Source organism: Mesorhizobium sp. B2-4-1 (assembly GCF_006442185.1).
Lineage (GTDB): Bacteria > Pseudomonadota > Alphaproteobacteria > Rhizobiales > Rhizobiaceae > Mesorhizobium.
Genome location: NZ_VFVN01000017.1, coordinates 1 through 57,158, shown reverse-complemented (window position 1 = coordinate 57,158; position 57,158 = coordinate 1). Strand labels below are relative to the sequence as shown.

Genomic DNA, 57,158 nt, shown 5'->3' with positions numbered 1-57,158 from the left:
AAGGCGTTGGAGGTCAACGGGGCATCATTTCGAACCCGGGGGTCGGGCTCGGTGCTCCAGGGGAGGACAAATGGATACTATTCTTGCGGGCCTCAAAGGGGCCATCGACACGCTCGGCGCAACAGTGCTGCTGCCGATCGTCATTTTCATCATAGCCGTCGTTCTGGGCGCAAAGGTCAGCAAGGCTTTTCGCGCCGCTGTCACCATCGGCGTCGCCTTCATCGGCATCAACCTCGTGCTTGGCCTGATGTTCACGTCGATCGGCGACGTCGCCAAGGCCATCGTCACCAACACCGGCATTCATCGCGACATCATCGATGTCGGCTGGCCGTCGGCGGCCGCCATCGCCTTCGGCTCGTCGGTCGGCCTGTGGGTCATCCCCGTCGGCATCCTGGTCAACATCGTGCTGTTGCTGACGCGCATGACGCGCACGCTCAATGTCGACGTCTGGAACTTCTGGCACTTCGCCTTTGTCGGCTCGCTGGTCGTGGCGGCGACCGACAATCTGGCCTACGGCATCGCCATCGCGGCATTGGTCGCGGCACTGTCGCTGCTGTTCGCCGACTGGTCGGCGCGCGCAGTGCAGCAGTTCTACGGCGTGCCCGGCATTTCGGTGCCGCACCTGGCTTCCGCGCAGATCCTGCCGATCGCCATCATCCTGAACTGGATCATGGACCGCATTCCCGGCATCAACCGCATCAACATCAACACCGAGACCATCGAGCGCCGGTTCGGCGTGTTCGGCGAACCTGTCGTGCTCGGCTTGATCATCGGTCTCGTGCTCGGTGCCATCGCCTTCTACAATGCGGGCGATCTCGGCACGGTGCTCGCCAAGGTGCTTGGCACCGGCATGACCCTGGCAGCCGTCATGCTGCTTTTGCCGCGCATGGTGAAGATCCTGATGGAGGGCCTGATCCCGGTCTCCGACGCGGCGCAGGAATTCGTGCGCAAGCGCACCGGCGACCGCGAGCTTCTGGTCGGCCTGGACTCCGCCATCCTGATCGGTCATCCCGCCGCGATCTCGTCATCGCTGATCCTTGTGCCGATCGCGATCATCCTGTCGGTGATCCTGCCGGGCAACCGCGTCATCCTGTTCGCCGACCTGGCGGTCATTCCCTTCATCGTCGCCATGACCGCGCCATTGGTCAAAGGCAATGTGTTCCGCATGGTGGTGATCGGCACGGTGACGCTGGCGATCGGCTTCTACGTCGCCAACGCGCTGGCGCCGCTGTTCACAAGTGCTGCCGTCGCCTCGGGCTTCAAGCTGCCGGCAGACGCGCTGCAGATCACCTCCGTCGTCGACGGCTTCCTGTGGGTGCCCTATGTGATCATCGAGGCGATCCAGGGACTTGGCCTTACCGGCATCGTCGTGATCGCCGTGGTCATCGCCGCACTGTTCGTCCTCTATCGTCGCAACACGCTCGGCTGGGAGCGGGCAGCGGGCGCCGAGGACGAGCCGGCCGAAGGCACGGCCTGAGCCTCGTCGCGCCTGACGTTTGAAATGATCGTGCGCCCTCCCCGGGCGCACGATTTTGCCGACGGAGCAAAAACATGTCTGACAGCCTCATGCAGCTTCTGGACCCCGAAGCGATCGCGCTCGGATCCGATGCCTCGACCAATGAGCAGATCATCCGCATCCTGGCCGGCCGGCTCGAGACGCTCGGCTATGTCAAGAACTCCTATGCCGACGCGGTCGTGCGTCGCGAGTTGACCATCCCGACAGGACTGCCGCTGGAGCGCCCCGACAATGTCGCGGTGCCGCACACCGATCCCGAACATGTCCTGAAGCCCGGGATCGCTTTGGGCACATTGAAGCACCCCGTCGTCTTCGCCAACATGGAAGACCCCGACGAGAAGCTGCCGGTCGGCTTCGTCTTCCTGCTTGCCATCAATGACAAGGACAAGCAGATTGAAGCGCTGCAGGCCGTCATGGCCACCATCCAGAATTCAGATGCATTGGACGGCCTGAGGTCGGCCACGACGCTAGACGACGTTCGGGCCGTGCTCGGCTGAACAAGGAGAAGAAAGAGATGTCCAGACAGAAAACAATTCTCTTTGCCTGCGGCACGGGCATAGCCACCTCGACCGCGGTCAACGTCGCCGTCACCGAGGCGATGAAGCAGCGCGGCCTGACCTTCAACGCCCAGCAGGCGAAGGCGACCGAAGTGCCGGGGCTGGCCGACAGCGTCGACTTCATCGTCGCCACGACGCCGATCTCGGCTTCGGTGACCAAGCCGGTCATCAAGGGCCTCGCCTTCCTCACCGGCATCGGCAAGGACAAGGTGCTCGACGAGATCGAGGTGCAACTGCGCAAGTAGGCCGCGGCACGCGCTCGGTTTCAGGTCACCCTGACGTAGCTCGTCATGCCCGATTTCTGATGCTCGATGATGTGGCAGTGCAGCAGCCAGTCGCCGGGATTGTCGGCGACGAAGCCGAGGCTCACCTTCTCGTTGGGCTGGATGAGATAGGTGTCGGAAACCAGCGGCTGCACGGGCCGAGTCGAGGATGACAGCACTTTGAAGCTCATGCCGTGCAAATGCATCGGATGCGATTGCGGCGTCAGGTTCTCCATGTCGATGACATAGCTCCTGCCAAGCTTCAATTCGGCCAGCGGCGCGGTCGGATCCGGCGTGTCACCCGGCCACGGCACCTTGTTGATGGCCCAGAAACTGTAGCCGAGCGAACCGCATATGCCGTCGCTCGGAATGTTCTCGGCCGTGGCGCTGAGCGCCAGCGAAATATGCTGGGCAGCGGAGAGATCGACCTCCGCCACCGGATTGGCCTCCAGCGGCGCGACATCACGAATGTCGCGCTTCAGCGAGCTGCCAGCCGCACGCAAGGTAGCCAGCACCTTGGGCTTGGTGCCCCTGACGTCCCGCAGGCTCATGACCGCGCCCTCCGCGTCAGGCATGCGGATGGCGAGTTCCATGCGCTGTCCCGGGCCAAGCAGCAAGGCATCGGGCGAAAAACGCTGCGGCACCGGATTGCCATCCAGCGCGATCACCGTCGCCTCCGCGCCGTCGACGCGAAAGGCATGGATGCGCGTCGCGTCGGTGATGGCGACGCGCAGCCGCACCAGCCCGCCGGCTGGCGCGTCATAGTGCGGCTGGTCGAGCCAGTTGGCCGTGCGCACCGTGCCATAGGTGCCGGTTCTCGCGGCATCGCGCGGCCGGAACTGATCGATGAACTGGCCATCGTCGCCGAGGCGCCAGTCGCGCAGATTGAGGACGATTTCGGCATCGAATTTCGGATCACCGGGATTTTCGACCACGATGACGCCGGTCAGGCCGTGCCCCATCTGCTCCAGCGTGTTGCAATGCGGGTGATACCAGAAGGTGCCGGCATCGGGCGGCGTGAAGGCGTAGTCGAAATGATCGCCGGTATAGACGTAGGGCTGGACCAGGAACGGAACGCCGTCCATCTTGTTGGGGACCCGAACGCCGTGCCAGTGGATCGTCGTCGGGTCGTCGATCGCGTTGACGAGCCGGGCGGCGAAGGGCTCGCCCTTTTTCATCCTCAGCACAGGCGGCATCCCGGCGCTGCCATAGGTCAGCACGTCCCGGGTCGGACCGATCTCCATCAGCCTGGCCTGGATCCTGGCCGTCCGCAGCACCACCGGCTCGGGCGTGGCGGCGGCCCAGCCGCCAAGCCTCCCCATCGCGACGAGCCCGCCCGCACCGGCAAACGCTGTCGATTTCAGAAGTCGACGGCGTGTGATCAAGGTCATGCTGCGCTCCAGCGGGAAAGCCCTCGGAATCGCCGACTTGAATCACGATCGGGCGACCAGCGCAAATGGCGATATCGGAATTTGCGTCCCGATGAAGCCGCGGCCAGCGCCGTCTGCGCGGACGGCGCTTCGCCCTGCGACTCTGATCGGGACGACGGCCGCACCAGGTCATGCTTCAAGGCACTGACCGGAGCGGACTCGCCCGGCTCGCCAATGCCGATGTTTTCAACCGTCCGATCGGGCGGGTGGGGGGCGGAAGGGCGCCAAGCGGTCGCCCGCTATGGGCCGGCGCTCGTCGCGGAGGAAAGCAAGCAGGCCGATTTGCTCCCGCCATGAAAGCGCGACGAGAACCAACCTTGCGCGAAATCTCGGATTCAGGTGCCGGATGCGCCTTTTTTTGCTCGTTCGTGCCGCAAGGGCTTAAGAATGGGACGGATGGCGCTGAAAATGTCGGGCAGTCTGGTGCTGCGAGAGAGGATTGAACTCTCGACCTCTCCCTTACCAAGGGAGTGCTCTACCACTGAGCTACCGCAGCCGCTGATGGCGGGGCTTCTGCCATATCGAACCGGCAAGCGCAAGGCCAAGTGCAAAGCATCTGTGAAAGCCTTTGCCGGATACGTTTTGATGACATGGCCGCGCCACAATGTTGGTTATGCCTGAATAGCGGGCTGGCCGGCCGCCGGCTAGGACGGGACGATGAACGATAAGACAATTCCACCGAAAAAGGGCGGCACCGGCCGCAAGGACCGCCTGGCCGAGCAGCTGCGCGCGAATCTGCTGAAACGCAAGGCGCAGTCGCGCTCGCGGCGCGCCGGCGACGCCGGCAAGCGGCCGGACGGGGTCGGCGCGGCGAAGGAAATACAAAAAGATTAACTCAAATCCGCCACTCTTGGGTCGGGTGCCAGGAAATCCTATTTCTTGAACCAGCTTGGCCGATGGTCTAGACGGGCCGATACTCAAACGATTGAAACCGGCTTTCAGGGCCGAGGGGATAGTCTTCATGGATCGCATCAGAATTGTCGGCGGCAACAAGCTCGCCGGAAGCATTCCGATCTCGGGCGCGAAAAACGCCGCCCTGCCGCTGATGATCGCGTCGCTTCTGACAGACGACACGCTGACGCTCGAAAACGTGCCGCATCTGGCCGATGTCGAGCAGCTGATCCGCATCCTGGGCAATCACGGCGTCGATTATTCGGTCAACGGACGCCGCGAAAAGCAGAATGAAGGCTATTCGCGCACCATCAATTTTTCCGCCCGCAACATCGTCGACACGACGGCCCCCTACGAGCTGGTGTCGAAGATGCGCGCTTCGTTCTGGGTCATCGGCCCGCTGCTGGCCCGCATGGGCGAGGCCAAGGTGTCGCTTCCGGGCGGTTGCGCCATCGGCACGCGGCCGGTCGACCTGTTCCTGGAAGGCCTGCAGGCGCTGGGCGCCGACATCGACGTCGACACCGGCTACGTTATCGCCAAGACCAGGAACGGCCGCCTCGTCGGCAACCGTTACGTCTTTCCGAAAGTGTCGGTCGGCGCCACCCATGTGCTGATGATGGCGGCGTCGCTCGCCAAGGGCGAGACGGTGCTTGAAAACGCCGCCTGCGAGCCCGAGATCGTCAACCTCGCCGAATGCCTCAATGCCATGGGCGCCAAGATTTCCGGCGCCGGCACGCCAACCATCACCATCGACGGCGTCGAGGCGCTGTCGGGCGCGCGCGTGCGCGTCATCCCGGACCGGATCGAGACCGGAACCTATGCCATGGCCGTCGCCATGACCGGCGGCGACGTCGTGCTCGAGGGCGCGCGTCCCGATTTGCTGCAGACCGCGCTGGACGTGATCGCGCAGACGGGCGCCGAGATCACGCCGACCAATTCCGGCATCCGCGTCAAGCGCAACGGCGCCGGCATTTCACCGGTCAACGTGACGACGGCGCCCTTCCCGGCTTTCCCGACCGATCTGCAGGCGCAGTTCATGGGGCTGATGACCATGGCCAAGGGCAAGTCGCGCATCACCGAGACGATCTTCGAAAACCGCTTCATGCATGTGCAGGAACTGGCGCGCCTGGGCGCACACATCACACTTTCGGGCCAGACGGCGATCGTCGACGGCGTGCCGAAATTGAAAGGCGCGCCTGTCATGGCGACCGACCTTCGCGCTTCCGTTTCGCTGGTCATTGCCGGCCTGGCGGCCGAAGGCGAAACCACGGTCAACCGCGTCTATCATCTCGACCGCGGCTTCGAGCGGCTGGAGGAAAAGCTGTCCAATTGCGGCGCGGTGATCGAACGGATCTCGGCTTAGGCCGATCCCCGCCCGCCTCACGGCTGCACGGACCGGAATGACCTCCGGATTCCTGTTCGAGCATGATCTTTTCCGAAAAGCGGTTTCCACTTTTCGGGATCATGCTCTAACAGAAGGCTGAACAGTCAATTTTCAGGTGCGAAATCCGCATGAACGGCCTTAAGCTTATCGCCCTCGACGACCAGGACCTGAGCATCGTCTCCGCCCATGTCCAGGACGCCGTGATGAAAGTCTCGGACCTTGAATACCTTCCCGCGGCCAAGCGTTTCGTGCTGACCATGAACCGTTTCGTCTGGGAGGCCAAATCGGGCTTCTTTCGCCAGCACAACGAACGGCGCCAGGCCGTGCTGCATTTCGATCGGGTTCTGGGCGCCAAGACCAGCGGCATAGCCCGCGACAAGCCGGCCGAAGTGCTGTCGCTGCTGGCGATCAGCTTCATCGAGATCAGCAAGCCGGCCGGCATCGTCGAGCTGATCTTTTCGGGAGGCGGCGCAATCATGCTCGATGTCGAATGCATCGAGGCCCGCCTTGCCGATGTCGGCGGCGCGTGGGAAGCCACGTCGCGTCCCGTGCACAGGGCCTGAGCGATGGCCATCACGCTTCGCCAGTCCGACGCCGATTTCGAACAGCGTTTCGCCGCTTTCCTCACCACCAAGAGAGAAGTGTCGGCCGATGTCGACGCGGCCGTGCGCCAGATCATCGCGCGCGTGCGCGCCGACGGCGACGCCGCCCTCGTCGACTTTACCAGACGCTTCGACCGGGCCGACCTCAGGGAACTCGGCATTGCCGTGTCGAAGGACGAGATCGCCCGCGCCTATGCCGCTTGCGACCACCAGACGATCGAGGCGCTCGAATTCGCGCGCGACCGCATCCGCGCCTATCACGAGCGGCAGCGGCCGAAGGACGACCGCTTTACCGACGCCGCGGGCGTCGAGCTCGGCTGGCGCTGGACCGCGGTCGAGGCGGTCGGGCTTTACGTGCCGGGCGGTACTGCGAGCTATCCGAGTTCGGTGCTGATGAACGCCATACCGGCCAAGGTCGCCGGCGTGGAGCGCATCGTCATGGTGGTGCCGGCACCCGGCGGCGTCATCAATCCGCTTGTGCTGGTGGCGGCCGACCTTGCCGGCGTGCCGGAAATCTATCGCGTCGGCGGCGCCCAGGCGATCGCTGCCCTGGCCTATGGCACCGAGACGATCAAGCCGGTCGCCAAGATCGTCGGCCCTGGCAACGCCTATGTCGCGGCGGCCAAGCGCCAGGTGTTCGGCACCGTCGGCATCGACATGATCGCCGGCCCCTCGGAAGTGCTGGTCGTGGCCGACGGCGACAATGATCCCGACTGGATCGCCGCCGATCTCCTGGCCCAGGCCGAACATGACGCGTCCGCGCAGTCGATCCTGATCACCGACGATCCGGCCTTTGGCAAGGCGGTGGAGGAGGCGGTCGAACGGCAGCTGCCAAACCTGCCACGGGCGGAGACGGCAGCGGCGAGTTGGCGCGATTTCGGCGCGGTGATCGAGGTCGAGGCGATCGAGGCGGCGCTGCCTCTGGTCGACCGCATCGCGGCCGAGCATGTCGAACTGGCAATCGACGACGCCGAGGGCTTCCTGTCGCGGATGCACAATGCCGGTGCCGTGTTTCTCGGCCGCCATACGCCGGAAGCCATCGGGGACTATGTCGGCGGTTCCAACCACGTGCTGCCGACGGCGCGCTCGGCGCGTTTCTCGTCAGGGCTTTCGGTACTCGATTTCGTAAAGCGCACCTCGATCCTGAAGCTCGGGCCCGAGCAATTGCGCGCGCTGGCGCCCGCCGCGATCGCGCTGGCCAAGGCGGAAGGGCTCGACGCGCATGGACGCTCCGTCGCTATCCGGCTGAACATGTAGGCGCCATGTCGGGCTCCGATCAAACCCGGGCGAGGCTGATCGATGTCGAACTCGATGAATCGATCGGTCGTTCGACGCCCGACGTCGAGCACGAACGCGCGGTGGCGATCTTCGACCTGATCGAGGAGAACAGTTTTCAACCGGTCAATGACAGCGGCGCCGGCCCCTACCGGCTGAAGCTGTCGCTGGCCGAGTCCCGCCTGGTTTTCGCCGTGACGCGCGACGACGGTTCCGCCGTGGTGACCCATATCCTGTCGCTGACGCCGCTCAGGCGCATCGTCAAGGACTACTACATGATCTGCGAAAGCTATTACGACGCCATTCGCTCCTCGACGCCGAGCCATATCGAGGCGATCGACATGGGTCGCCGCGGCCTGCACAATGAGGGTTCGCAGACGTTGATGGACCGGCTCGCCGGCAAGATCGACATCGATTTCGACACGGCGCGCCGGCTGTTCACGCTGGTCTGCGTGCTCCATTGGCGGGGTTAACCCCTGACCGCCGGCGCACCGCCCCGTTCGATCCTGTTCCTGTGCGGCATGAATGCCGTGCGCTCGCCGATGGCCGAGCTGTTGGCGCGGCGCATGCTGCCGGCCAGCACCTTCGTCGCCTCCGCGGGCGTGCGCAGCGGCGAGCGTGACCCGTTCGTCGATGCCGTGCTTGCCGAGGAAGGCCTGTCGCTGGGCGAGCGCCACCCAAGGACGATGGACGAGCTGGAAGACGACTATTTCGATCTCATCGTCACGCTCGCGCCGGAGGCGCACCATGCCGCGCTGGAGCTCACCCGCTCGCTCGCCGTCGAGGTCGAATACTGGCCGACGCCGGATCCTACCGGCGCCAGCGGCACGCGCGAGCAGATCATCGCGGCCTATCGCGATGTGCGCGAACGGCTGAAGTTGCGCATAGGCCGACGTTTTTTGCTTCCGGAAGCAAAAAACGCGACGGATTAAGCGTGTTCACAAGCCGACGATTATCATATAGGTTCCGCCGAATTTCCGGCTAGAGTCGGATGCGGTTGGGTCTCTTCGACCTGACAGCTTCCGACTCTAGATCAAAGAAGTAGAGCATGATGTCGTCCGAAAACCGCTTCATACTTTTCGGCATCATGCTCTAAACGCCGGGAAACCATCCAAGCAAAGGTATCGAATGCCGAAGGAAGAAGTCCTCGAGTTTCCGGGTGTCGTCACGGAACTGCTGCCCAACGCCATGTTCCGGGTGAAACTCGAAAACGAACACGAAATCATAGCCCATACGGCCGGCCGCATGCGCAAGAACCGCATCCGCGTGCTGACCGGCGACAAGGTCCTGGTCGAGATGACGCCCTACGACCTGACCAAGGGCCGCATCACCTATCGTTTCAAGTAAGATCAAGGCCGACTGGTCCGCGATGAGCATTTTGCTGAAGCTGGTGCTTGCCTCGGGTTCGCCGCGCCGCATCGAACTCCTGCAGCAGGCCGGCATCGAACCGGACCGCATATTGCCTGCCGACATAGACGAGACGCCGCTGCGTGCCGAGCATCCGCGCTCGCTGGCCAAAAGGCTGTCGAAGGAAAAGGCCGAAAAGGCATTTGCCTCACTGAAGTCGGAAACCGACTACGCGCCGGCCTTGGTGCTGGCCGCCGACACGGTGGTCGCTGTCGGGCGGCGCATCCTGCCCAAGGCCGAGACGCTCGACGATGCCGCCAACTGTCTCGGATTGCTGTCGGGGCGTTCGCACCGGGTCTATTCCGGCATCTGCCTGATCACGCCCGGCGGCAAACTGCGCCAGCGGCTGGTCGAGACGCGCGTGCGGTTCAAGCGGCTGCCGCGCGAGGAGATCGACGCCTATGTCGCGTCGGGAGAATGGCGCGGCAAGGCCGGCGGCTATGCCGTACAGGGGCTTGCGGGCGCTTTCGTCGTCAAGCTGGTCGGCTCCTACACCAATGTCGTCGGCTTGCCGCTCTACGAGACCGTAGCGTTGCTTTCAGGCGAAGGCTTCAAGGTCCATCAAAACTGGTCCTCGGCGCGGCCATGAGCGCGGACGACAAGGTGACGCCGCTGCGGCCAAGGCGCCCCTGCCCCGAATGCGGCAAGCCTTCGGCGCGCGAGACCTACCCGTTCTGCTCCAAGCGCTGCAAGGACATCGACCTCAACCGCTGGCTAAAGGGCGCCTATGTCATCAAAGCCCGCGACGACGAGGAAGAACCCGACGCCGACGAGCCGAAATAAGCTAAGAGCGACGCTTGATCAGGCGGCTTGGATCTTGCGGCTCACGCGTGCCCAGGCCGGCAGCCAGTCGCCGTGAGCGGCAAGAAGCTCGTCCACCAGTGACCATATCTGGTCGAGATCGAGCTCGGCTGCCGTGTGCGGATCCATCATCGCCGCATGGTAGATGTGTTCCCGGTTCTCGCTCGTCAGCGCCCGCACCGTCAGTTCCTGCACGTTGATGTTGGTGCGGATCAGCGCCGTCAATTGCGGCGGCAGGTCGCCGATGTAAGTCGGCTGGATGCCGGAGGCGTCGACCAGGCACGGCACCTCGGCGGCGCACTCGCGGGGCAGCGAGGTGATGCAGCCATTGTTGCGAACATTGCCGTAGATCACCGACGGCTCGCCGGTCCAGACCGAATTCATGATCGAGGAGGCATATTCCTTTGACTGCTCGACTTCGATGCGCTCGGCCGAACGGTAGGCCTCCGCCTGTCCCTGCCAACGCTCGATCTGCTCGATGCAGCGCTTGGGATATTCATCCAGCGGGATACCGTATTTCTCGATCAGGTCGGGACGGCCGCTCTTGATGAAATAGGGCGTGTACTCGGCGAAATGCTCCGAGCTTTCGGTGACGAAATAGCCGAGCCGGGTCAGCATCTCGTAGCGCACCTTGTTGGGGCAGCGCGGATTCCAGCCGGGCTTGGGCGCGCGGCCCTCGCGATAGGCGCGCAGGAGATCTGGGTAGAGGTCGCGGTAGGAGCCGTCGGCCTGGCGGTGCTCGAACTTCAGGTAGAATGCCATGTGGTTGATGCCGGCCGAGCGATAACGGATGTCCTCGTAGGGAAGATCGAGATCGTGCGCCAGTTCCATCGCGGTGCCCTGCACCGAGTGGCACAGCCCGACCTGCCTGATCTCAGGATATTTCTCCGATATCGCCCAGGTGTTGATCGCCATCGGATTGACGTATTGCAGCATGATCGCATCGGGGCAGACGGCGAGCACATCCTCGCAGATCTTCCACAGATGCGGCACGGTCCTCAAGCCGCGCATGATGCCGCCGACGCCGAGCGTGTCGGCTATGGTCTGGCGCAGGCCATATTTCTTCGGCACTTCAAAGTCGGTGACGGTGCAGGGCTCGTAGCCGCCGATCTGGAAGGCGACGACGACGAAATCGGCGCCGGCCAGCGCCTTGCGCTGGTCGGAATAGGTCTCCGCTTTCGCCTTCACGCCGAGCGACGCAATCAGCTTGTTGACGACGACGGCACTCTCTTCCAGCCGCTGCGGATCGATGTCCATCAGCGCGATCGTCGCGCCCGAAAGCGCCGGCCGCTGCAGCACGTCACCGACGATGTTCTTCATGAACACGGTCGAGCCGGCGCCGATGAAAGTGATCCTGGGATGTCTTGCCACGCTAACCTCCGGCATGTGTTCAGGCCACGTCGAAAGCGGCCCGGACGAGCCGTTCGGTGTAGGCGGTCTTGGGATTGGTGAGGACCTCGTCGACAGGTCCCTGTTCGACGATCTTGCCGTGCTGCATGACGATGACGCGGTGACACAGAGCGCGCACCACCTTGAGATCGTGCGAGATGAAAAGATAACTCAGGCCACGCTCGTCCTGCAGCCTGCGCAAGAGATCGATGATCTGCGCCTGGACGGAGAGGTCCAGCGCCGATGTCGGCTCGTCGAGCAGGATGAATTCCGGTTCCAACGCGATGGCTCGGGCGATGGCGACGCGCTGCCGCTGTCCGCCGGAGAACTCGTGCGGAAATCGCGAAAGGATGTCGCCCGGCATGCCGGCGCTGACCAGCGCCTCGCGCACCCGCTCGACCCGCTCGCGCCGCGTCGCTCCGATGCCGTTGACGATCAGCCCTTCCTCGATGATCTGCCCGATCGTCATGCGCGGGTTGAGCGAGGAGAACGGATCCTGGAAGACGACCTGCATGCGCGATCGCAGCGGCCGCATCTCGGCCCGTGACAGCCCATGGATCGGCTGGCCGTCGAAACGGATCTCGCCGCGCTTGGCATCGATCAACCTGAGCAGGCACTGGCCGAATGTGGTCTTGCCGGAGCCGGATTCGCCGACCAGTCCCAGTGTTTCGTGGCGGCAAAGCTTGAGATCGAGATCGTCGACGGCGACCAGCTCGCGCCAGTCGGGTTTGAGGAAGGTGCCGTGACGCAGCATGAAGCAGACGCGCACCCCGTTCGCTTCGAGGATGGTGCCGGAGCCCTCCGGCAGCGGTTGTGGCCGCCCGCGCGGTTCGGAGGCGAGCAGTCGTTGCGTATAGGGATGCTGGGGATCGGAGAACAGACGTTCGGTGACGTTATGCTCCCGCATCTCGCCATGCTGCATGACATAGACGTAGTCGGAGAATTTGCGCACGACCGTGAGGTCATGGGTGATCAGGATCACCGCCATGCGCAGCTCTTTCTGCAGATTGCGGATCAGGTTCAGGATCTGTGCCTGGACGGTGACGTCGAGCGCCGTCGTCGGTTCGTCGGCGATCAGCACGTCGGGATCGTTGGCCAGCGCCATGGCGATCATCACGCGCTGGCGCTGGCCGCCCGAGAGCTGATGCGGATATTGCTTGAGCCGCGCGACGGGATCCGGGATCTGGACATGCTGCAGGAGTTCGAGCGCCCGTGCCCAGGCTTGCCGCCGGCCGACCTTGCGATGAACCCTGATCGCCTCGACGATCTGGCTGCCGATCGTATAGATCGGATTGAGCGAGCTCATCGGCTCCTGGAAGATCATCGAGATGCGGTTGCCGCGCAGCTTGCGCCGGGCGCTTTCGGGGAACTTCAGGATGTTCTGCCCATCATAACAGACGGTCGATCTCGGTGAAACGGTGGCGCGCCGGGACAGCAATCCCATGACGGTGCGCGCCGTCACCGATTTGCCGGAACCGGATTCGCCGACGATGGCGATCGTCTCGCCGCGATAGAGCTGGAACGAGACGTCCTTGACCGCCTCGACGGTGCCGTGCTCGACCTTGAAGGCGACCTCGATGTTGCGGGCATCGATCACGGGTTCTCCCTGGCGTCCGTCATGGTCGTGCCGGACGGAAGGTGCGAAGGGTTCGGCGAGCGCGAGCGTCATCCCAGCCACCTCAATAAGGATCGACGGCGTCGCGCAGGCCGTCGCCCAGCGCGTTGAAGGCAAAGACGGTGACCAGCACGAAGCCGACCGGCGACAGGATCCACGGATAGGTGCCTATGACGGAGTAGGTCGCGGTGTCCTGCAGCATCAGCCCCCAGGAGATCAGTGGCGGCTTCACCGCAAAGCCGAGAAAACCGAGGAAGGATTCGAGCAGCACAACGGTCGGGATCGCCAACGTCACCGCGACGATCACATGGCTCATCACATTGGGGAAAATGTGCTGCATGATGATGCGCCGGTCGGTGGCGCCCACCGCCATGGCGGCGCGTACGTATTCAATGCGCGCAAGCGCCAGCGTCTTGCCGCGCACCTCGCGCGACATCTGCGCCCAGCCCAGCGCCGACATGACGATGATGACGAAGGCGAGGAAGACGTTGGTGGGCGCGGTGACCGGGATCAGCGTCGTCAGCGCCAGATAGAGCGGCAGCTGCGGGAAGGCCAGCACGAGTTCGACGAAGCGCTGCATCCAGACATCGAACCGACCGCCGAAATAGCCGGAAGCCATGCCGACCGTAGTGCCGATGACGGTGATGATGAAGACCACCGTCAGCGCGATCATCAGCGAGACGCGCGAGCCATGGATGGCGCGCGAGAGCACGTCGCGTCCGAACTTGTCGGTGCCGAGGAAATGCACCGGCTGGCCGTCCATCGAACCGAAGAAATGCCGGTTCGCCGCAATGAGCCCGAAGAGCCTGTAGGGCGCGCCCTCGACGAAAAGGCCGAGCAATCTTGGATGATCATAGTCGGGACCGACGATGGGCTGAAAGGTGACCGGATCGAGATCCGCCGAATCCGCCAGCGCATAGACCCTGGGCCGGGCGACGAAATCGCCGTCCCTGTCGTGGAAAGCAGGCAGTTGCGGCGGCGCGAAGGCGACATCGGTCACCTTCGGGTCCATCGGCGCCAGGAACTCGGCGAATACCGCCATGAGGATCAGCAGCACGACGAGCCAGAACCCCGCCATGCCGGTCCAGGAGCGCTTCAGCCGGCGCCAGACGAGCGCGGTGTAGCTCTCGTTGCCGTGCGCGGGTCTCTCGACGGGTCCTTCGGCCGGCAGCGGCGGTGGCGATGTATCGCGGGCCAACATCTAGCTCTCCCCGAACTGGCGCACGCGCGGATCGAGCAGGACCAGCAACATGTCGGCGATGATGTTGCCGACGATCAGCGTCGCCGACAGCACCATCATGAAAGTGGCGGTGAGATAGACGTCGCCGACCGCCATCGAGCCGACGATCGCCGGGCCGACGGTCGGCAGCGCGAAGATGATCGCCGTCTCGATTTCGCCGGTCAGCATGTAAGGCAGCACCACGCCCTGATACATGACCAGCGGATGCAGCGCATTGGGCACGGCGTGTCGCATGACGACGGCGCTGCCGGTCAACCCCTTGGCCTTGGCCGTCTCGACATATTGGGCGTTCAGCGTGTCGAGCAGATTACCGCGCATGACGCGCATGTTGTAGGCGAGCCCGCCGAAGGTGGCGATCGCAACCACCGGCCAGACATGCTTGACCAGATCGAGGAACTTGGCCCACGACCATGGCGCGCCGCCATATTGCGGCGAGAAGAAGCTGCCTATCTCCGAGACGTTGAACTGGAAGACCAGGAGATAGACGATGATCAGCGCCATCAGGAAGCGCGGCACCGTCATGCCGAGGAAGGAGATGGCCGAAAGTGTCGAGTCGATCCAGGTGTATTGCCGGGTCGCCGCCCATATGCCGAAGGTGATGCCGAGCACCGAGGCGAGCAGATGGCACACAAGCGCCAGGATGAGGGTGCGCGGCAGGCGCTCGCCCACAACGTCGGCCACCGGCTTGTTGTAGTAGAGGCTGTAGCCGAAATCGCCGCGGGTGACGATGCCGCCGATCCAGTTGAGATACTGGACGGGCAGCGGCTTATCGAGGCCATGTTCGATCCGGTAGGCGTTGGCCTGCGCGTCGGCTTCGGCGAAGGAGGCGCCTCCCTGGTTGATCAGCTGCGAGCGGATGTAGTCGGCATAATCGCCGGGCGGTGCCTGGATGATGGCGAAGGTGACGAGGCTCAGTATGGCAAGGACCGGGATTGCCGACGCTATGCGCATGAGCAGAAATCGCAGCATGGACGGTCGCTTCCTCGTCTTGCCGATCGCGTCTTTTTGGTGCGTTCGGAGGTTGCCTTTGTCCGGCCGCGCCAGCGGCGCGGCCGGAGGTCTCAGTCAGGGGAGGTAAACTTACATCGGGCCCTTGTCTCCAGGCTTGCCGGGCAGCTCTTCCGGGAACAATTCGTATTTCGCCTGCTTGTCGGCCGCCACGAAGACCCGCTCGCGGATGATCGAATCCTCTGCCCAGTTGAACATGTAGATCGGCGTGCCCCTTGGAACGTTGGAGAAGCGTTTGTTGACGATCAGCGCACCGGGATATTCCGTCAGGCCGACATTGTAGACGTGCTCCGTCGAAATCTTCTGGAAGTCTCTCATCAGGGCGGCGCGCTGGTCATTGTCCTCAGAGGTGACAAATTTGTTGACGATGTCGACGAGGTCCTTCTCGAAAGGCATCAGGTCGACCTCGCCGCTTTCAGGTGCGCGGTGATCCCAGCTGGTCTTGGGACCGACGGGAGCGAGTTGCACGGTGTTCTGCACGACGGAGGTCAGCTCCTGGTCGTTGCGCCGGATCAGCCAGTCGAAACGCCCGGAATATTGCGAGGCATCGCGCTGGGTGCCGTTGAGACCGTTGAGCACGATCCGCAGCCCGAGTTTCTCCATCTGCGCGACGACGCCTTCGGCGAGGCTCTTGTCGGTGCCGTAGTCATTGTTGACCAGCATGACGATCTCGACATTCTTGCCGCCGGCCGTGCCGGCCGGGAAATTCACGAAACCATCGCCATCGGTATCCTTGAGGCCGGCCTTGGCAAGTTCCGCCTTGGCGCCCTCGAGGTCGAAGGAATAGTAGACCGTCGACTTGCGGTCATAGAAGCTGGTGCCGGAGGACAAGCCGCCGGGGTAGATGGCGGTGAACGGCCCCTTGACCAGGGAGTTGCCCAGCGCCTTGCGGTCGAGCGCCATGGTAACCGCCTTGCGGAAATCCTCATTGCGGTTCAGCTCGCGAATCGCCTGACCGCGCTCGTCCGGGTTGCCCCAGCCATTAGCGGAAAAATTGAGGCGCAGACTATAGCCGATCAGCCGTGGACCGAACGCCAGGCGTGCAGGCGCATTCGCCTCCGCGGCCCGCTTCAGCGAGGCGACGAAGTTCTCCGGCTGCTCCAGATTGGAGAAATCGCCCGAGCCGGCCACCGCCTGGACATCGCGGTCGGCCCAGGTGGACAGCTTGTAGTGCAACTCGTTGAGGTAGGGCAGCTGATTGCCCTTCTCATCGACCTTCCAATAATAGGGATTGCGGCGCATGACGATGATGTCGTCTGGCCGGTATTCAACCGGCACCCAGGCGCCCATGACCGGCATGTTCATATATTCCGGCGGGAAGGCGTTCTTGAACTGGTCGTAGGTGTTCTTCGAATATTTCGGATGCTGCGGCTTCAATATGTGCGCGGGGCCAGGACAGAAAGTGCCGTAGGCCATCGCGTAGAGATACTGTTTCGGGAAGGCTTCCTTGAAGGTCCACTCGACGGTGTAGTCGTCGACCTTCTTGAGCGTGGTGCCGACGCCGAACGTTTCCTGGATGGCACCATTGAGCGGCGAGACATTGGGATCGACGACCTCGTCGTCCCAGTAGAACATGACGTCGTCTGAGTTGAAGGGCGCGCCGTCGGACCATTTGGCACCCTCGACGAGGTGCATGGTGAGCTTGTGGCCATCCGCCGACCAGTCCCAGCTTTTGGCGAGGTTGGGCAGCGGTTCGGTGTCCTTGGCCTCGACCTGGAACAGCGGCGCGGTGCGCGTCAGGCATTCGGACAGGCCGATATCGATGCCGCCCCATCCCTGCGTCTGACCGGCGCCGTAGTTCCAGCCTTCCGGCCGCCCGCCGATAACGTGGCGCATCGTATCGCCGTAGACGCCGATGCCATCAGGCATGTTGCCCGTCTTGAAAACCAAGGGCTCCTTCGGCAGCCTGTCTTTCACCGGCGGCAGCTTGCCGGCCTTGACGTATTTCTCGGTCACCCAGTCCGGCTCGTGATAGTCGGGCAGCGCCTTGAACTCCAGGATGGAGTCGCGCGGCACATAAGTGATCTTGCCTTCGGCCGGAAACGCCGCCGGTACCGGCGGGACCGTCGGCTCGGAGGCGAAAGCGTTAAGCGCCGGGACGGAGACGCCCAGCGCCAGTCCCGCGACCATGCCAATGCTGCGTAGGTTCCTCATTGTCTCCTCCCTCGTGTTCGGACGTTTTGTTTTGCTGCTGCTCGTCTTCTGCCCGGACGGCGACCGCGGCGGACCTGTCTCCCGCAGGCCCGTCGCCGCCACCTGGGTTTTCAGCCGGCCTGCTTCAGCGCGGCCTTTTCGGCGCGCAACTCCTCGATCGAGCGGACGCTGCGCCAAGCGGCGCCCGCCCATTCGCGGGTCTTGACCCTGGATTTCGACAACCTCTCTTTTGCCGCCGGAACGGCGTGCGCATATTGCGGCAGCCAGGCGGCTTCAGCGACGACCATTTCGTCGACCATCTGCCAGACCTCCTCCGGTGTCGATACCGCACCAACCAGCGGGTCATGCAGCACGGCAAGCTTGAGCAGGTCGATGTCGCCGGATATGGCGGCATGCACCGACATGCGCTGGACATTGATCGAGGATATGCAGGTCGCGGCACATGCTTCCGGCAAGGTGATGCCGGCCGCCATGTTGATGCCGAAGCGGTCGACGAAGCCGGGCGATTCGACGATGGCGTCCTGCGGCAAATTGGTGATGACACCGTCATTCTTGACGTTGAAGTGGCCGCGATAGACGCGGTTGGTCTCCAGCGCCTCCAAGATGTGGCTGGCATGCTCGTTGGAGCGTTTTGACGGATCGATCGGCTTCGACGCCGCTTCGAGGAATTGCGGATATTCCGTCTCGAACCAGTTGCGGGTCTCGGTGGAATAACGGAGATAGCCGCCCGTCTCGCCATGGATCCAGTCGGACATGTCGATCCAGCGGGTGATCTCGTCCGGACGCTTGCGGTACCAGGGAAGATACTCGGACAGGTGGCCGTTGCTTTCGGTCGAATAAACGCCGAAGCGCTTCAACACGTCTATGCGCAGTTTCTCCTGCCTGGAATAGACCGGATGCGCCTCGAAGGCGGCGACCAGCTCGTCCTTGCCGATTTCGCGACCGTTCAGGCGCAACTCGATGAACCAGGTCTGGTGGTTTATGCCGGAACAGACATAGTCGAGCTCCCGAGGCGACTTCGCGCCCAGCACCTCGGCGATCTGCTCGGCGCCGTGCTGGACGCCGTGGCACAGCCCGACCGTGTCGACCTTGCCGTACTCGATCGCCGCCCAGGTGTTCATCGCCATCGGGTTGGCATAGTTGAGGAATTTCGCATCGGTCTCGGCGACCTCGCGTATATCCTTGCAGAAATCGAGGATCACCGGGATGTTGCGCTGGCCATAGAGGATGCCGCCGGCGCAGATCGTGTCGCCGACGCATTGGTCGATGCCGTATTTCAAGGGGATCCTGATATCGTCGGCATAGGCTTCGAGGCCACCGACCCGCACACAGCTGATGACATAACGAGCGCCCTCGAGCGCCTCGCGGCGGTCTGTCGTCGCCGTCACCTTGGTCGGCAATTTGTTGGCCTCGACGATCCGGTCGAGGATCGCCTTGATCATCTGGAGATTGTGCTCGCTGACATCGGTCAGCGCGAATTCGATACCCTTGAATTCCGGCACGCACAGTATGTCGGTGAACAGTTTCTTGGTGAAGCCGACGCTGCCGGCGCCGATAATAGCGATTTTGAAACTCATCACCTTCACCTCGATCCGATCGGATGCTAGGCAAGGAGCAGCAAGGGAGGATATGGCCACACGCCAAGGCGCGCGTGCCAATCGAGCCGAATTCCGGCTTTTCTCCTCCCGCCCGCTCCTCGACCGCGGGTTCTTCACGTTCTTCGGGGATGGATTATGCGCTTATTCGCGAGCGCGGCCAGAGAAGGATTATGCTTTCAAGGGTAATTTTGTGCTGCGGGATCTGATCGCCAACGGACAGTCGATGCGCACGATCTCGCTGCCGCGCGGTCGCCAGCGCCTGCATGCCATGCCGACGAGCACCGGCTACGAAGTGCGCGAAGGCGAGATCTATGATTGGGACGGGCGCAAGCGCGGCCAGACGCCATTCACCGTGCTCCAGCACACGATCAACGGAAGCGGCCGGCTTCGCTATGAGAACCGCGACTATCGCCTGCAGCAGAACGACACGCTGCTGGTGCTGGTGCCGCACAACCACCGCTACTGGCTGGCCAAGGACGAGCGCTGGGAATATTTCTGGATCTCGATGAATGGCGAGGAGGCGCTGCGCATCCACAAATCGATCCTCGACGTCTCGGGTCCGGTGTTCCGGCTGCAGCCGGAGACGATCGATCATCTCGCCGATTGCAGCCTGCGTCTCATCAACGGGGCCGCTGCGCCGGGGGCGGCTTCAGCGATCGCCTATGAGGCGGCGATGGCGCTCTACGACGATGTCTTCGGCTCGCACGCCTTTGCGGAGAAGCAGAGCGCCATGCAGCCGGTCATCGACCACATCAACGCCAATCTCGACAGGCCGCTGCCGGTAGCGGACCTCGTCCAGATCAGCGGCCTCAGCCGGGCGCACTTCTCGCGCTGCTTCGCCGAGAGCGAAGGCATCCCGCCCGCGGAGTTCGTACTGCAGCAGCGGCTGCAACGCGCCGCCAAGCTTTTGACCAAGGCTGACTTCCTGCCCGTGAAGGAAGTCGCCATCCTGTGCGGCTTCGAGGACGCGAACTATTTCTCGAAGGTCTTCCGCCGCTGTTACGGCATTAGCCCGGGCCAGTTCCGCACCACCGGCATGTATGCCAGCATGAGGGTTCCGGCCAGGCGCGACATCAGGGTGTCCGACGACGAGACCTGACCCCGTCGCCGTCCAGCGCAGCCTTGCATGACATGCACTACGCCGCTTGCCGGCTGCCGCCGTCCAGCCATTGGAGATCGGCAGGTGAAAGCGCGATGTCGAGGGCGCGCAAGCTGTCGTCCAGTTCGCCCAGCGTGCGCGGGCCGATCAACGGCACCGATGGGAAAGGCTGGTTGAGCACATAGGCGAGCGCAATATGGATCGGGCTCTTGCCCAGCCGCGCGGCAAGTTCGATCGCCCGGTCGCGGCGGCCGAAATTGCGCTCCGAGTACCAGACCCGCACCAGTTCTTCATTGTCGCGCCGGTCGCGCCCGGCGCGTTCGGTGAAGAAGCCGCGCCCTTGGCTCGACCAGGCGAAATTCGGCATCTGCCGGGCGGTCAGCCAGGCCTTCCAGTCATCGGTGGAGGAGGTCACGCAACCGGCCCAGATCGGCTCCAGCATTTCAGCCAGCGAGAAGTTGTTGGAGAGCGCGCCGGGCTTTTGCTTGCCGGTGCGCTCGGCATAGGCGATCGCCTCGTCCATGCGCTGCATCGTCCAGTTCGAGCCGCCGAACGGGCCACGGATGCGGCCTGCCTTGACCTCGCGGTCCATCGCATCGACGAATTCTCCGACGGGCACGTCCGGATTGTCGCGATGCATGAAATAGATATCGACATGGTCGGTCTGCAGGCGGTCGAGCGACTGGTCGAGCTGCTTGCCGATCACGTCGGGATAGCAGAGCGGGGAATGCGCACCCTTGGCGATGACCACCGATTGCTCGCGCACGCCACGGTTCTTCAGCCATAGCCCAAGCAGCGTCTCGGTGTAGCCGCCGCCATAGACATAGCCGGTGTCGAACAGATTGCCACCAGCCTCGAAGAAGGCATCGAGCAGGATCGAACCCGAGGAGAAAGTGCGGAAATCCTCGAAACCGAGCGCCACGATCGAGGCCGGCTTCGACAGGCCCGGAATGGCGCGTTTGGCGATCGCCGTGCCGCCGGATCGCAAGGGCCGGTCGGCGATGGTGTTGGTGCGTCGCGAGGCCTTTTCGATCTCGTACTCCAACCCCACAGCCGCGCGCCATCTGTCGAGCACGCGCAAGGTGCCGAGGCTGTCGGCCCAGGCCATGCCCGGCCAGGCGAACTCCTGCCGGCCGGCAAGGATGGCGTCCCCGGCGGCGTCGACTTCGAAGGAATAGACGTGACGCTTTTCGTTCACGCTGATGGTTTCGCGCACGCCGTCCGCGCCGATCACATCGATCCGGCCGAGGCCGACATCGCGGTCGCCGCCGGCGAACCAGAAATCCGGCACTTCGATGCGGCCCCTGGTGCCGAAAATCCTGAGCACATTGTCCTGGTTGAGGGAGATGCTGCAGGAGACCTCGGCGACGATGCCGCCCGGGAAATGCAGCAGCGCGGAGGCCCATTCGTCGACGCCGGACTGGCCAAGATGGGCAACGCCGGTCACCTTGTCCGGCTCGAGGAACGGCTTGCCGGCCGCGGCGCCGGCAATCAGCCGCGCCATCGAGACGGGATAGCCGCCGACGTCCAGGATGCCGCCGCCGGCGAGGTCGTTGGCATAAAGCCGGTGCTGCGGCATGAAATCAGGCATGGCAAAACCGAAGCTCGACTTGATCATCCTGATCTCGCCGATGACGCCGGATTTGATCAGTTCCACCAGCTTCAGCGTCTGCGGGTGCAGCCGGTACATGAAGGCCTCGCCGAGAAAGGTGCCGGCCTTGCGCGCCGCATGCATCATGGCGTCGGCCTCGAAGGCGGTCAGCGCCAGCGGCTTTTCGCACAGCACATGCTTTCCCGCGTCCGCCGCCCGGATCGCCCATTGCGCGTGGCCCGGGTGCGGGACCGAAATGTAGATCGCGTCGATTTCCGCGTCAGTGAGCAATGCTTCGTAGCCCTCGAGAATGCGCGCGCCGGGAAAGCTCTGCGCCAAACTCGGCTTGCCCGGATCGCGCGCACCGATGGCGACCAGCTTTCCGTTGCGGGAGCCGGCGACGCCGCCGGCGAAGGCCTTGGCGATGCTGCCCGGGCCGAGAATGCCCCAGCGGATGGGCGTGGTTGCAGTCATTGTCATTCTCCTTGCGGGATGGGAAAGGGCAGCCGATCAGCGCAGCCGCAGCCCTTTTTCGTCGAACAGGTAGGATTTGCGGATGGATACGATGATCTCTGATGTCTCGGGGACCTTGGCCGCGTCGCGCTGGATCACCACGTCCTCGCCATTGGCCGTTCTGGCGTAGAGAAAGCTCGTACCGCCCAGGTGCTCGACCACATCGATGGTGACGGCAAGATCGGCGTCGCCTTCTCCGGCGCTGCCAAAATGTTCGGGTCGCACGCCAACGATGACCTTGCTGCCGATTGCGGATGCGGCGCCCTTCAACGGCTGCGTGATGCGGGTCTTCTCCTGGCCAGCGAGTTCCACCACGACGCCGCGCGCATCGCAGCCGACGACGCGGCCCTTGATGAAATTCATCTTCGGCGAGCCGACGAAACCGGCCACGAACTGATTGTCGGGATTGTCATAAAGATCGAGCGGGCGGCCGATCTGCTCGACATGGCCGCCGCGCAGCACGACGATCCGGTCGGCGAGCGTCATCGCCTCGGTCTGGTCGTGCGTGACATAGATCATGGTGGTGCCGAGCTCCTTGTGCAGGCGCGAGATCTCGACCCGCATCTGGACGCGCAGTTCGGCGTCGAGGTTGGACAGCGGCTCGTCGAACAGGAACACCTGCGGCTCGCGCACGATGGCGCGGCCGATGGCAACGCGCTGGCGCTGGCCGCCGGAGAGTTTCTTCGGACGGCGCTCCATCAATTCGCTGATGCGCAGGATCTCGGCCGCCCGTTTCACCCTGCGGTCGGTGTCGGCCTTCGGATTGCCGGTCATACGCAGGCCGAAGGAGAGATTCTGCTCCACGTTCATATGCGGATAGAGCGCGTAGGACTGGAACACCATGGCGATGCCGCGGTCGGCCGGCTCGACATCGTTGACCACCTTGCCGCCGATGGCGATCTCGCCATCGCTGATATCCTCCAGCCCGGCGATCATCCTGAGCAGCGTGGACTTGCCGCAGCCAGACGGGCCGACGAAGACGACGAACTCGCCATCCCTGATGTCGATGTTGGCGCCATGGACGACCTCGAAAACGCCGAAGCGCTTGACGACATTCGTGAGCGTGACGGTTGCCATGCCTACCCTTACTTGACCGCGCCGGCGGCGATGCCGGCAATGAAATGGCGTTGCAGCAGCACGAACACGATCAGCATCGGCACCGTCAGCATTACCGCGCCCGCCATGATGCCGCCCCACGACACTTTGGTGAGGCCGATCAGCGTGCCGAGCGCCACCGGTGCGGTCATCGCGCCGGGCTGGCTGTTGATCAAAAGCGGCCAGAGATAATTGTTCCAGGACGCCAGGAACAGGATGATGCAAAGGGCGGCCAGCATCGGCCGCGCCAGCGGCAGCGCGATGAAGACGAAGATGCGCCACTCCTTCACGCCTTCGACGCGGGCGGCATCGAACAGGTCATCGGGCATCATGGAAAAGCTCTGGCGCATGAACAGCACGCCCAGCGAATTGAACAGCGGCGGCACGATCAGCGCCACCCAGGTATTGGCGAGCTTGAAATCGCGCGCCACCATGATGAATTGCGGGATCAGCACCACCGCATAGGGAAGCGTGATGGTGCCCAGGATGATGGCGACGACCAAGCCCTTGCCGACGAACCGGTAACGCGCCAGCGCCCAGCCGGCCATCGACGTCAGCAGCACCGACAGAAAAGTGTAGGTGACCGCCACCGAGACGGAGATGAAAATCGCGCCGACAAAGTCGGTGTCGCGCTGCAGGTTGTTGAAATTCTCCACGAAATTGCCGTGCGGCAGCAACTCGATGCCGGGGCTGAAGATGCCGTTGTCCGGCATGGTCGAGAACACGACCATCATCCATAGCGGAAACAGCCAGATCAGCGCCAGTGGCGTGAGGAAAAGATGCAGCAAGAGGCTGCGCTTCAGCCTGGCCGAGGCGAGCGAGCTCATTTCGGTTCCCTCGTCAGCCACAGTTGCACCAGCGTGATGGCGATCGCCAGCCCCGCCATGGTGTAGGCGACGGCCGAGGCGTAGCCGAAATTGAGCGACCGGAAGCCCTGGCGATAGAGCAGCAGGCCGAGCGTCTCGGTGCCGCCGCCCGGTCCGCCGCGTTCGGTGATCAGGAACGGCTCGGTGAACAGCTGCATGGTGCCGATGATCGACAGCACGGTGCAGAACACGATGACCGGCTTCAACAGCGGCAAGGTGATGAAGAAGAACTGCTTGAGCTTGCTGACCCGGTCGAGCGTCGCCGCCTCGTAGACGTCCTCGGGGATGGACTGCATGCCGGCCAGAAGGATGATGGCGTTGTAGCCGGCCCAGCGCCAGGTGACCGCGATCATGATCAGCGCCATGGCCGGCGTGACATTGGAGAACCAGTCGATCTTGGGCAGCCCAACGCTGTTCAGGAGCTTGTTGATGATGCCGAAATCGAGGTTGAACATCAGCCGGAACACCGCGGAATAGGCGACCTCGCCGACCACCACGGGAGCGAAGAAGGCGAAGCGGTAAAGTCCTCTCGCCTTCAGGAGCGGCGAATTCAAAAGCACGGCCATCACCATCGCCAGCGCGATCATCACCGGCACCTGGATGACGAGGATGAGCAGCGTGTTCTTCAAGGCATTGAAGAAGGCCGGATCGCCGATCAGCCGGCCCCAGTTGAAGCCGGGCGCAAAGCGCCAGGGCACGGTGCGCGTCGCCTGGAACGAGATCAGGAACGAAGAGATGATCGGCCATACCCAGAAGACGGAGAAGATCAGCAAATAGGGCGCGAGGAAACGATAGGCCGTGGCGTTGCGGTTGCGCATCGTGCTCCTCCTTCTCTCGTCGGCGTTTCAAGCTGTGGTCCCGCGCGCAGCGGCAACCGGTTGGTCGGGACATGCGACATTTCACACGTCCCGCGAGGAAGCCCCGCGGGCCGCGGTCGGGTCCGGGCGGCGCATGCCTGCCCGGACCCCGTCTGGGAGGTTATGACTTGACCGGCAGTCCGGTCGCCGCCGCGATCTGGCCGGCGGCATCGTCGAGTGCCGCCTTGGCATCGGGATAGCCGCCGGCGAGATATTTGGTCTGCACCGCGCGCATGATGATTTCGGCATCGCTCTGGAACTGCGTGCCGCGGCTGGGGACGATCTTGGGCAGAGTGGCGAGGATGTCCTTCCACACCGCCTGGCCGCCCCAATAGGGCAGGCCTTCAGACACGTAGGGGTCGTTCAGCGCCGACACCAGCGAGGGAACGAGGCCGAACTCCTTCAGCATGGTGATCTGGCCCTCATTGGTTTCGAGCGTGTATTTCAGGTACTCGTAAGCCGCTTCCTTGTTCTTCGACCCGGAAGTGATGGCCAGCGACGACCCGCCGAGATTGGCGGCGCGTGGCCCGTCGGCGGTAAGGCTCGGCATCAGGTAGACGCCCCATTTGCCGTTTTCGCCGGCCGATTCGGTGCGGATTGTGCCTTCATACCAACCGCCATAGACCTGGGTGGCGACGGTGCCGGCGGTGTTGTTGGTGATCTTTGTGCCCCAGTCGGCCGACGAGATGACGCCGGCGTCCTTCATCTCCTTGATCTTGGCCAGCGTATCGATGCATTTCGGCTGGTTCACCGTGATCGACTGGCCATCCTCGGAGAAATAGCCGCAGCCCTGTTCATTGGAGATCATGCGGAAGAATTCGGTGTCGCCGTTGAAGTCGGCGTTGGTCATGGTGACGCCGGGATTGGCGGCCTGGATCTTCTTGCCGGCGGCAATGAAATCGTCCCAGGTCTTGATCGACGCCGGATCGACGCCGGCCTTTTCGTAGAAGTCGCGGCGGTAGAAGGCGGCGACAGGGCCGGAATCCCACGGCATTGCATAGGCCTTGTCGCCGACTTCGAGCTCGGTGCGCTTGAAATCGGGGAATTTCGCCTGGTCCTCGGCGCTGTAGCCCAGCGTGTGCAGGTCGACAAAGCAATCGGGAAACTGGCTCCAGTAATTCTCGGCCTCGCCGTTCTCGATGGTGACGACGTCAGGCAGGCCGACGCCGCCGGCGGCACATCCGGCGATCGACTTGTCATAGGTCGGCTGGTTGCCGAGATCCTGGACGGTGACCTTGATGTCAGGATGCAGCTTGTTGAAGCCGGCAATCGTCGCCTTCAGCGACGAGGCGGCGATGTTCCAGCTCCAGATGGTGATTTCGCCCGATTGCGCGAAGGCCGGGGCTGAACCCAAGGCAAGCGCGAGCGCGGCGCAGGACAGTGTGATGCGCATTGAAATCCTCCCATTTCATTTGCTCTCTCTGCGAGCCGGGCTAGACTATGCGGCGCGGAAGGCTTGTCCCCGACAAAGGGAATACGAAATTGGCGGAAAGTAAGATGCCGGACCGGCCGTTTTACCAGCCTGGCGCCAGCAGCGTGGAAGGAATGCCGCTGCTGTTGCAGATGTTCCACACCGCTCCCCTGGTGATGCTCAAGCCGCATTGGCATGCGCAGGTCGAGGTGAACTTCATCGTGCGCGGCAGCGTGCATTACCGCATGAACGACCACGAAATCTCGCTTTCGGCCGGTGAGATGTGTCTGTTCTGGGGCGGACTGCCGCACCAGATGGACGATTTGAGCGACGACGCCATCTATGCCGGCGCGCATCTGCCGCTGGTGCATTTCTTCCGGCTGCATCTGCCGGCTGACATACGTCACCGGCTGATGACGGGTGCCACGCTGGTGACCAGCGCCACGGATCAGTCCGACAACGATAATTTCGACCGCTGGAACCGCTACGCCCGCTCCGGCGACCCGGCCAGGGCGGAGCACGCCGTCAACGAACTGTTGCTGCGGCTGGAGCGGGTACGGTTCGAGCCCTACAGGCTGGTGCCGGAAAACGCGGCCGGACAGGAAGCGGGCAGCCCGTTCGACCAGCAGTCGTCGCGCAATGTCGGGCGCATGTGCGATTTCATCGCCGAGAATTTCCTCTACGACATCGATTGCATGAACATAGCGGCGGCCGCCGACCTCCATCCCAAATACGCCATGAGCATCTTCAAGAAATCGACCGGCATGACGCTCAACGAATATGTCAACCTGTTGCGGCTGAGCTATGCGCAGGCGCTGCTCATGCACCAGGACGCCAATGTGCTCAGGGTCGCGATGGATTCGGGCTTCGGTTCGCTCAGCGCCTTCAACAAGTCGTTCCGGAAGCTCGCCGGCATGACACCTACGGATTTTCGCAAGGGATTGGCGGGCGCCAGATAGCGGCGGCGTGACGCGGAAACCAGCGCATCGGGCGGCACTTCTTTTCCTGCCGGAAATCCACATCTGGGCGCTGGACAGGCCGGATTCCCATGCTATAACCCACGCGCTTTCAAGGGACGCCCACGGCGCTTCCATGAAATCCGGAGCGCGAGTTTTCGTTAGCCGGAACAGGCCCAGATAGCTCAGTTGGTAGAGCAGCGGACTGAAAATCCGCGTGTCGGTGGTTCGAATCCGCCTCTGGGCACCATTTCCCCCTAAGCCGCTGATTTTCCTGAAGCGTTATTTTCCAAGGGTTTGACCCACCTCGACTGTCATACACGCTGTGATACAGTCGAGGAATGGACGACATGCGCAAGATACCAAACACAATCATCCGAAATGGCATCTACTATGTTCACGTCCGCGTGCCGAAAGACCTCATAGAGAGTTAGCCGCCCTGCTTGGGGCAAGAGTTGTCGAAGGTGACGATGGCCCAGCGGTTCTGGCGCAAGGCCAACTTGCGCATCCATCCGGTCCTCTCCCCGAACTTGGCGCGGCACCAGGCGCCGTCGGTCGCCGTCATGCACAGTTCGGTCGTGACGCAGGTTTGCGACGGAACCACGCCGACCACCTCAGCGTCGTCGCGCGCCTCGGCGCGGACGTTCAGGTTAACCAGGACCTGGACGCTGGCGCCTTCCGGCGCGGGAGGCGCGGCCTGTGCCGCATCCGCGCACTTGCTGGTGAAGCCCGAATAGAAGCAGCCCCCGGCCCGCTTGGCAGTCTTGAGCATGGCCGCCGTTCCGGCAACACCGACCTTCTCGAAGATCAGGGGAGCGCCCGATACGCTGGTGCCGCTGATCCGCCGCTGGTTGCCGCCAAGACGGGCGATCACCGCTCCGGCCGCATCGAACAGGGCCATCTGACCCTCGCTCACGCCCCAGGAACTGACCAGAGCGGCATCGCCGCGGCAGCCCAGCCCCTTAATGGCGAAGCGGCCGTTCGCATCGGCTGTCGACCCCAGCGCCATGTGGCAAGTTGAGGGAAGGTTGGAATAGCGCGCATCGACGAGCTGCCAGGTGCCGCTGAATGCCTGAACGAACTGGTCCACGGACTGCGCCCGTACCACCGTGGCCGGGAACGACATGCCCGCCACGGCCAGAACGACGGTCAAAAATCTCGCAACCTTCATGATGCCCTCTCCGCTGCGCAAAAGTCGAAAATTAGGGAGCTAGCGACTTCCTCAGGGCTCGCCCGCCGAAACCTCGGCCTGGCCGACGACCCTGCCGTCCTGCCGGAGAACAACCCTGATGGAGATGTGGTCGCCCTTGGCGAGAGACAGCGCAGTCCTGGCTATGTCCTGGGATTGGCCGGCGGAGAGCCTCAGTGTGCGGTTCTGGCGCGTGGTCATCGTGCCCGAGCCGCCCGTCCGGTCGATCTCAACCGAGCCCTCGATCTCCACAACGCCAAGGCCGACGGCCGATGCAGTGATCTGGACCCCGGCGCCCGTGGGCACAATGGCGATGGAGGGGACCGCGACGGCGCCTCCGTGCTGCGCCACCGCGCCGCCTGCACCGCAGGCGGCGGCAAGACCCACGACGAGTGCAGCCGCGCCGCGCATCGCTAGAAACCGGTCTGGGTGATCGAAACTGTTCCCGGCGCCGTCGAGAACACCTGCATGCCTGTCACGCCGACCGGGCTAAGATTGTTGCCGTTCTGCGTGATGGTCACGGCGGTGTTGGCCGCCACGGACGTGGAGAAGGTGTTGCCGTTGCCGTTCTGAACTATCTCGCCGCTGCCACCAGAACCCACGGTGAGTGAGTTGGCATTGCCGCTGCCGTTCTGCACGATCAGACCGGTTGCGCCACCGCCTACGGTCAGCGATGCATCGTTGCCATCGCCGAGCTGCAGGACGGCGCCAAGGGAATCGGCTCCAAATGCGCTCAACTGAGCCGAATTGCCCAACGTCCCGCCAGCCGAATTGTCCTGGAGAAGAAACAACTGACCACCATCGCCTTCGATGGTCAGCGTTGCGGTGTTGCCCTGGCCTGTCTGAAGCGCGGACGGCGCAGTCGCCTGGTCCATCCGGTACAGGTCGCCGACAGCAAGCGTGCCGCCGAGCGCGTTATCCATCATCTGCTGCGTCGGGCCGGCGACAAGCGAACCGGTGGCGCGCGACTGGTCTGACGACAGGACGTTTCCCTCGAGCGCGCCAGGAGGGCTGGTCTGGATGATCTTCAGGACGTTATTGTCGCCAGCAAAGGCCGGAGAGGAACATAAGACGAGAGCGCTCGCCAGAACAGCCGTAGATTTGCGCATGATGCGAACAAGCTCCCTGTGTTGCGTCACCAGGATGTCTGCGAGACGCTGACCGTATTGCCGTTTCCGGACTGTGAAAATCCCACGACGTTATTTCTTCCGGATTGGGTGACGGCTGCCTGATTTGCCATGCCCGAGATCGAGGCTGTAAGCCGGTCGCCGCTGCCCTCCTGCGCGAAAGCGAAGAGATTGTAGCTGCCGGTTACGCTGGCGATGATGTGGTCGTCGAATCCGCTCTGTGTGATCGAACCGGGCGTGAGGCCAGCCGAGAGGATCGCTCCGATGAAGGACGGGCCAAGCGGGCCGCCGTTGAAATCGCTCTCGATGTTGACGTCGATCACGTTCGCCGCGCCGAGACCGTGGTGGGCCTGAAGAACGGACACCGCATTGAGGCTGCCGCTCACGCCGAGCATGAGCGAATTGGACAACCCGTGCTGGGCCAGGATAACCAGTTCGTTGCCGGCCTGGGCAGGCGCCGACGCCAAGACGACGCCCGCAACAAAGACAGAATGCAGATTCATTGTTACAGTCCCCTCGTAATGTGGGGAGATCATCGCAAGTGCTGCCTAATATCCGGGCCTCGGGATCGATCAAAGTTGAAGCAACGTCGCTTTCTCCGGTCCGACCGAAGACAAGGTCATTGCTGGAGCACGACGGCGCTCTGCCAGAACCAGCCTGAGGCGCCACGCCACCGAACTGGTTGCTGTCGCCGTGCACCGACGCCAGGAGGGTAAGCGCCGCGCCGCCCTTTGCGTTGGAGAACGGATTGAGAGGGTCCATGAGCATCGTCAACGCACCGGCGCTATCGAGGCCACATAGTCACGTTGCCGGGCCGCCTTCGGAGTCGCGGCAGGGTTTGGCGCCGTCGCCGCGCCGGCGACCGCAGACGAAGCCTCGGGAACGGCCACGCCCGGCTCAAGCGAGCCGACGGTTTCGTCCGGCGCTGCGGGAGGCGGAGCCACGGGAACGGGCGCGCCCGGCGGCGGAGCCGCCAGGGCCGGAGTCGTGCGTCGCGGCGCAGCCGCCGCGCGCGGCCATGCGGCTGTCGTCTCGACGACGTCCGCGGCGTTGCGTGTCTTGGGCGGCGGCACGATTTCAGCGGCCGCGGTCAGCTTGGTGCCATACTTCTCGTTGCGGTAGTCGGCTATCAGCTCGCGTCCTGCATCCCGGTCCTCGAACGACCAGACACCGAGTTCGGCGCCCTCGATGATCATACCCATCACCGCCTTCTCGATGGCCTGCTGCACGGCGATCTGCTTGGGCTCGTTCTGGGTGACGCCCGCCTCAGCCTCGAGGATCTTGTCCAGGGCGACATAGCGGAATGCACCGCCCTGCAGCGCGTAGGAGGCGATCATCTTGTGAACCGCCACGCTGGACAGCACCTCTCCCGTGTTCGTCGAAACGGCCCGCAATGTGACGGTCACAGTGTCCTGCTGCCACTTCACATCGCCGCCGATGCCCAGGTAGCGCGCGCCGATGCCGCCCGTCATGGTGTTGGTGTCGTAACCGGTGATTCCGCCCTGGAGGATGATGCCCGCGTGATCGAGCGGCGGCAGGACCCGCGCGTCGATACGCTGCTCGTTGCGGTAGAGCCGCCGCATCTCGGTGACGATCTGCCGTTCCTTGAGCAGGTCGTCAAGGCGGGCACGGTCGAGCACAGTGAACCAGCGCTTCTCGCCAGCATCCTGCAAGGCCTTGATCAGCATGGGCGCACCGCCCTGGGTGACAGCCCGCGACAGGGTCTGGACGTTCTCGCGTTCCTTGTACTGGCCGGTGAGATCGGGGAAATCGTAGACGGCGACGGTAATTCGCTTCGAGGGGGCCGGGATGGTGCGCAGGCTGTGGCTCTGCTTCGTCACAGGCGTATAAACAGGCTGCAGAACGCCTTCGGTCGGCACCGCTTGGCATCCGCCAAGCACTGACACGAGTGCGCCTACGACGGCGACCCTTGCGATCTTTGTCCCAAAGCGCCGGCTTTTCGGCATGTCGCCCTCCCGTGAGGCCGCTGCCCGCACTCGCACTGATCCATCCCGCATCGAAATCAATTGAGCCCCGGGCTGAGCGACGTGCTCGACGTCAGGTCGCCGCTCAGGGCGCCGGTGTTCAATCCGCCGGACAGAGCGTTGCCCGACTCCAGGCCACCAGCGCCCTGCATGAGGGAATTCACGGTGTTGTTTGTCGCGACCAGCAGGGGCACCACGATCTCGGTGACGCCGGTCGGGTCAGTGATGATCAGCCGGATCGAATCGACGGTCCGCTCGAAGGTGACGGTCGTCTCACCGAAACGGACCGTACCCGAGTCCTGGGGATTGTCACCGAAGATCGCCTCGGTAACCTGACTCGCGAGCCCCGAAAGCAGGCGGCTCTGGAGCTGGCGGATGAAGAGGTCCGCGTCGGTGGAGCCCGGATCGCTCGGATCCGTCGAATCCGTGCCCGGGCCTGGCGTGCGGGCCGTGGCCGTACGCTGGGCGTTGGCGAGGCCGAGCAGGTGAGACGAATTCAGCGGGCTGCCGCCGAAGGAGGGGTTGACCGGAGTGTAAACCATATCCTGAGCGACCGAACCGCCCGCGGCAGCCAGAACAACGCCAGCGGTCAGAAGCGCCGCACAAGCAGTCTTCATCATCTCATCTCCCCCAACACCTTGCGAATGAAAACCGCCATAACGGCGTTTCTTGCAAACACTTCCAGGCACCGTTTCCGCCACCCTGCCGCTTTTCCCCAACGTACATGGCAGGATCGCTATTTGCGCCTGCGCCCGCCCTCACTGCGCTTTTTACGGAACGTGCTGACGGGGCCGCCCGGCGACCCTACTGCGAGACGCCAATGCTGTTTGAGCTGCCGATCTGGCTGAACGATGCATAGTTGCTGTTCCCCGCCTGGACGATCGCGACCTCGTTGCCGGTTCCCATGGTCGACCCGTCGATCGTGTTGCCGCCGCCGATCTGGGCGAAGGCGAACTGGTGCAGATTACCGACGACGTCATAGGTCAGGCTATTGCCCGACAGCGCCGAGGACGAGTCCTGAAGCGCCCTGCCCGCCACGAGTTGACCGCCAGACGTGCTGACCAGCAATCCCGCGGCGCCGGTCAGGCTGCCACTGCCGTTTGAGTCCCCCTGGAAGGTCATGCTGACCGTATTGAAGTTGCCGATCTGGTCGATCGCTACATCGTTCTGGTCGCCGAAGATGTCGACAGAGCCGGTATTCACGTCTCCTGTCTGACTCAGCGTGACCTCGTTGGCATTGCCGGTCGCCAGCGCCACCGCGTCGTTGAAGGTGCCGTCCTGATCGACGTCGAACTGGTTGCCGTCCCCGTAGATCTCGATGAGCGCGCTGTTGATGGCGCCGTCCTGGGCGAGCGTTGCGCCGTTGAGGTTTCCGGTGACGACCATCCCGCCCGTATTGCTGCCCTCCTGGTCGACCGCCACGTCGTTCTGGTCGCCCTGGATGTCGACTGTCGCTTCGTTGGAGCCGGCCGCGCCGAGTTGATCGACGACAAGGTTGTTGCTGTTTCCATCGACGCGGATCCCGGCTTCATTACCGAAGGAGGAGATGGCTTCCTGGTCGAGCGAAACGACGTTGAGGTTTCCGGTGACGAACACCTCGCCCGTATTGCTGCCGTCCTGGTCCACCGCCACGGCGTTCTCGTCGCCGAGAATGTCGACGGTCCCGTAGTTGCTGCCGATCACGCCCAGCTGGTCGAGCGAAATCGTGTTGGCGTTCCCGTCGACGTCGATCTCGCCGACATTGCCGAACGAAGCGAGGCTGTCCTGGTTCAGGACCACCGCATTGTCGTCGCTGCTGCCGGCGGTCCGGGATCCGATCAGGACCTCGCCGAGATTGGCGATTCCGATCTGGCTCAGTGTAAGTTCGTTGGAGTTGCCGTTCGCAAACGCCAGCGCCTCGTTTGCCTCGCCAATCTGGGCAATGCCGAACTGGTTGCTGTCTCCGCGGATCTCGAGTTCGGCGCTGTTGACGTCGCCTTCCTGCGATACCGCGACCTGATTGGCATTTCCGTCCACAGTGCCGACGATCCGGTTACCCAGCCCGTCCTGGACGAAGCCGAACAGGTTGCCGTCGCCGGTCGCGACATAGCTCAGGTCGTTGCCTTCCCCGGTCTGGCGAATGCGCGACTGGGAGATCCCCACGCCCAGCGCCACCCCGGTGAAGACGCCGGACGTCACCCCGTTGCCGGCACCCGAGAAGGTCAGCCTCGCGGTGTTGTCCAGGGTGCCGGTGTTGGTCTGGCTCAGCTCGCGAATCTGGTTGCCATTGCCGCCGCCCTGGGTCACCGACGCGACGTTCGTGCCGCCGCTCGAGGCGCTGTTGATCTGCGTCGCCGTGTAGACGAGCTGGGAATTGCCAGTCTGGTTGACGGTCAGCTGGTTGCCGAAGCCGGTCTGGTGCGCGCCACTGCCGTCATTGCGCGGGCCGCTGCTGGTGTTGCCCACGCGCGAAGACTGGCCGGTCTGGGTGATGGTGACGTCGTTGGAACCGTCCGCGGCGCCGCCGGTGAAGGTCTGCCGCAAGTTGGAGACGCGTGCCGACCAGCCGCCGTTCTGGGTGATCGTTGCGTTGTTGGAAGAGGTCGTCGCAGACGTGCCGCCATTCTGCTGCACCTCGAAGACGGCCTGGTTGGCACCCGTCTGATCGATTCGCAGATAGTTGGAGTTTCCGATCTGGTCGATGCCAAGACCCGCCTGGTCGCCCGGCGCTCCTGCCCGGTTGATCTGGTTGCGCGGCGGGCTGTTCACGTTCGAGTCATGCGTCTGGTTGATGATCAGCTCGTTGTCGGTGCCGTCCTGCCGGATTCGCTGCGTCGTGTGTCCGGCTCTGTTGCCGACGGCTGAACCGTTCGACTGGCCCTGGACGATGGAGGCCGAGTTACCGTCGCCGATCTGGTCGATATAGGCCTCGTTCTCGCTGCCTGCGAGTGCCGCCCCCATCAAAAGTCCGACCGCCGTGGTGGTCGCAAGTGTCAGCTTGAGTGTCATCGTGTAACTCCTGTCACGCGGTTGAATGTTGCTCGAAGACGTCGGCCGGGCGGCTTCCCGCCCGGCCGATAGCGCTTACTGCGAGACGGAGAGGTTGTTCGAGCCGCCACCGTTCTGGGTGAACGACGTCACGTTGTTCGACCCGTTCTGCAACACGGCGACCTGGTTTCCATCGGATGCGCCGGCGTTGCCGACGAGGCCGGTGATGGAGTTGCCGCCACCGATCTGAGCAAAGGCGAACTGGTTCAGATTGCCGATGACCTCATAGGTCAGGCTGTTCCCCGTCAGGGCCGAGGACGAGTCCTGAAGGGCCCTGCCCGCCATGAGGAGGCCGCCAGAGCTGCCGGCCAGAGCTCCCGCAGCGCCAGTCAAGCCGTTCGCGCCGTTCGTGTCACCCTGGAAGGTGATGAGGGCCGTGTTGAAGCTGCCAACCTGGCTGATCAGCGCTTCGTTGCCATTGCCGGCCGCCAGGCCCAGCGCATCGTTCAACGTGCCGGACTGGACCACCGCCAGCTCGTTGCTGTCTCCGAGGATCTCGATCTGCCCGTTGTTGGAGTCGCCGGTCTGGTCGAGCGATGCGGTGTTGAGGTTTCCGACCACCGACACCAAGCCCTCGTTCCTGCCGACCTGGTCGACCGCGACGTGGTTCGTGTCGCCGAAGACGTCGGCGAGCACGTTGTTGCCGTAATCGAGACTGGTCACGCCGAGCTGGTCGACGGAAATCGTGTTGGTGTTTCCATCGACGAGAATCTCGGCTTGATTGCCGAACGAGGCGCCGCTGTCCTGGTTCAGAGCCACGACATTGTCGTCGCTGCCGCCGTTCCGGTCGCCGACCAGGATCTGGCCGATATTGGTGCCTCCCGTCTGGCTCATCGTGACGTCGTTGGCGTTGCCGGTCGCCCGCGCCGTCGCCTCGTTGTAATCGCCGGACTGGTCAACGTCGAACTCGTTGTCGTCCCCGATGATCTCGAGCAGCGCGCTGTTGACGGCGCCGTCCTGGTCCAGCGTTGCGTCGTTGGCGTTTCCGACGACGTACACGTCGCTCTGATTGCTGCCGTTCTGGTCGACAGCCAGGTCGTTGTCGTCGCCCTGGACGTCGACGGCCGCCTCATTGTAGCCGATCGCGCCGAGCTGATCGACCGACACCGTATTGCCGTTTCCGTCGACCAGGATCTCGGCGTCATTGCCGAACGAGGAGCCGGTGTCCTGGTTCAGGACCACCAGGTTCTCGTCGCTGGCGCCGTCCCGGTCTCCGATCGCGATCCGACCGATATTCGCGTCGCCCGTCTGGCCCACCGCGAACTCGTTGGCGTTGCCGGTCGCCCGAGCCACCGCGTCGTTCCCCGAGCCGGACTGGTCGATGCCGAACTGGTTGCCGTCACCGAGAATGTCGAGCAGCAGGCTGTTGCCGTTGCCTTCCTGCTTGATCAGGCCCTGCGTCACCGAGGACGAGGTGGTGACGAAGGTGCCGAAGCCGGTCGTGCCGTTCGAGTTGCCGACCTGCGACGCGTCCGCGGTGTTGCCATCGCCGACCTGCGATCCGTCGATCGCGTTGCCGTCGCCGTCCTGGCTCATGGCCGTCGCATTGCCCTGACCGTCCTGGACCGAGGCGCCGATGCGGTTGCCTGCCCCGGTCTGACTCAGGTTGGCGTCGTTGCCGCCGCCGGTCTGCGTGACTCCGCCGCTGACGGAGTCAGCGTTGCCGGTGCCGATGATGTTGCCGCCGGCGCCTTCGCTGGTCTGGGTGATCGCCACAGTGTTGGCAGCACCCGAGACATGCGTCTGTGCGATGCCGGTGACGGTGGAGAGCCCATCCACCGGCTCGCCCGAAGCGGTCTGCTGGGTGACGGTCGCGCTGTTGAGCGTCCCCGAGCCGCTTGCGCTGCCCTGGTTGATCTGGTTGACGCGGTTGCCGTCGGAAAGCTGGTCGATGACCAGCACATTGCCGTCGCCGGTCTGGTCGAGGCCGGTGCCGCGGGTACCCACCTGGTTGCGGTTGCCGGCCTGCCCGACGTCGAGGCTGTTGCCCGAGCCGTTCTGGCTGGCCGCGTCGGTCGCGGTGCCGACTTCGTTCTCGTCGCCGGGACCCTGCACCACCATGCCGGTGTTGCCGCCGCCCGTCTGCGAGACGTTAGCGAAGTTGTCGTCGGCCCAGGCCGGCGCAGACACCAGCGCCATCGCCGTCGCGGCCAGAAGTGTCGAAGCGAAACGTTTGGATGAGAGTAGTGCGGTCTTCTTCATTTTGGTTATCCCCAACTAGAGGTTTGAGAGATATCGATGCCGGTCGCGCCCGGATGCCGGAAGCCGGATTGGAGCGCGGGGACACCGTCAATTTGTTGAACCTTGGCGTCTGCAACGTGTCCTAAGCCGCGCACACTGCTTGCGGCTTCAAACTGAATAGACGCACCATGCTTCTGCAAATGGACGCCGGAGCAGGCGAACCTGGCTCCGGCGTCATAAGACCTCTACGGCTTGGCAACTGCCGCCATAGCGGCGCGCGCCTGCTCGACCAGATCGACGCCGATCTTTTCGCTGTACTCTTTCACGACAGGCGCAACGCGTTCGGTCATGGCTGCGAGCGCTTCAGGCGTGGGTTGGGAAATCTCGAAGCCCTTCGCCGCGAGCTCCGCCTCCAATTTCCCTGCCTCCTTGCGAGAAAGATCCCGTTGGAAGGCTGCCGATTCCTTCGCAGCTTCCATGACGGCTGCCTTGTCCTCCTCGGAGAGGCTGCCAAACCATTTCTGGCTCGCGAGAAGAACAAACGGCGTATAGACATGGCCCGTCTTGGTCAGATACTTCTGCACCTCATAGAACCTTGCGGTGTAGATAAGAGCGTACGGCGTCTCCTGGGCATCGACGGCGCCATTTTCGAGCGCGCTGTACAGCTCAGGCCAAGGAAGCGGCGTCGGATTGGTTCCCAAAGCCGTCCAGGTCGCAATGAACAACGGGTTGGGTATGACGCGGATGTTGATCCCTGCCATATCGTCCACCGTTTTGACGGGACGAACCTTGTTGGTCATGTGGCGGAAGCCGTTGTCCCACCACGCCAGACCGACGATGCCGGTCTTTTCCTTCAGTTGTGCAAACAGCTGCTCGCCGACCGCGCCGTCCATGACGGCATCGACCGCGGCGAAGTCCTTGTAGAAAAACGGAAGATCGTAGATCATGAATTGCGGAACGACGCCGACCAGGTTGGGCGTGGGGCCAACCATGATATCGATGAAGCCGGCCTGAACCGACGCCTGCATCTCGGGCTCGCTGCCGAGCACGCCATTTCCGAACGTGTCGATCTTGATGCGCCCGCCCGTCTTCTCTTCCACCAGCTTCGCAAAATAGCGCGAAGCCTGTCCGACCGGATGGTCTTCCGTAGGCACGTAGCCCAGGCGCGGGTTCTGAGCCATGGCCGGAGCGGCGGCCAAGATCCCTCCCAGCAGCGCCGCAGTCAGAAACAATACTTTCTTCATAGTTCAACCTCCCAAGAATTGGTTCAAAGGAACCAGAATGCAGGAACTGCAACCACTAAGGAACAGGACCGGCGGTACGAGAATGGCCTATTCGGCCAAGACTAACGATATGGCGTCCCTGGCTGCTGAAGCGGACGGTACGCCGCTTCTGCTACGGCGCCGACGAGCCTCCGACGGGCGGTGTGATCAATTCTACGGCCACGATGAACGCGCCCCCGCGAATACACCCCGGCCGATGCTCCCCCGCGCCAAAGTCAGGTCAGACCAACGGCCCGCCCTCACGATGAGGACGGGCCACCGGCAACATCAATCAAGCCATCCCTTGCCCGAGATCGGGGGCATCGGTGGGTTGGGCTGGCTGGCAGTCGGCGGCCAGTTATGCGTACCGGTCGGGAAGGGATTGATGGCAATCCGCGTGTCACTCCCCGGACAATAGTTCGCCGCCGAGTGCCACCGGCCGGCCGGGACATAGACAATGTCGCCGGCCTCCGAGACGAAGCCCGGCAGGCCTTCGAGGTTGTATTGGATCTGACCTTCCATGATGAACCAGAATTCACCATAGTTGATGTGCCTGTGTCCGAGCGCCGTGGGGGACTGCATATTGCAGTTGAACGCCTGGCCGCGGATGGCGTTAACGAACAAGCCAGGGGCGGTTACGAATGCGCCGCCCGAGGGCGAAGCAAGGAAATCCCTGAAAGTAGAATTGCCCGTCCCAAGGGCTTCTGCACCCGGATCCTGTCGCGTCAACGCCCAGGTCATCCCCGGCTGCGGCTTAGGCAAGGTTGCCGCCGCCTGCGGGTAAGTGATCTTGGCGTCCGCGGTGAAGACCTCGAAGTGCAAGGACGGCACCGCGCCGACGTTCTTCATCTGGAACTGCGTACGCGCGGGAACCTGGACCATAAAGCCTTTGGTGGCCGTAAACGGCGCCTCGCTCCCGATCGTGAACTCGACCGAACCTTCCCAGACAATGAAGGCCGCGCGGGTATCCGATATGAACATGGCCGGCGACTGATCACCGACCGCCAACTGAACCCATGAAGCCCGCAGGTGCGCGTCGCTGACGATCTCCTGGTGCCAAGTCTTGGACTGATTGGCGGGAGAAATCTTGGCGCGCACGTCGGCTATCGTCGTGTGTGGCTTGTTCGGGGCCTTGTATGGTGCCAGCGCCACCGGCTTTGGCGTCCAGGTGAACACCGTCTGTGCGAGCGCCGCGGTGGACGATACCGCCCCGATCGCCAGCGCGGCCACCACGGCCAATCCGCCTTTCCATAGGTTCATGAGAGTCACTCCTCCGTTTTCTGCTTGACCGATGGTGACACCGCGAATCTGACCGAAACCCCAAGCATCGACCGATCAGAAAAATCCACAATGTGGACTCGATGTCCAACAATGCATATTGGGCAGACTATTAATGGGTTGTCAACGCCTCACCGCGGCGCTTCAGGGCCTGTCGATCGGATGCTTGCCTGTTGGGTTAACGTGCATGGATCATAACGTCCGCTGACAGTGCAGGAGGCCTCGGCGGCTGATCGGAGGCTGTCTAGGGTACGGGTGTGATCGCCGCTCCACTCTGGAACCAGGCGATCACGTTCTGGGCCACGAGGTCCGCCATTGCGGTGCGCGTACTGACCGACGCGGACCCGATATGCGGCAGGATCGTCAGGTTATCGAGCGCCAGCAGGTCTTCGGAGACATTGGGTTCATCCGCGAGCACGTCGAGGCCGGCCGCCGCAATGGCTCCCGTGCGCAGGGCGCCGATCAGTGCATCCTCGTCCACGACGGTTCCGCGGCCTACATTGATGAACACGCCCTCGGGCCCGAGGGCGGACAGCACCTCGGCATTCACGCTGTTTGCGGTCGACGGGTCGCCCGGCACGATGGAGATGAGCACATCGACGGCACTGGCAAGTTCCAGCAGTGAAGGAAAGTAGTCGTACGCAACCCCCTCCGCCGGGCGCCGGCTGTGATAGGCAACAGGAAGCCCAAACGCTTCAACTCGTCGGGCGATGCAGCGACCGATCCGCCCCATTCCGTAGATGCCGACCCTGCGGTTCCGCAGTGTCAGACGGCTAAGCGGGTAGTCCGATGCTTTCCAGTGGCCCCCGCGAACGAAGGCTGCCGCCTTGGGTATCTCGCGCACGACGCTGATAAGGAGCCCCAACGTGAGATCGGCGACCTCCTCGTTCAGGACATCAGGGGTGTTCGTGACGACGACGTTCTTGCTGCGTGCGTAGGCAGCATCCACCGCGTCGTAGCCGACGCCGTAGCTGGCGATGATCTCAAGGTTGGGAAGGGCGTCTATGAACTGCCGATCGATTGTGGCGCGACAGGCCACGCCACGAATTGACGCCCGCACCTCCGGGGACAGATGGGCGTGAATGTCACAGTCAGGGGTTTCGACCAGGCTGAAATGCGTTCCGAGCATGCAGCGGGCATGCTCGTGCATCCAGCCTGGTATCAACACGGTGGCGGGTTTCGACAAAGGCTTTCCTCCGGTTCGGGGTGTCACTGCCGGCACGAATGGCCGCAGGTGAATCAGGGTTTTCGCACGGGAGGCCTGTGGATTGCGCAATGCGCCGATAGTGAGCCGCGGACTTGATTTTGGCTTCGAGTTCGCGGCGGCTGGCCAGTTTCTCCAGCGCAATCGGCATGTCAGCGGTTCCTGTACCACGTCCTCCAAGGTCGCCATCGATGTGACCATAATGTGGTCAACCTGCCCAAACTTTGATAGGGGCCCGCGACCTCTTTGTCAAGGCGGCGGGAACGCCGCAACCAAAAGGGGGAGCTTGACAAGTGTGCAGTTCCACCCAATGCTTGGGCATATTGTCCATATTATGGACGAAGCGATTCCAAAAAGGTCGCGCGTTCGCATTCACCGGCTGCACGAATGTGCCGAATGCCAGGCGGTGGCTGCAGCGATGCATGTGCGGAATGTCAAGGAGAGTGGCAGCGTGAACAACATAAACTACCTTACAAATATCAATTTCGGGCTTGGAGCGGCCGAGTCACTGGCAGAAATTTTGGGCGAACTCGGCGTGTCCCGCCCTTTGGTGATCAGCGATCACGGCATCAAATCCGCTGGTTTGCTTGAGCGTCCGGTATTCGAGTTCCTGAGAACAGCGCCGATCTTCCTGGACGTTCCCTCCAACCCGACTGAGAGCGCAGTTGCTGCCGGTCTCGCGCTATACAGGCAAGGCGGCTGCGATGGGGTAGTGGCGATTGGCGGAGGCTCTCCGATCGACCTGGCCAAGGGCGTGGCGCTGCTTGCCACGCACGATGGTGAACTTGAGCGTTATGCAGCGATCCTGGGCGGGGTGGCACGCATCACTGGCGCGGTAGCGCCGCTTGTGGCCATCCCGACAACGGCGGGTACGGGGTCCGAAGTTGGACGCGCGGCACTGATTACACTGGATGACGGCCGGAAGCTCGGATTTATCAGCCCGCACCTCATCCCGCGCAGGGCGATCTGTGACCCGGGGTTGACGATGGGGCTCCCCCCGGCTCTGACGGCCTCGACAGGGCTCGACGCACTGTCGCATTGTATCGAGACATACCTTTCCCCCCGCTATAATCCGCCTGCCGAGGCAATTGCCACCGACGGCTTCCAACGGATATGGAAGGCTTTGCCTGTCGCCTACGCAGACGGCGCGAACGCGGAGGCGCGGACCGAACTCATGATGGGTGCCCTCGAAGGGGGCATGACGTTTCAGAAGGGGCTTGGCGCCGTCCATGCGCTTAGCCATGCATTGGGCGGTCTCAAGGAGGCTAAGCTCCATCATGGGACGCTCAACGCCATCCTGATGCCGACCGTCCTTCGGTGGAACGTGGAAGTTCAAGCCGTGGCTCAGAAGGTCGACTACCTCGAGCGCCTGGCGGGACTTGAACATACAACGCTCGCAGATGCACTGGACGGGTTGAACCGTAGTCTTGGCATTACGCCCAGATTGTCCGAACTGGGGGTTCCCCGGCACGTCATCGATTGGGTGTGTGAGCGAGCCATTGCAGACCACAGCCATCCCACAAATCCACGTTCGCTGACCAAGGAAGACTACGCCGCGATCCTTGAGACCGTTTTCTAGGCTGCGAATGCCCTCAAAGGAGGAGCGAGGAGGTAATTCCGTGAGACCGATCGTGATCGTAACGGGCGCAAGCCACGGCATCGGTGCCGCAACGGCGCGGCTGTTCGCCGTTGAAGGCTACGATGTTTGCATAAACTATCTTTCGGACGCTGCCGCTGCATCCGAAGTCGTTGAGCACTGCAAGGCCGCAGGCGCCCGCGCCATCGCGGTACAGGGAGACGTGGGCAAGAGGGAGGACATCGAGGCCCTGTTCAGTGCCTGCGACGATGCACTGGGGCGAGTGACCTGCCTGGTCAATAATGCCGGGATCATTGGGAAAGCCTGCAGAATCGATGAGTTGCAGCCCGCGGTGCTGGAAAACACCTTCAGGACCAACGTCTTCGCCGTCATGTACTGTATACAGGAAGCCGCGAAACGCATGTCCAACCGCAAGGGCGGCAGAGGCGGGACGATTATCAACATGTCTTCGCTCGCCGCCTTCCTCGGCAGCCCGAACGAATATGTGCATTATGCCGCAAGCAAGGGTGCAGTGGAATCCATCTCCATCGGCGCGGGGAAAGAACTGGCGCCGGAGGGCATCCGTGTGAATGCCATACGTGTCGGGACCACCAACACGCGGATACACACACAAGGCGGAAACCCCGAGCGACCAGCCAGGATTGCGGCGGCAACCCCCATGGGGCGCATCGCGGAGCCTGAAGACATCGCGCGCGCGGCCCTGATGCTTGCGTCTCCTGGCGCGGGGTTCATGACAGGCACCCTGATCACGGTGTCCGGGGGGCTCTGATGCTCCGCGGTCGGGATATTCCGCTGGGAGTGCCAGGCTGGCCTGGCACTCCTGCTGAGACCGGTCGCGCCCCATCCACGGGCATTCATTCCAGCTCAATTGCCGCGCGACGCCAGTCAAGCACTCTGTAAGGTGCCTCGTCCGCGTTCGATACAAGTATCAATGCCTCGAAAGATTCGCTGTAGCCGGACCGCAGGGTCGTCCTGAGATCGACGCGCCAGCTCGGTGCCGGCTTCAGTGTGTTGAAGGTCACCCCCGCCAGCGACTGATCGAGTTGCTCGCGCGACAGACGGCCGGCGTGGAAATCCTTGATCGCCTTTCGCACCGACGGCGGCAGGCCAGGAATATCGCCCAGCAGTCCATCATCGAGCGCTTCCAGGCGAACGCCGGCCAATCCGGAGGAGACGGTGACATAGGGTTCGATGGCGATGGCCATGTCGGGCGTTATTCCCGGGAAGGCGGCCAATTCGGAGACCGTCTGAAACAGCTTTGTGTCGTTTCCAGCCTGCTGCGGAGCGGAACCGGCCGGCTGTCCGTTCGCCGGAGTCGGCCGGGCGCGGTGGCCGATGATCTTTGTCGCCAGATCCTCCGCGGTTCCGGGAGCGGCGCCGGCGGCTCGCAACGCGCCAACGATCAGCGGCCGCTCGGCGGTGTTGAGATCGATCCGCAATGCTTCATTTCTCGCAGAGATGGAAGCGACCCCGGCCGGCAGGGTGATCGTGGACGAAATCTGATCGCTCAGCTTGCCCACACTGTCGGGCGGGCCGGCGCGGATCTCGGCCGCGGCCTGCGACAGCCCGGCTTCCGCCAGAATGCGCGCCGACGCCTTGTCTTCCGTGACGCGCACACTGGCCACGACCCCGGTCATCTGCACGCGAAGTATGACGGCAAGGAATCCCAGAAAAATCATGATCCACAGGACGCTGACGAGGATTGCACCTCGCCGGGTCGTTGCCGAGTTCATGCCCACTGCCGCAAGACCCATTTCGGCCCCATGCTTCGCCACGAAAGGTGACGCCACGATCGCGTCGAAATCAAGACTTCGCTCCCCGGCTCAAGCAATGTGATCACCATGCGGCGGGCAGCCACGCCCAGATGATGACCAGTGCCGGCGCGAGGAACGTTCCGAACGGAACGCGCGCCGCGGCACGGAGCGGGCGGCGCAAGCGAACCGCGCGGATGATGCTGAAGATGAAAGCCGCGACCGAAGCAAGCAGGATCTGGGCGCCGACGCCGGCCAGCCCGGCCAAGACGGTGGATACACCGATCAGCTTGATGTCGCCGAAGCCTATGCCGTCGCGGCCGCGCAGCCTCCCATACGCGACGTCGAACAGACACAGCAGGAGCATCAGGACGCCCCCCGGCCCGATGCGCCAGGCCAGCGCGGCGAAATCGCTCGCCTCGAACCACCAGTCGGCGAGCGCGACGACCAAGATGCCGGCCGTGTAGCGGTCAGGAATGAGCAAAGACGCAAGATCATGGACCGCGATTGCCGCGGCCAGAAGGCATAGCGCAAGCGCCGAAGCGACGACGAATGCGGGGCTTCCGATGACAGCCGGCACGGTAGCGGCGGCGAGCGCGACTGCGACGGCGGCGGTAGACCGACGCCGCGCCCTCAGAATCTTCATTCGATCATCGTCTTGGCCGGCCGCCGAAGCGGCACGTTTCTGGATGGCTCGTTCATCAGCCGCAATTGCGACCGCATCTCCTCCGCCACATGTTGCGCATCCATGCCGTCCTTCATGACCTGAGGCCGGATCAGGATGATCAGCTCCGTCCGCGTCGCGGAGTTCTGGTTGCTCCGGAAGGCGTCGCCGATGACGGGCAGATCGCCAAGCACCGGCACACCGTCGCGGCCGCGCTGCTGGCGTTCGCTGATCAGTCCGCCGAGCATCACGGTCTGGCCGCTGGTGACCGATACGGTCGAGCTGACCTTTCGTTGCGATATGGTCGGCGTCAGGGACTGGGCCTGGCTGCGCTGGACCGAGCTGATCTCCTGTTCGATGACGAGGCTGATCGTGCCGTTCCCGGTGATCCGGGGCAGAACCTTCAGGATCACGCCGGTATCGCGGAACTCGACGTTGTTGACGACCGGCGCTTCGGGATCGGTGACGGACTGCGCGGTGCGGGTGACGATCGGTATTTCATCACCGACCTGCAGCAAGGCGGGTTTGTTGTCGAGCACCACTACCGAGGGCGAGGAAAGCACCTTGACCTCGGTAACGCCGCGCAGCGCATCGATGACAACGCGCGGCTCGGTGTCGGGGCCAAGCAGCAGGTTGAAGCCCGGAAGCGTTCGCGACAGCACGGCCTTGCTGGCTTCCTGGAACAGACCGACCGATCCGTGGTTGCCGCCCACGCCGATATCATTGGATTTCAGGAAGAACTGCACGCCATAGCGCAGCTCGTTGGTCAGGGTGACCTCGGCTATCGTCGCTTCGATAGCGACCTGCTCTTGCGGCCGGTCGAGTGCGGTGATCGCCTGTTCGATCAGCCGTTGCTGGTCGGGCCGCCCGTAGATGAGAATGGTGTTGTTTTCGGGGTTCGCGGCGATGCGCACGCCGCTTTGCGACCCACCACCGCCCGGGATAGGCTGGTCGGTTTCGCCAGCGGGGGCCGGCAGGCTATCCGCCATGCGCTGATCCGGCGTCGCAGTGGCCGCCTGCGAACCGTTTGCGCCCTGATTCTGGCCGTCAGCCTGCGAGCCGGGCGGAAACTGCGAGGCCGGGTCTTCTGAAGCCGACGATGCCGGGGCGCCGTTGAATATTTCGTTGACCATCGATGCAAGGCGCCGTGGCTCCAGGTGCTGGACCTTGTACACCCGCAAATTGGAGGCAGACGCGTCGATCCGGTCGAGCCGCTCGATCCAGCTCGCCGCGCGCTGCAACTGGTTGCGCGTCTTCGCCACCACCAGAATCGCATTGCTGCGCTCGATCGGCTCGACCCTGATCGTGTTGCGTCCGCGACCGCCCTCCCCGATGTCGAGCACGCGGGTCAGCTCGGGCATCATGGTGGCCGCGCTGGAATTGTTGACAGGGAAAATGCCGACTGACTGGTCGGCCAGCCAGTCCTGGTCGAAAGAGCGCGCTGCTTCGATCGCCGCAGTCCGCTCCGCCGCCGTCCCCTGGAAGATCAGCGCGTTGCGGCTGGGATCCTCGCGCACCATCCCGGGACGGGCGACGAAGTTTTCGAGCAGCGGCAGGATCGTGCTGGCGGAAACGTTTTTCAGGGGAAACACCGTGACGGCGTAGCCAGGCTGGATGGTGGTGCCCGGATCGAGTTGGGCGGCTCCGAACGCTTCGTTCGCAGGTATCAGCCGCAGACGGTCGCTTTCGCGCATCATGGCCACGCCGCTGCTGTGCAGCGCGGACTCGAACATGGTGAGGATTTCCGCGGCCGGCGTAGGCTTCGACGTCGTGATCGATACCTTGCCCGCGATTCTGGGGTCGAGCGAGTAGCTGATCCCCAGCACCTCGCCCAGCACCGTGCGGGCCGCGACTTTGATCTCGGCCTCCTCGAGGTTGACCTCGAACTTTTCGCCGCTCAGCCGCTCGAGCGACTTGCGCTCGCCGGCAGTCAGCTGCTGTTGGTATCCGTAGTATACTTCACCCTGCCGGTTGTTCTGCGTGCGGCCGAAGCCGAGCCTCGACAGAAAACCGCCGCCGGAAGGTTTGCGCGCACTCAAATCTGCGTTCGCGACCTTGTCCAGGGCATCCGGCCGCGCGGCAACGTCTCCAAGATAATCACCAGTGGAGGTACACGCGGCCACTACCGCCAAGAGGCAGGCCGCCGCGCCTCTGCGAACCCACACGGAACAGGCATTTGGGGCACTGCCTTGCCGACCTACGCTCACCTACACACCCAACCCAAGCCTACGCCCGGCGCCTCGGGAAAGTACCGTTCTATGACGCTTGAAAACCACAAGGCACGCTTTCTGCTTCCCGCTTGGACACCGTACACCTCGTCGACCTCGGTCAGCCCGAGGTAGGTGAAGAACTCGAACTTATGCCGCGATTCGACATGGACCTGCGCCAGCGGCTGCAACTCCTCCCGCGTCAGGGCCCCGCCGACGTCGTCGTTGAGGCCCTGCTCGCATGGGCGGCAAAGCCATCGTCGAATGTTCAGCCTAACTCCTCCACGGTTGGGATTCTCAATGGAACCAGCCCGCTGGCACGGTCACCAATGCCGGGAACAGAACCAGCAGCACGATGAGGACCATCTCGGCCAGAAGGAAAGGCCACACACCTCTCAGGGCCGACCCCATTGAAACTTTGCTGATTCCGCACACCGTGTTGAGGACAGTTCCGACAGGGGGCGTAATCATGCCGACCGCGGCGGTCATGATGAACATGACCCCAAAATAGATCGGGTCGATCCCGGCCGCCGTTACGAGCGGCATGAGGATGGGTACCAGTATGGTGATCGAAGGTGCGAAATCGAGCACCATGCCGATGACAAAGATCGCCAGAACGATCATGGCCATCAGCAGGATCGGCATATCGATGAAAGGACTGAGGAGAGTAACGAGCTGGGCGGGCAGACTGGCGATCGTCATCATGAAGCCGGTGACCACGGAGGCTGCCACCAGCAGCATGATTACTGCCGTCATTCGACCGGCGTCGAGCAGCGCGTCAAAGAGCAGCCGCGGCGTCAGCTCCCGATAAACAACCAGCCCCACGAACAGTGCATAGAAGGCTGCAACGACGCCGGCCTCCGTGGGGGTGAAGATGCCGAACCGCAGTCCGACCAGGATAATCACCGGCAGCATCAACGCCCAACCGGCGGTCAGAATGGCTTTCGGGATGTCCCTGCGCGGGAGTTTGGGCTGGACCGCCGACGTTTCCTTTCTGGAGACGATCCACCAAGTCACCACTAGGCTCAGCCCCATCAGGATCCCTGGCACGATTCCGGCGAGGAATAAGCCGACGATGGAAATGTTTGCGGTGACGCCCAGGATGATGAATCCGACAGAGGGCGGGATCACGGGGGCAATGATGCCCGTCGCCGCCATCAAGCCCGAGGCGCGACTCATGCTGTAGCCCGCATCGCGCATAAGAGGGATCAGCATGACGGCAAGCGTCGCCGTATCCGCGATTGCCGATCCGGAGAGGCTGGCCATCAGCAAGCCCGTGCCGATGACCACGTAACCGAGGCCGCCACGTATGTGACCGAAGAGCGCCAGGGCCACGTTCACGATGCGGCGGGAGAGGCCGCCGGCGTTCATGAGCTCGCCGGCAATGAGAAAGAACGGGATCGCCATCAGCGGATAGCTGTCAGCGCCATTGACCAGCCTCTGCGCCAGAATCTGTGCATCCAGATTTCCCATCAGCATCATCATCGCGACGCCCGACAGCATCAGGGCGAAGGCGATTGGAATCCCGATGCCCATTGCACCGAGGAGTGAACCTATGAAGACCAAGCCGCTCACGGTGTTTTCTCCGAAACTAGCGCGGGGGACACGGCCGGTGGCGGCACATCGATCTCTGCTCCCGACCACGGGGCGGGCAGGATGCCGCGCAGCGAGCGCCACAGATCAAGAAGGAGGATCAGAGCCATCATGATGGCAGCGGTAATACCCGCGGCGTAGATGGCCCCGACGGGAATTCCCGACAGTGCTTGGACGTTGCCCCATTCGATCACGGTGAGTGACCAGCTGCCTTGTGCCAGGAGCCAGCAGCACCAAAGCATCAAGCCATACGAAACAAGAAAGCAGACGAAGCGCGCCCTGCGAGGCAACCGGACCACCAATGAGTCGACGCCGAGATGCGCGCCCTTGGCTAGGGCCACCACGGATCCCATAAAGATGATCCAGACGAGGACCACACGGGAGACTTCAACGGCAAACGGAATGCCTGAGCTGAAGCCGTAGCGTAGCACGACATTTGTAAAGATTAGGATGCTGATGACGGCCATGCCGACGACGACGAAGACGTCAAAAGCCTTGAAAAGCCACTGTAACGGCGTGGTCATGACTGCTCCCAAAAGGTTGTGCGCGCATGCATCGATCCTTGCGGCACTCTGACGAGAATCCGCAGACCGTGAGCAGGGAGCCTCCAGCATGCTGATGGGGTAGAAACACCCAATCGCGTGATGAAGGCCTGTCCTGCTCATCCGGTCGAACAGCGCAGGGGTAAAGCCAACGATCCCTCCAACCAGTAGGAGGTCCCGGGCGAGCTTCCGGTGTCAGACACCTTCCACCACGGCCAGATGTGCCTTGGCATGCTTCTCGCGGGCCTTGATCGCCGTCTGATACTCTGGAGAGTTGTAGCAGGCGAGAGCGGTCTCGTAGTCCCTGAACTCGATGACCGCCAGGCGGTTCGCGTGAGGGCCCTCCATGACTTGGCTCGTTCCCGCGCGAACGACGAAGGACGCCCCGTATTTGTCGAATGCTGCCTTGTTCAAGGCAATGTATTCTTTATAGCCCTCATGGTCCGCGATATCGACCATTGCAACCCAGTATCCTTTTTTGGTCATCTGCTTCCTCTCCCACAGAAATTCCCATACCCTCTCGCGGAAGATACGGACGTCCCGATGCATTCAAATTCGCCACAAGTGCGTTTGCCGTTGATCCTCCTCGATCACACGGCTAGAACCGAAACTACGACGCTGACTACAATATGGACAGCTTGTCCAAAAGCGTGTAGTACCACCATGTTTCGTTGTCAAGCTTGCAAGGAGATGCGCCATGGGCCTAAGTGAGCTCCAGGACGAAGCCGATGAGAGAGCTTCTACTCACGTGCAGGGAGCGGCCTCGTTCTCGAAGTTCATCACGGTGCTGCAGATCATCGCGGATGCCCCTGGAACCTTGGACATTGCCCAACTGACAAAGTGCGCGCCATTTCCCCGGGGGACGGTCTACCGTCTCGTTTCGGCGCTCACGGCGGAGGGACTCATCACACAGTCGGGAGAGGGTGGAACGTTCCGCTTGGGGCCGCGCCTCCTCCAGCTTGCTGCCAAGACCTGGGAGGACTCCGACTTGCGGACGATCGCCAGGGATTTTCTGGTTTCGCTCCGCGACGCAACCGATGAGGCGGTTCACCTTGCGGTGCCCAGCAACAACCGGATGGTCTACATAGACAAGTTGGTGGGCTCCAGCAGGGTTCAGATGAAAACCAGCATTGGCGGCCAGGTTGAACTTCACTCGACATCCGTGGGTAAGGCGTGGCTGTCTGGTCTGCCAGACCAGCGGCTGTTGGAAGTCATCAAGAGCCTGGATCTGAGACGCCATACCGCCAAGACGTTCACGACACCCGAAGCGCTGTTCGATGAGTTGAAGCGGACGCGCGAGCAAGGGTTCGCGTTCGATGACGAGGAGAACGAACCGGATATCCGCTGTCTCGGCAGCCCGATCTTCAATCGTTCGGGGGAACCGATCGGAGCGGTCAGCATCAGCATGCCGGTGTACCGGCACGACGCTCGGCGCCACGAGCTCTGCGCAAGGCTGGTGCGTCAAACGGCGAAACAGATCAGTGGCGAATTGTCCAGGATGGTGTAGCGCCGGGCGCGCCACCGCGTCCATCGCCACCATCGACGTACCGCTTTAACGGCATCGCTATCATTCGACGCTGAGGAAGATGGCTGATCCAACAGCACCGAAACAGCCTTGGGGGCCGTTCAAGCCAGGTCAGTCCGGAACCCGGCAGGCAGGCCCGAAGGGGCCCACAACAAGCTCGTTGAAGCATGCCTCGAAGACATGCTCGCGGATTGGGAGGCCAACGTGCCAGCAGCCATTGGCAAGAAGCGAGAGAAAAAGCCAGACGCACACCTCGAAATCGCCGCTTCGATCCTGCCGCGAGACTTGCCGCACCAGATCGACAAGCGGCAGCCCTTCGTCAATGCCTTCGCCCACCGCTACAACCGTCACAGGGCACACGACGCTCTCGACGAATCAACTAAGCCGAGTATCTCAAGACCTTCAGCGGCGCGCCCCGCAGGCCTCCTCACATGTCTTGAACCAGGACATCCTCCAGGATGACACCAAGCGAACTCACTGTGCCGGAATGGCTGCGACGATCTCAGGCGATAGCCTGGGTGACATTGCTTGGCATGCTCTTCCATATCGCATTTGCTTTCGGACACATCGATGGCCCGACGCATAGAAACGGCTTGCTCTTATCCAGCTTCGAGCGGTCGCTCGCAGGATCCGGAGAAGGGCCCGCGTCGGGGCACCACGACGACAAGTCCCAGGGCCGTTGTGACATATGCATCATCGGCTCCATGGGAGCCGCACTGCCGGCGCCTGCGGCAGTTCATGTCCTTTCCGAGCTCACCTTCTACGCGATCGACTGGGTCGCGACTGCGGCGCGCCCGGACACCAGAGAACTCTCTTCACACTACGACATCCGCGGCCCTTCGCGAGCTTGAATGGATGGCTGAACTGCCGCTTCTCGCGGTCGCGCAACGCGCCGACACTTGTTATGGCGGCTAGTGACCATATCGATCTGGAGAGACAGAGATGGGATTGCATCACCACACCGGGACGTTGTTTGCCGCTGGCATGTTTATTGTTATTTCGACGGCGCACGCAGAAGAAGATCGTCGAGAGCTTGGACCACATGTTCATGGACACGGGACATTGGCGATCGCTTTCGAGGCCAACAATGTTGAGATGGAGCTCGCTGCCCCTGGCATGGATATTGTCGGGTTTGAGCACGAAGCTGAAACCGCGGAGCAGAAGAGCGCCGTCGAGACCGCGCTCGCCGACCTTAAGGAACCCTTGAAGCTCTTCGCGATGCCCGACTCCGCAGGGTGCACCGTCACCTCCGCCGACGTCAAAGTCGTCGCGGAAGAACATGAGGACCACCCTGCTACCGCGGAGGCTGGTGAGGCCGCGGGTTCTGAAGAGCACGGGACCCATCACACCGAGTTCCGAGCAACTTATGCTCTCGCCTGCGCGGATACTGCCCAGGCCGCGTGGCTCGACTTCCCCTTCTTCGATCGCTTCGCCGGATCCTGGAAACTCGGCGTGACGGTCGTCGATGCCAATGGACAGACCGCTTTCGAGGTGTCCCGCGAGGCGCGCTATCTGGAGAGATGAGATGAACGCGGACGCCGCGACGGACGCCGTGCGCTTGCACGGCGTCGAATACAGGTGGAACGCGCGAGACCCGTTTTGCCTCTCAATCGGCGAGTTCGAAGTTTCCCGCGGTGAGCGTCTTCTGCTGCTTGGCGCATCCGGTAGCGGAAAATCGACGCTCCTCAGCTTGCTGACAGGCATCGCGTTGGCGCAAGCTGGGCGCTTGGAAGTCCTCGGGCAACGGCTTGACGAATTGAGCGGCAGCGGGCGCGATCGGTTTCGGGCGGAACATTTTGGCATCATCTTTCAGATGTTCAATCTTCTTCCCTACGGCGCCGTCATCGACAATGTGCTGTTACCGCTCAGCTTCGCGCCGGAACGTCGCGCCCGCGCAACGGCCGCGGGAGGCGCGGAGAGCGAAGCCCGGCGCCTCTTGTCGGCCCTGGGACTTCCGGCGGATATCGGGCAGCAGACGGCGGCCACCCTGAGCGTCGGTCAGCAGCAACGCGTCGCGACGGCGCGGGCGCTCATCGGCTCCCCCGATATTGTTGTCGCCGACGAGCCTACATCGGCTCTCGACGACGATCGGCAGCAGGATTTTCTCGACCTGCTGTTCGGCCAGATCGAGGCCACAAAGGCAACTCTGATCATGGTCAGTCACGACCGCCGCTTGGCGCAGCATTTCACGCGGGCGATCCAGCTCAACGACATCCTTACAACGTCGAAAAGCCGAGCCCGGGCATGATTGTCGCACGTCTCACTCTGCAATCGCTGCGCAACCGCTGGATCACGGTGTTGCTGACGATCCTTTCGATCTCCGTCAGCGTCATGCTTCTGCTCGGTGTCGAGAAGGTGCGCAGTGGCGCGCGAGACAGCTTTGCCGGGACCGTGTCTGGTGCGGATCTGGTCATTGGCGCCCGATCGGGTGCCATGCAGCTCCTTCTCTACTCGGTGTTCCGCATTGGCAACGCGACCAACAATGTCACCTGGCGCAGCTACGAAGACATCGTTTCGCGCCCGCAGGTAGCCTGGGCAATTCCGCTTTCACTTGGCGACAGCCATCGCGGCTTTCGCGTCATCGGGACGACTCCGGATTACTTCGAGCACTTCCAATATCGCGGCGGCCAGGCCTTGACGTTTGCCGCAGGCGCACCCTTTGACGACCTGTTCGATGTCGTCCTCGGCTCGGATGTTGCGAGCCGGCTTGGCTATTCCATCGGCGACAAGATCACTGTCGCGCACGGTGCGGGCTCCCTTGGGCCGCAGCATGACGACCTCCCGTTTCGCGTGTCCGGCATACTGGCACGTACCGGCACGCCGGTGGACAAATCCCTCCATGTCAGTCTCAAGGCTATCGAGGCCATTCATGTCGACTGGCGGTCCGGTTCACGGATCCCGGGACAAGTTACACCGGCCGACCGTCTGCGGCAGATGACCATTGCTCCGAAGGCGGTAACCGCCGCGATCATCGGCTTGAAGTCGCGCCTGCAAGTCATCGGGTTCCAGCGCGGCGTGAACGAGTACAGGGCCGAGCCTCTTTCGGCTGTGCTGCCGGGGGTCGCCTTGCAGGAGATGTGGGGACTGGTCGCCACCGCCGAGACCGCATTGCTTGGCGTCTCCGCGATGGTCGTGGTGACCTCGATGCTCGGCTTGTCGGCAATGATCCTGTCGACGCTCAACGAGCGACGGCGTGAGATCGCGATATTGCGCTCGCTGGGGGCAAAGCCCGGCACGGTTGCAGGACTTCTTGTCGGAGAGGCGACACTGCTGACAGTAGCGGGAATCGCAATAGGAACGGCGGCACTTTATGCGGTCCTGGTGGTGGCCCGCCCGCTTGTTGACAGACAGTTCGGCATCGACATCGGCATTCAGCCCCCATCCGCAACCGATGCCCTGTTGTTATTGGCAATATTGATCGGCGGGATGGCCGCCGGGTTCCTGCCGGCCTGTCGCGCCTACAGGATGTCACTCGCAGATGGCATGATGGTGAGAACATGAAGACTTCCGGATTCCTCGGCAACGCGAGGTCGATGTTGCGCTGCATCGCTCTCATCCTGGCCGTTTTGGGCGCGGGCTGCGGCGCGGCATTCAGCGAGGCCGCAACCCAGCTGAAATGGGAGATGCTGATCCCGCCGACAGAACCGCTGGCAAATTTCCCGGACGAACTTCCTTTTGAGCAGCAGGAGGCCCTGAGAAATGTCCTATACTGGAAAGGTCACCCGTCGGGCGAGTTGAGCGAAGAGTTTGCCCTTCAGCACGACGAAGCCAAAAAAAGGGTCGACGCCGACAGGGAGAAACTTGCAAAGCAAGGCGTCGATCTTGATGCGCTTTACGAACGATACGTCGCCTGGGCTACGGAGATCGAGAGGCGTGGAACCCTCACCGAGAAGAAGTTGGACGGGGCGCAGGTAGCCATCGCCGGCTATCTGCTGCCCCTGGATTTTAACCCGGACGGTACGACGGAGTTCCTGCTGGTCCCCTATTTCGGTGCGTGCATCCATGAGCCGCCACCGCCGCCGAACCAGGTGATCTACTTGAAATCCACCGCTCCGTACGCGCCTGCGGCCCTGTTCGAGGGCGTGATGATAACCGGCACGATGCGCGTGCAGTCCGAAAGGAAAGACCTCTCCTTTGTGGACGGTTCAAGCGAAGTTGCTTCGGGCTACGTCCTGGAGAGCGAAAGCATCGAGCCCTATCAAGGCGAAGGTGGCGGGCAATAGTGGCCAGTCCTGCGGAGGCGATGCCAACCGCCAGTCCGCGGGTCAGAGGCAGGCACGGACGTGGATGGATGCGCTCAGCGAAACCCGGTGACCCTGAGCACCTCCGCCGGCGAGGTGAGACCTTGCCCTGCCTTCCTGGCACCGTCATGCGCCATCGTGCTCATGCCCCGCTCCAGCGCGAGCGCTTCGATCCTGGAGTGGTCTGCTCCTTGTGAAGCGAGCTCGATGATAGCCTCCTCGAGGACCAGGATCTCGAACACGGCGATGCGGCCTCGATACCCGGTGCCGTTGCAACGGCCGCAGCCCACTGCGCTGAACACTTTCTGGCCCTGGGAGAACCCGACGGCCTGGTAACGCGAGTCGGAGGAGAAAGTCTCGGCCGGAAGAATTCCTTCCTGCTTGCAGTGATCGCAGAGCCGCCGCAACAGGCGCTGGGAGATGATGCCGCGTACGGCGCCGACCAGCAGATAGGTCTCGACACCCAGGTCGCGCATACGGGTGAAGGCCGCCGCCGCGGTGTTCGCGTGGACCGTGGTGAGAACGAGGTGTCCGGTGAGCGCTGCCTGGACGGCGGCCCGTGCCGTCTCGCCGTCGCGTATCTCGCCGACCAGGATCACGTCGGGGTCCTGTCGCACGAACGTCCGGATCGCGGATGAGAAGGTGATGCCGATCGCCGAGTTGATCTGCGACTGCACGATGCCGGGGATCTGGTACTCGACGGGATCCTCGATGGTCACGATCTTGCGGCCCGGATCGTTTAGCTTCGAGAGCGCGGCGGCGAGCGTCGTCGTCTTGCCGCTGCCGGTCGGGCCGGCGACGGCGATCATTCCGTGGGTGTGCTCAAGGAGCCGGTTCAGCGTCTGCCGTTCCTGGTCATCCAGGCCCACGCCCGCGAAATCGAGCAGGACGCTGTCGCGGTGCAGGATGCGCATGACGACGGTCTCGCCATGGATGGAGGAGAGGGTGGCAACGCGCAGTTCGACTTCGCGGTCGCCGATGGGAAGGCGCATCGCACCATCCTGAGGCTTGCGGCGCTCGGTGATGTCGAGGCCGGCGAGAACCTTGATTCGCGACACGATCGCATCGCCCATTTCGTGCGGCGGCGGAGGCATGATCCGCAAGACGCCGTCGATACGGAAACGCATCACGAGCCGTCCGCGCATCGGTTCGAGGTGGATGTCGGTTGCCCTCAGGTCGAGCGCGCGCCGGAAGATGTCGTCGACGACAACCACAACCGGCGCGCCGCTCGCGAGATCCCGCAGGCTTGCGATAGCCGCTTCGGAGGTTGCTCCTTCGCCGGTGGCCTGGGCAACGTCCTGGGTGCCGGAAAGACGTTCCAAGCAGGATTCCAGGTCGGGTGCGGGAACCACGCAGACCTCGACGTCACCGTCGAGAACGGATCGCAGCGCCTCTATCGGGTCTGCGTCTCCAGGGTGGAGAACCCCTATGACGGCGCTCCCGTCAGGCGCCGTGAGCGGCGCGATCCAGTTCTCCACAAGAAATCGGTTTGAGAGATTCTGCGCGACGGGCCTGTAGTCGGCGAGTTGGTGCCGGTCGAGAAGCCGCACGCCATAATAGGACGACAGGAAGCCTGCGAGGGCATCGGCGTCGACGATCTGCGCTTCGATCAGGCGGTGCAGGTCGGAGGCTCGCGAGGCCGTGCTCTCACCGAAAAGGCCCCGCGTAGCCTCGCGGCTCGCCAGTCCGGCACCGGCCATGGACGACAAGAGCGAGTGTAAGTCTGTAAGCTGTGGGTTCATTGAACGTACCTGTCGCACTTGACCCTTGAGCACAATGGACGCCGGCTTGCGCATGCCGAATCCGTCTGTCGGTTTAGTCCGCAGAGCGGTCTGCCTGACGTACGATTCCGGACCCGGCGGTTCCCCGGAAAGCTGCGCCAGACCAGAAGGCTGTGCGGTATGGGTGTCAAGAGCCCGTGCCCTTCTACTCCCACCAGACGGTGAACCGGGTGCCACACGAGGTAGCGATTGAGAATCTTTCGCTACACCCACATATCGCCGCCAATATTGCGGAACCCCACTCGACCAAGGCAAGCGTCACGCCCGCCAGCAGCTGGTGGGAAATCGTCATGACCCATGCGACCGTGACGATCGTAGCCGAGGGCCGCAGACTGCGCCGCGTTGGAATGAGCAGGCTTGGAGTGGCTGGAGCCCTTCCCGCTTCATCGCCTTGCCGGGCGTATCAATCTCAGTGATCCATGGCCTTGACGATTTCCTCGGTCATCTTCTTGGCGTCGCCGAGCAGCATCATGGTGCCGTCCTTGT

At 63.0% G+C, this 57,158-nt stretch carries 52 protein-coding genes and 2 tRNA genes; 22 read left to right on the top strand and 32 right to left on the bottom strand.

What is annotated here, in order from left to right; all coding sequences use genetic code 11:
- The first annotated feature begins 70 nt into the window (after nucleotides 1–70).
- The 3 genes from FJ949_RS28475 (at nucleotide 71) to FJ949_RS28465 (ending at nucleotide 2,318) form a co-directional block, all read left to right on the top strand.
- Entirely contained in the window at nucleotides 71–1,477 is a 1,407-nt protein-coding gene (locus FJ949_RS28475; RefSeq protein WP_140501059.1) for a PTS transporter subunit IIC, read from the top strand.
- 74 nt (nucleotides 1,478–1,551) lie between these two features.
- Entirely contained in the window at nucleotides 1,552–2,013 is a 462-nt protein-coding gene (locus tag FJ949_RS28470) for a PTS sugar transporter subunit IIA (RefSeq protein ID WP_140501057.1), read from the top strand.
- A gap of 17 nt (nucleotides 2,014–2,030) precedes the next feature.
- A complete protein-coding gene (locus tag FJ949_RS28465; protein ID WP_140501055.1) occupies nucleotides 2,031–2,318 on the top strand; it encodes a PTS sugar transporter subunit IIB in 288 nt (95 codons plus the stop codon).
- Nucleotides 2,319–2,338: 20 nt separating this feature from the next.
- On the opposite strand, the gene FJ949_RS28460 is transcribed toward FJ949_RS28465, so the two are convergent.
- Complete coding sequence (locus FJ949_RS28460; RefSeq protein WP_140501053.1) at nucleotides 2,339–3,727, bottom strand: multicopper oxidase family protein; 1,389 nt, start codon at nucleotides 3,725–3,727, stop codon at nucleotides 2,339–2,341.
- A gap of 460 nt (nucleotides 3,728–4,187) precedes the next feature.
- Nucleotides 4,188–4,262 (bottom strand) — tRNA-Thr (locus FJ949_RS28455).
- Nucleotides 4,263–4,423: 161 nt separating this feature from the next.
- On the opposite strand from FJ949_RS28455, the gene FJ949_RS28450 reads away from it, so the two are divergent.
- From FJ949_RS28450 to yacG, 9 genes are all read left to right on the top strand, one after another.
- Nucleotides 4,424–4,600 (top strand): hypothetical protein, encoded by a 177-nt coding sequence (locus tag FJ949_RS28450; protein ID WP_140501051.1) that lies wholly within the window; start codon nucleotides 4,424–4,426, stop codon nucleotides 4,598–4,600.
- A 127-nt stretch (nucleotides 4,601–4,727) separates the two neighbouring features.
- A complete protein-coding gene (gene murA / locus FJ949_RS28445; RefSeq protein ID WP_140501049.1) occupies nucleotides 4,728–6,020 on the top strand; it encodes a UDP-N-acetylglucosamine 1-carboxyvinyltransferase in 1,293 nt (430 codons plus the stop codon).
- A 149-nt stretch (nucleotides 6,021–6,169) separates the two neighbouring features.
- Nucleotides 6,170–6,604 carry a DUF2948 family protein gene (locus FJ949_RS28440; RefSeq protein ID WP_140501047.1) on the top strand — a complete coding sequence of 145 codons (435 nt, stop codon included), beginning with the start codon at nucleotides 6,170–6,172 and terminating at the stop codon, nucleotides 6,602–6,604.
- Between the two features lie 3 nt (nucleotides 6,605–6,607).
- Entirely contained in the window at nucleotides 6,608–7,900 is a 1,293-nt protein-coding gene (gene hisD / locus FJ949_RS28435; RefSeq protein WP_140501045.1) for a histidinol dehydrogenase, read from the top strand.
- Nucleotides 7,901–7,905: 5 nt separating this feature from the next.
- The gene (locus FJ949_RS28430) at nucleotides 7,906–8,391 is read left to right on the top strand and encodes a UPF0262 family protein (RefSeq protein WP_140501043.1); all 486 of its coding nucleotides are present in this window, start codon (nucleotides 7,906–7,908) and stop codon (nucleotides 8,389–8,391) included.
- 48 nt (nucleotides 8,392–8,439) lie between these two features.
- On the top strand, nucleotides 8,440–8,850 hold the full coding sequence (locus FJ949_RS28425; protein ID WP_140501041.1) for a low molecular weight phosphatase family protein: 411 nt from the start codon (nucleotides 8,440–8,442) through the stop codon (nucleotides 8,848–8,850).
- A 196-nt stretch (nucleotides 8,851–9,046) separates the two neighbouring features.
- A complete protein-coding gene (gene infA / locus FJ949_RS28420) occupies nucleotides 9,047–9,265 on the top strand; it encodes a translation initiation factor IF-1 (RefSeq protein WP_006200926.1) in 219 nt (72 codons plus the stop codon).
- A 22-nt stretch (nucleotides 9,266–9,287) separates the two neighbouring features.
- A complete protein-coding gene (locus FJ949_RS28415; protein ID WP_140501039.1) occupies nucleotides 9,288–9,914 on the top strand; it encodes a Maf-like protein in 627 nt (208 codons plus the stop codon).
- Complete coding sequence (gene yacG / locus FJ949_RS28410) at nucleotides 9,911–10,108, top strand: DNA gyrase inhibitor YacG (RefSeq protein ID WP_140501037.1); 198 nt, start codon at nucleotides 9,911–9,913, stop codon at nucleotides 10,106–10,108. Before FJ949_RS28415 ends, yacG begins: the two co-directional genes overlap by 4 nt.
- Nucleotides 10,109–10,126: 18 nt before the next feature.
- Here yacG and FJ949_RS28405 read toward each other — a convergent pair whose 3' ends face one another.
- From FJ949_RS28405 to FJ949_RS28380, 6 genes are all read right to left on the bottom strand, one after another.
- Nucleotides 10,127–11,497 (bottom strand): alpha-glucosidase/alpha-galactosidase, encoded by a 1,371-nt coding sequence (locus FJ949_RS28405; RefSeq protein ID WP_140501035.1) that lies wholly within the window; start codon nucleotides 11,495–11,497, stop codon nucleotides 10,127–10,129.
- Nucleotides 11,498–11,516: 19 nt separating this feature from the next.
- Nucleotides 11,517–13,184: an ABC transporter ATP-binding protein gene (locus FJ949_RS28400; protein ID WP_140501033.1), complete on the bottom strand. Its 1,668-nt coding sequence runs from the start codon at nucleotides 13,182–13,184 to the stop codon at nucleotides 11,517–11,519.
- Nucleotides 13,185–13,194: 10 nt separating this feature from the next.
- Nucleotides 13,195–14,331, bottom strand: a complete 1,137-nt coding sequence (locus FJ949_RS28395) for an ABC transporter permease (protein ID WP_140501031.1) — start codon at nucleotides 14,329–14,331, stop codon at nucleotides 13,195–13,197.
- The gene (locus FJ949_RS28390) at nucleotides 14,332–15,339 is read right to left on the bottom strand and encodes an ABC transporter permease (protein ID WP_140501029.1); all 1,008 of its coding nucleotides are present in this window, start codon (nucleotides 15,337–15,339) and stop codon (nucleotides 14,332–14,334) included.
- 111 nt (nucleotides 15,340–15,450) lie between these two features.
- Nucleotides 15,451–17,532 (bottom strand): ABC transporter substrate-binding protein, encoded by a 2,082-nt coding sequence (locus FJ949_RS28385; RefSeq protein ID WP_140501027.1) that lies wholly within the window; start codon nucleotides 17,530–17,532, stop codon nucleotides 15,451–15,453.
- Between the two features lie 110 nt (nucleotides 17,533–17,642).
- Nucleotides 17,643–19,109: an alpha-glucosidase/alpha-galactosidase gene (locus FJ949_RS28380; RefSeq protein ID WP_140501025.1), complete on the bottom strand. Its 1,467-nt coding sequence runs from the start codon at nucleotides 19,107–19,109 to the stop codon at nucleotides 17,643–17,645.
- A 244-nt stretch (nucleotides 19,110–19,353) separates the two neighbouring features.
- On the opposite strand from FJ949_RS28380, the gene FJ949_RS28375 reads away from it, so the two are divergent.
- Nucleotides 19,354–20,229, top strand: coding sequence for an AraC family transcriptional regulator (locus FJ949_RS28375; RefSeq protein ID WP_140501110.1), 876 nt, complete (start codon nucleotides 19,354–19,356; stop codon nucleotides 20,227–20,229).
- A gap of 37 nt (nucleotides 20,230–20,266) precedes the next feature.
- On the opposite strand, the gene FJ949_RS28370 is transcribed toward FJ949_RS28375, so the two are convergent.
- From FJ949_RS28370 to FJ949_RS28350, 5 genes are all read right to left on the bottom strand, one after another.
- The gene (locus tag FJ949_RS28370; protein ID WP_140501023.1) at nucleotides 20,267–22,294 is read right to left on the bottom strand and encodes an aldo/keto reductase; all 2,028 of its coding nucleotides are present in this window, start codon (nucleotides 22,292–22,294) and stop codon (nucleotides 20,267–20,269) included.
- Between the two features lie 36 nt (nucleotides 22,295–22,330).
- A complete protein-coding gene (gene ugpC, locus FJ949_RS28365) occupies nucleotides 22,331–23,410 on the bottom strand; it encodes a sn-glycerol-3-phosphate ABC transporter ATP-binding protein UgpC (RefSeq protein WP_140501021.1) in 1,080 nt (359 codons plus the stop codon).
- A gap of 8 nt (nucleotides 23,411–23,418) precedes the next feature.
- On the bottom strand, nucleotides 23,419–24,255 hold the full coding sequence (locus FJ949_RS28360) for a carbohydrate ABC transporter permease (RefSeq protein WP_140501019.1): 837 nt from the start codon (nucleotides 24,253–24,255) through the stop codon (nucleotides 23,419–23,421).
- Nucleotides 24,252–25,112, bottom strand: a complete 861-nt coding sequence (locus FJ949_RS28355; RefSeq protein WP_140501017.1) for a sugar ABC transporter permease — start codon at nucleotides 25,110–25,112, stop codon at nucleotides 24,252–24,254. The genes FJ949_RS28360 and FJ949_RS28355 overlap by 4 nt, the downstream gene beginning before the upstream one ends.
- A 160-nt stretch (nucleotides 25,113–25,272) precedes the next feature.
- A complete protein-coding gene (locus FJ949_RS28350) occupies nucleotides 25,273–26,544 on the bottom strand; it encodes an extracellular solute-binding protein (protein ID WP_140501015.1) in 1,272 nt (423 codons plus the stop codon).
- A gap of 104 nt (nucleotides 26,545–26,648) precedes the next feature.
- Here FJ949_RS28350 and FJ949_RS28345 point away from each other — a divergent pair, with 104 nt between their 5' ends.
- Both FJ949_RS28345 and FJ949_RS28340 read left to right on the top strand, forming a co-directional pair.
- Complete coding sequence (locus FJ949_RS28345) at nucleotides 26,649–27,521, top strand: helix-turn-helix domain-containing protein (RefSeq protein WP_140501013.1); 873 nt, start codon at nucleotides 26,649–26,651, stop codon at nucleotides 27,519–27,521.
- A gap of 171 nt (nucleotides 27,522–27,692) precedes the next feature.
- A tRNA-Phe gene (locus tag FJ949_RS28340) sits at nucleotides 27,693–27,768 on the top strand.
- A gap of 180 nt (nucleotides 27,769–27,948) precedes the next feature.
- Here FJ949_RS28340 and FJ949_RS28335 read toward each other — a convergent pair.
- The 11 genes from FJ949_RS28335 to FJ949_RS28285 all read right to left on the bottom strand — a co-directional run bounded on the left by FJ949_RS28335 (nucleotide 27,949) and on the right by FJ949_RS28285 (nucleotide 40,696).
- Entirely contained in the window at nucleotides 27,949–28,671 is a 723-nt protein-coding gene (locus tag FJ949_RS28335; protein WP_181171817.1) for an AprI/Inh family metalloprotease inhibitor, read from the bottom strand.
- 69 nt (nucleotides 28,672–28,740) lie between these two features.
- Nucleotides 28,741–29,118, bottom strand: a complete 378-nt coding sequence (gene csgH, locus FJ949_RS28330; protein WP_140501008.1) for a curli-like amyloid fiber formation chaperone CsgH — start codon at nucleotides 29,116–29,118, stop codon at nucleotides 28,741–28,743.
- A 2-nt stretch (nucleotides 29,119–29,120) separates the two neighbouring features.
- Nucleotides 29,121–29,816, bottom strand: coding sequence for a hypothetical protein (locus tag FJ949_RS28325; protein WP_140501006.1), 696 nt, complete (start codon nucleotides 29,814–29,816; stop codon nucleotides 29,121–29,123).
- 26 nt (nucleotides 29,817–29,842) lie between these two features.
- Complete coding sequence (locus tag FJ949_RS28320; RefSeq protein ID WP_181165453.1) at nucleotides 29,843–30,337, bottom strand: hypothetical protein; 495 nt, start codon at nucleotides 30,335–30,337, stop codon at nucleotides 29,843–29,845.
- Between the two features lie 267 nt (nucleotides 30,338–30,604).
- A complete protein-coding gene (locus FJ949_RS28315) occupies nucleotides 30,605–31,714 on the bottom strand; it encodes a CsgG/HfaB family protein (protein WP_181173173.1) in 1,110 nt (369 codons plus the stop codon).
- 143 nt (nucleotides 31,715–31,857) lie between these two features.
- Nucleotides 31,858–32,439: a curli assembly protein CsgF gene (locus FJ949_RS28310; RefSeq protein WP_210239494.1), complete on the bottom strand. Its 582-nt coding sequence runs from the start codon at nucleotides 32,437–32,439 to the stop codon at nucleotides 31,858–31,860.
- 184 nt (nucleotides 32,440–32,623) lie between these two features.
- Nucleotides 32,624–34,807 (bottom strand): hypothetical protein, encoded by a 2,184-nt coding sequence (locus FJ949_RS28305; RefSeq protein WP_140501000.1) that lies wholly within the window; start codon nucleotides 34,805–34,807, stop codon nucleotides 32,624–32,626.
- 75 nt (nucleotides 34,808–34,882) lie between these two features.
- Nucleotides 34,883–37,048 carry a hypothetical protein gene (locus tag FJ949_RS28300; protein ID WP_140500997.1) on the bottom strand — a complete coding sequence of 722 codons (2,166 nt, stop codon included), beginning with the start codon at nucleotides 37,046–37,048 and terminating at the stop codon, nucleotides 34,883–34,885.
- Between the two features lie 224 nt (nucleotides 37,049–37,272).
- On the bottom strand, nucleotides 37,273–38,271 hold the full coding sequence (locus tag FJ949_RS28295; RefSeq protein ID WP_140500995.1) for a TRAP transporter substrate-binding protein: 999 nt from the start codon (nucleotides 38,269–38,271) through the stop codon (nucleotides 37,273–37,275).
- A 306-nt stretch (nucleotides 38,272–38,577) separates the two neighbouring features.
- A complete protein-coding gene (locus tag FJ949_RS28290; protein ID WP_140500993.1) occupies nucleotides 38,578–39,549 on the bottom strand; it encodes a cupin domain-containing protein in 972 nt (323 codons plus the stop codon).
- A gap of 262 nt (nucleotides 39,550–39,811) precedes the next feature.
- Nucleotides 39,812–40,696 (bottom strand): 2-hydroxyacid dehydrogenase, encoded by an 885-nt coding sequence (locus FJ949_RS28285; RefSeq protein WP_140501106.1) that lies wholly within the window; start codon nucleotides 40,694–40,696, stop codon nucleotides 39,812–39,814.
- Between the two features lie 526 nt (nucleotides 40,697–41,222).
- Between FJ949_RS28285 and FJ949_RS28280 the strand changes: the two genes are divergently transcribed.
- Together FJ949_RS28280 and FJ949_RS28275 are read left to right on the top strand one after the other, a co-directional pair.
- Nucleotides 41,223–42,350 (top strand): iron-containing alcohol dehydrogenase, encoded by a 1,128-nt coding sequence (locus FJ949_RS28280; protein WP_181171818.1) that lies wholly within the window; start codon nucleotides 41,223–41,225, stop codon nucleotides 42,348–42,350.
- Between the two features lie 40 nt (nucleotides 42,351–42,390).
- Nucleotides 42,391–43,137: an SDR family oxidoreductase gene (locus FJ949_RS28275; protein ID WP_140500991.1), complete on the top strand. Its 747-nt coding sequence runs from the start codon at nucleotides 42,391–42,393 to the stop codon at nucleotides 43,135–43,137.
- An 85-nt stretch (nucleotides 43,138–43,222) separates the two neighbouring features.
- Here FJ949_RS28275 and FJ949_RS28270 read toward each other — a convergent pair whose 3' ends face one another.
- The 6 genes from FJ949_RS28270 to FJ949_RS28245 all read right to left on the bottom strand — a co-directional run bounded on the left by FJ949_RS28270 (nucleotide 43,223) and on the right by FJ949_RS28245 (nucleotide 49,611).
- Nucleotides 43,223–44,101: a type II secretion system protein GspK gene (locus FJ949_RS28270; protein WP_181167615.1), complete on the bottom strand. Its 879-nt coding sequence runs from the start codon at nucleotides 44,099–44,101 to the stop codon at nucleotides 43,223–43,225.
- 103 nt (nucleotides 44,102–44,204) lie between these two features.
- Entirely contained in the window at nucleotides 44,205–44,765 is a 561-nt protein-coding gene (locus FJ949_RS28265; RefSeq protein WP_140500987.1) for an A24 family peptidase, read from the bottom strand.
- Complete coding sequence (gene gspD, locus FJ949_RS28260) at nucleotides 44,762–46,906, bottom strand: type II secretion system secretin GspD (protein ID WP_224519202.1); 2,145 nt, start codon at nucleotides 46,904–46,906, stop codon at nucleotides 44,762–44,764. Before gspD ends, FJ949_RS28265 begins: the two co-directional genes overlap by 4 nt.
- 381 nt (nucleotides 46,907–47,287) lie before the next feature.
- Nucleotides 47,288–48,565 (bottom strand): TRAP transporter large permease subunit, encoded by a 1,278-nt coding sequence (locus FJ949_RS28255; RefSeq protein ID WP_140500983.1) that lies wholly within the window; start codon nucleotides 48,563–48,565, stop codon nucleotides 47,288–47,290.
- Nucleotides 48,562–49,107 (bottom strand): TRAP transporter small permease, encoded by a 546-nt coding sequence (locus tag FJ949_RS28250; protein ID WP_181165438.1) that lies wholly within the window; start codon nucleotides 49,105–49,107, stop codon nucleotides 48,562–48,564. Before FJ949_RS28250 ends, FJ949_RS28255 begins: the two co-directional genes overlap by 4 nt.
- Before the next feature lie 213 nt (nucleotides 49,108–49,320).
- Nucleotides 49,321–49,611 carry a DUF1330 domain-containing protein gene (locus FJ949_RS28245; protein WP_140500979.1) on the bottom strand — a complete coding sequence of 97 codons (291 nt, stop codon included), beginning with the start codon at nucleotides 49,609–49,611 and terminating at the stop codon, nucleotides 49,321–49,323.
- A 211-nt stretch (nucleotides 49,612–49,822) separates the two neighbouring features.
- On the opposite strand from FJ949_RS28245, the gene FJ949_RS28240 reads away from it, so the two are divergent.
- A complete protein-coding gene (locus FJ949_RS28240) occupies nucleotides 49,823–50,632 on the top strand; it encodes an IclR family transcriptional regulator (RefSeq protein WP_140500977.1) in 810 nt (269 codons plus the stop codon).
- 129 nt (nucleotides 50,633–50,761) lie between these two features.
- Here FJ949_RS28240 and FJ949_RS28235 read toward each other — a convergent pair whose 3' ends face one another.
- Nucleotides 50,762–50,986, bottom strand: coding sequence for a hypothetical protein (locus FJ949_RS28235; RefSeq protein WP_140500975.1), 225 nt, complete (start codon nucleotides 50,984–50,986; stop codon nucleotides 50,762–50,764).
- A gap of 606 nt (nucleotides 50,987–51,592) precedes the next feature.
- Between FJ949_RS28235 and FJ949_RS28230 the strand changes: the two genes are divergently transcribed.
- The 4 genes from FJ949_RS28230 to FJ949_RS28215 are packed head-to-tail and all read left to right on the top strand — an operon-like array spanning nucleotide 51,593 to nucleotide 54,873.
- Nucleotides 51,593–52,174, top strand: coding sequence for a DUF2796 domain-containing protein (locus FJ949_RS28230; RefSeq protein WP_140500972.1), 582 nt, complete (start codon nucleotides 51,593–51,595; stop codon nucleotides 52,172–52,174).
- A gap of 1 nt (nucleotide 52,175) precedes the next feature.
- The gene (locus tag FJ949_RS28225) at nucleotides 52,176–52,898 is read left to right on the top strand and encodes an ATP-binding cassette domain-containing protein (protein WP_140500970.1); all 723 of its coding nucleotides are present in this window, start codon (nucleotides 52,176–52,178) and stop codon (nucleotides 52,896–52,898) included.
- A 47-nt stretch (nucleotides 52,899–52,945) separates the two neighbouring features.
- Nucleotides 52,946–54,151: an FtsX-like permease family protein gene (locus tag FJ949_RS28220; protein ID WP_224519201.1), complete on the top strand. Its 1,206-nt coding sequence runs from the start codon at nucleotides 52,946–52,948 to the stop codon at nucleotides 54,149–54,151.
- Nucleotides 54,148–54,873, top strand: coding sequence for a DUF3299 domain-containing protein (locus FJ949_RS28215; RefSeq protein ID WP_140500968.1), 726 nt, complete (start codon nucleotides 54,148–54,150; stop codon nucleotides 54,871–54,873). Before FJ949_RS28220 ends, FJ949_RS28215 begins: the two co-directional genes overlap by 4 nt.
- 74 nt (nucleotides 54,874–54,947) lie before the next feature.
- Here the strand turns inward: FJ949_RS28215 and FJ949_RS28210 are convergent, their stop codons facing one another.
- Complete coding sequence (locus tag FJ949_RS28210; RefSeq protein WP_181165437.1) at nucleotides 54,948–56,633, bottom strand: GspE/PulE family protein; 1,686 nt, start codon at nucleotides 56,631–56,633, stop codon at nucleotides 54,948–54,950.
- Nucleotides 56,634–57,158 lie beyond the last annotated feature (525 nt).

Bases quoted from the DNA above. Each gene is read 5' to 3' on its own strand.
- FJ949_RS28250 (WP_181165438.1), bottom strand. From the start codon at position 49,107: ATGACCACGCCGTTACAGTGGCTTTTCAAGGCTTTTGACGTCTTCGTC.
- FJ949_RS28450 (WP_140501051.1), top strand. From the start codon at position 4,424: ATGAACGATAAGACAATTCCACCGAAAAAGGGCGGCACCGGCCGCAAG.
- FJ949_RS28245 (WP_140500979.1), bottom strand. From the start codon at position 49,611: ATGACCAAAAAAGGATACTGGGTTGCAATGGTCGATATCGCGGACCAT.
- FJ949_RS28465 (WP_140501055.1), top strand. From the start codon at position 2,031: ATGTCCAGACAGAAAACAATTCTCTTTGCCTGCGGCACGGGCATAGCC.
- yacG (WP_140501037.1), top strand. From the start codon at position 9,911: ATGAGCGCGGACGACAAGGTGACGCCGCTGCGGCCAAGGCGCCCCTGC.
- FJ949_RS28325 (WP_140501006.1), bottom strand. From the start codon at position 29,816: ATGCGCAAATCTACGGCTGTTCTGGCGAGCGCTCTCGTCTTATGTTCC.
- FJ949_RS28225 (WP_140500970.1), top strand. From the start codon at position 52,176: ATGAACGCGGACGCCGCGACGGACGCCGTGCGCTTGCACGGCGTCGAA.
- FJ949_RS28475 (WP_140501059.1), top strand. From the start codon at position 71: ATGGATACTATTCTTGCGGGCCTCAAAGGGGCCATCGACACGCTCGGC.
- FJ949_RS28285 (WP_140501106.1), bottom strand. From the start codon at position 40,696: ATGCTCGGAACGCATTTCAGCCTGGTCGAAACCCCTGACTGTGACATT.
- FJ949_RS28290 (WP_140500993.1), bottom strand. From the start codon at position 39,549: ATGAACCTATGGAAAGGCGGATTGGCCGTGGTGGCCGCGCTGGCGATC.
- FJ949_RS28360 (WP_140501019.1), bottom strand. From the start codon at position 24,255: ATGAGCTCGCTCGCCTCGGCCAGGCTGAAGCGCAGCCTCTTGCTGCAT.
- FJ949_RS28355 (WP_140501017.1), bottom strand. From the start codon at position 25,112: ATGCGCAACCGCAACGCCACGGCCTATCGTTTCCTCGCGCCCTATTTG.
- infA (WP_006200926.1), top strand. From the start codon at position 9,047: ATGCCGAAGGAAGAAGTCCTCGAGTTTCCGGGTGTCGTCACGGAACTG.
- FJ949_RS28295 (WP_140500995.1), bottom strand. From the start codon at position 38,271: ATGAAGAAAGTATTGTTTCTGACTGCGGCGCTGCTGGGAGGGATCTTG.
- FJ949_RS28415 (WP_140501039.1), top strand. From the start codon at position 9,288: ATGAGCATTTTGCTGAAGCTGGTGCTTGCCTCGGGTTCGCCGCGCCGC.
- FJ949_RS28375 (WP_140501110.1), top strand. From the start codon at position 19,354: ATGCGCACGATCTCGCTGCCGCGCGGTCGCCAGCGCCTGCATGCCATG.
- FJ949_RS28215 (WP_140500968.1), top strand. From the start codon at position 54,148: ATGAAGACTTCCGGATTCCTCGGCAACGCGAGGTCGATGTTGCGCTGC.
- FJ949_RS28470 (WP_140501057.1), top strand. From the start codon at position 1,552: ATGTCTGACAGCCTCATGCAGCTTCTGGACCCCGAAGCGATCGCGCTC.
- FJ949_RS28240 (WP_140500977.1), top strand. From the start codon at position 49,823: ATGGGCCTAAGTGAGCTCCAGGACGAAGCCGATGAGAGAGCTTCTACT.
- FJ949_RS28390 (WP_140501029.1), bottom strand. From the start codon at position 15,339: ATGCTGCGATTTCTGCTCATGCGCATAGCGTCGGCAATCCCGGTCCTT.
- ugpC (WP_140501021.1), bottom strand. From the start codon at position 23,410: ATGGCAACCGTCACGCTCACGAATGTCGTCAAGCGCTTCGGCGTTTTC.
- FJ949_RS28430 (WP_140501043.1), top strand. From the start codon at position 7,906: ATGTCGGGCTCCGATCAAACCCGGGCGAGGCTGATCGATGTCGAACTC.
- FJ949_RS28385 (WP_140501027.1), bottom strand. From the start codon at position 17,532: ATGAGGAACCTACGCAGCATTGGCATGGTCGCGGGACTGGCGCTGGGC.
- FJ949_RS28350 (WP_140501015.1), bottom strand. From the start codon at position 26,544: ATGCGCATCACACTGTCCTGCGCCGCGCTCGCGCTTGCCTTGGGTTCA.
- FJ949_RS28425 (WP_140501041.1), top strand. From the start codon at position 8,440: ATGAATGCCGTGCGCTCGCCGATGGCCGAGCTGTTGGCGCGGCGCATG.
- FJ949_RS28320 (WP_181165453.1), bottom strand. From the start codon at position 30,337: ATGAATCTGCATTCTGTCTTTGTTGCGGGCGTCGTCTTGGCGTCGGCG.
- FJ949_RS28265 (WP_140500987.1), bottom strand. From the start codon at position 44,765: ATGAAGATTCTGAGGGCGCGGCGTCGGTCTACCGCCGCCGTCGCAGTC.
- FJ949_RS28305 (WP_140501000.1), bottom strand. From the start codon at position 34,807: ATGACACTCAAGCTGACACTTGCGACCACCACGGCGGTCGGACTTTTG.
- FJ949_RS28395 (WP_140501031.1), bottom strand. From the start codon at position 14,331: ATGTTGGCCCGCGATACATCGCCACCGCCGCTGCCGGCCGAAGGACCC.
- FJ949_RS28310 (WP_210239494.1), bottom strand. From the start codon at position 32,439: ATGATGAAGACTGCTTGTGCGGCGCTTCTGACCGCTGGCGTTGTTCTG.
- FJ949_RS28460 (WP_140501053.1), bottom strand. From the start codon at position 3,727: ATGACCTTGATCACACGCCGTCGACTTCTGAAATCGACAGCGTTTGCC.
- hisD (WP_140501045.1), top strand. From the start codon at position 6,608: ATGGCCATCACGCTTCGCCAGTCCGACGCCGATTTCGAACAGCGTTTC.
- murA (WP_140501049.1), top strand. From the start codon at position 4,728: ATGGATCGCATCAGAATTGTCGGCGGCAACAAGCTCGCCGGAAGCATT.
- csgH (WP_140501008.1), bottom strand. From the start codon at position 29,118: ATGCGCGGCGCGGCTGCACTCGTCGTGGGTCTTGCCGCCGCCTGCGGT.
- FJ949_RS28345 (WP_140501013.1), top strand. From the start codon at position 26,649: ATGCCGGACCGGCCGTTTTACCAGCCTGGCGCCAGCAGCGTGGAAGGA.
- FJ949_RS28370 (WP_140501023.1), bottom strand. From the start codon at position 22,294: ATGACTGCAACCACGCCCATCCGCTGGGGCATTCTCGGCCCGGGCAGC.
- FJ949_RS28380 (WP_140501025.1), bottom strand. From the start codon at position 19,109: ATGAGTTTCAAAATCGCTATTATCGGCGCCGGCAGCGTCGGCTTCACC.
- FJ949_RS28400 (WP_140501033.1), bottom strand. From the start codon at position 13,184: ATGACGCTCGCGCTCGCCGAACCCTTCGCACCTTCCGTCCGGCACGAC.
- FJ949_RS28210 (WP_181165437.1), bottom strand. From the start codon at position 56,633: ATGAACCCACAGCTTACAGACTTACACTCGCTCTTGTCGTCCATGGCC.
- FJ949_RS28440 (WP_140501047.1), top strand. From the start codon at position 6,170: ATGAACGGCCTTAAGCTTATCGCCCTCGACGACCAGGACCTGAGCATC.
- FJ949_RS28300 (WP_140500997.1), bottom strand. From the start codon at position 37,048: ATGAAGAAGACCGCACTACTCTCATCCAAACGTTTCGCTTCGACACTT.
- FJ949_RS28270 (WP_181167615.1), bottom strand. From the start codon at position 44,101: ATGAACTCGGCAACGACCCGGCGAGGTGCAATCCTCGTCAGCGTCCTG.
- FJ949_RS28230 (WP_140500972.1), top strand. From the start codon at position 51,593: ATGGGATTGCATCACCACACCGGGACGTTGTTTGCCGCTGGCATGTTT.